The sequence below is a fragment of the Brevibacterium sanguinis genome (genome assembly GCF_039528855.1).
Classification (GTDB): Bacteria; Actinomycetota; Actinomycetes; order Actinomycetales; family Brevibacteriaceae; genus Brevibacterium; species Brevibacterium sanguinis.
Genome location: NZ_BAAAMB010000003.1, coordinates 133,307 through 190,977, shown reverse-complemented (window position 1 = coordinate 190,977; position 57,671 = coordinate 133,307). Strand labels below are relative to the sequence as shown.

Sequence of the window (57,671 nt, the reverse complement as noted above, 5' to 3'; positions counted from 1 at the left end):
GGATCCGGTGCCAGCGGCCTTGCCGGACTCCTCCGCCCGCTCCCGGAGGTACGTGACGAAGCTCTGCGCGAGCACGCGACCGACGCGCACGAGCTCGGCATCGGCGGCATCGAGCTCGGCGACGATCGAGTCCGTCGTCTTCCCCTCGGGCAGCGCGACCGCGTCCGAGCGCAGCCACCGCCGGATCTGCGCGGAGTCCGTCTCCGGGTGGAACTGGGTGCCCCACGCGAACTCGCCGACGCGGAAGCCCTGCACCGGGGCGTCCGACCCGGTGACGAGCAGCTCCCCGCCGTCGGGCAGCGCCATCTCCTCCTGGTGGAAGAGCACCGACGGCAAGGTCATCCCCGACAGGGCGGCGAACACGGGGTCCGCCTCCCCCGCCGAGGTGGTGTGCAGATCGTAGATGCCGATCTGCGGGCGCGCTCGCCGGGTGATCGGCGCATCCGCGGCCGCGGCGAGCAGCTCCCCGCCGAGGCAGATGTTGAAGCTCGGGAACTCACCATCGGCCGACCGGCGCAGCAGACTCCTCACCTGTGGAAACCAGGGATTGTCCGCATCCTCGAGGGGACCGGACGCGCCGCCGAGAACGATGAGGGCACCGAACTCGCCGAGGCCGCCGCGGCCCCCGAGACCGCCGCCGCCCCCGCGACCGTCGACGTCCACCGGGATCGCGTCGCCGAGGTAGGGCCGGACGACGACCACCTCGGCGCCGGCCTCCTCCAGCCACTGACCGAACCGCTCCGGTCCCGTGCCCGTCTCGTGCTCGATGACGAGGATCGTCACCCTGTCCGACCGCACTGACTACTCCGCGGTGACGTACGCCGAGGTGATGCCGCCGTCGACGGTGAACGTCGAGGCGTTGACGAACGTCGAATCGTCGCTGGCGAGGAACGCGACGGCCGCCGCGATCTCCTCGGGTTCGCCGAAGCGTCCGCTCGGGACGTGGACGAGGCGCCGCTGCGCCTGCACCGGGTCGGCGGCGAAGAGCTCCGACAGCAGCGGCGTGTTGACCGGTCCCGGGCACAGGGCGTTGACGCGGATGCCCTGCTTGGCGAATTCGACGCCGAGTTCGCGGCTCATCGACAGCACCCCGCCCTTCGACGCGGAGTACGAGATCTGCGAGGTCGCCGCCCCCATGAGCGCGACGAACGAGGCCGTGTTGATGATCGATCCCGACCCCTGCTTGACCATCTGCTCGAGTGCGTACTTGCAGCAGAGGAAGACGGAGGTGAGGTTGACCGTCTGCACCTTCTGCCACGCGGCGAGGTCGGTCGTGAGGATCGAACTGTCGTCGGTGGGGTTGATGCCGGCGTTGTTGAACGCGACGTCGACGCGTCCGTAGTGCTCGACGGTGCGGGCGAAGAGGTTCCTCACATCCTCCTCCTCGGCGACGTTGACGCGGACGAACAGGCCGCCGAGCTCCTCGGCGACCTCCGGCCCGCGCGTCTCGTCGAGATCGGCGATGACGACCTTCGCCCCCTCTTCGGCCAGGCGCCGCGCGCTGGCCAGCCCGATGCCCGAGGCACCGCCGGTGATGACGCAGACTTTGTCCTTGAGTCGGGTTGCCGCAGTGGTCATTGCTCTCCTTGATGCTCTGATGTGGCTTTGGTGCTCTGATGTGGCTGTGGTGGTGTGGGTGGTCTCGGCCGGTCGCTCAGTCCGCCGGCTGGGTCGCGAAGAAGACGTTCTTGACCTCGGTGAACGAGGCGACCGCGTCGGGTCCGAGCTCGCGGCCGAGACCGGACTGCTTGAACCCGCCGAACGGCGTCGAATAGCGCACCGAGGCGTGCGAGTTCACCGACAGGTTCCCGGCCTCGACGCCGCGGGACACGCGCATCGCACGGTCGAGGCTCGACGTCCAGATCGACCCGGAGAGCCCGTACTCGGTGTCGTTGGCGATCCGCAGGGCCTCGGCCTCGGTGTCGAAGGGCACGACCGAGAGGACGGGGCCGAAGATCTCCTCGGTGAAGTCGACCGACGAGGTCGTGGGCGGGGTGAGCACGGTCGGCGGGAACCAGAAGCCGGGCCCGGTCGGCGCGGTCCCGGTGAACGCGACATCGCCCGCAGCGACATATCCGGCGACGCTGTCCCGGTGGGCGGCGGTGACGAGCGGGCCCATCGCGGTCTCAGGCAGGGTCGGGTCGGCGGCGGCGAAGTCCCCGACGGCCTCCTCGAGCGCGGCCATGAACTCGTCGTAGATGCCGCGCTGGACGAGCAGGCGCGATCGGGAGCAGCAGTCCTGCCCGGAGTTGTCGAACACTCCGCCGGGGGCCGCGGCGGCAGCGGCGGCGACATCGGCGTCATCGAAGACGATGTTCGCGTTCTTGCCGCCGAGTTCGAGGGTGAGGTTCTTCACCTGGTCGGCGCACCCGGCCATGATCCGCTTGCCGACCTCGGTCGACCCGGTGAAGACGACTTTCCGCACGGCCGGGTGGGTGACGAAGCGCTCCCCGACGACCGATCCCTTGCCGGGGATGATCGTCAGCACGCCCTCGGGGATGCCGGCCTCCCGCGCGAGCTCCCCGATCCGGATCGCGGTGAGCGGCGTGATCTCCGCGGGTTTGAGGACGACGGTGTTGCCGGCGGCGAGCGCCGGGGCGAATCCCCACGCGGCGATCGGCATCGGGAAGTTCCACGGCACGATGACCCCGACGACGCCGAGCGGTTCGTGGAACGTGATGTCGACCCCGCCGGCGACGGGGATCTGCCGCCCGAAGAGGCGTTCGGGCACCGCCGCGTAGTACTCGATGACGTCGCGGACGTTGCCGGCCTCCCACGTCGCGTTCGAGATCGTGTGCCCGGCGTTGGCGACCTCGAGCGCGGCGAGCTCATCGATCGCGGAGTCGACGGCGGCCGCGAAGCGCCGCAGCAGCCGGGCCCGATCGGCGGGGGCGACGTGGCGCCACGTCTCGTACGCCTCGGCGGCCCGCGCGATCGCCCGGTCGGTGGCCGCGAGGTCCGCGAGCTCCACCTCGGCGATCGACTCCTCCGTGGCCGGGTTGACGACGGTGTACGTGCTCAATTCGGTGTCTCCTTCACGCTGGTGCGGTTTCACGCTGGTGCGGTCATGCTCATGGGGGCGCCGAGGCGGTCCTTCGCGGCGTCGACGAGGGCGGTGACGACGCGGGCGTCGTCCGGATTGTGCTCGGGGTGCCACTGCACCGCGAAGAGCCACCCGCTACCGTCGTCGGACCGGTGGGCGGGGTCGATCTCGATCGCTTCGATGAGGCCCTCGGCGCTGCGGGCGGTGACGGTGAGTCCCGCGCCGAGGCGGTCGACGGCCTGGTGGTGGTAGCACGGTGCCGTCGCCGTCTCCCCGAGGACCGCGCGGGCGATGGTGCCCGGCTCCGTCGTCACCGCGACCTCTCCGTAGACGCCGGGCCGCGGCTGGTAGTCGGTGTGGCCGGTCACCTCGGGCAGGTGCTGGATGAGCGTGCTGCCGTGGGCGACGGCGATGACCTGGAGGCCGCGACAGATGCCGAGGACGGGCAGACCTCTCTGCCGCGCGGCGGCGAGCAGGAGGAATTCGCTGTCGTCGCGGAACGGCTGCGAGCCGGTGCGCTCGTGCGCCGCCGCCCCGTAGGCCGCGGGGTCGACGTCGGCGCCGCCGGCGATGAGGAGCCCGTCGAGGCGGTCGAGCACTGCAGGTGTCTGACCGTGCGGGGGCAGGAGGACCGGGATGCCCCCGGCCGCCGCGACCATGCGGACATAGTCGGCGGGGACGAGGGCCGCCTCGGTGTCCCAGACTCCCCACTGGGCCTGCTGCAGGTAGCAGCTGATCCCGATGACGGGCGGATTCGCAGGCGCTGCCGCGGATCCCTCGGCGATGTCAGAGTCGTTCGAAGCCACGGATCCTCTCCCAGTCGGTCACGGTCGCATTGTAGGCCTCGATTTCGATGTCGGCGGCATGGACGTAGTGGCGCACGACGTCCTCGCCGAACGCCTCCTTTGCGATGTCGGAGTTCTCGAGGAGATCCCGCGCTCCGGTCAGCGTCGTCGGCAGGCGCTTCGCATCGGACATGTACGCGTTGCCCTCGGTGATCGGCGGCAGCGGGAGTTCGTGTTCGATCCCGTAGAGCCCGGCGGCGATGAGGGAGGCCGCGGCGAGGTACGGGTTGAGGTCGGCCCCGCCGACGCGGCATTCGACGCGCAGCGAGGGACCCGAGCCGACGACCCGGAACGCGCACGTGCGGTTGTCGAAGCCCCACGCGACCGCGGTGGGGGCGAACGAGCCTTCGACGAAGCGCTTGTACGAGTTGATGTTCGGGGCGAAGAAGTACGTGAAGTCCTCGATGCACGCCAGCTGCCCGGCGATGAAGTGGTTCATCAGGGTGGAGAAGCCGTGCTCGCCGTCGCCGGCCATGACCATGTCACCGTCGGCGGAGCGGAAGCTGAGATGGATGTGGCACGACGACCCCTCCTTCTGGTCGTACTTCGCCATGAACGTGATCGACTTCCCGTGCTGGGCGGCGATCTCCTTCGCCCCGTTCTTGTAGACCGCGTGGTCGTCGCAGGCCTTGAGCGCCTGCTGGTAGCGGAAGGTGATCTCGTGCTGGCCGAAGTTGCACTCGCCCTTCGCGCCCTCGACATAGAGGCCGGCACCGGCCATCGAGTTGCGGATGTCGCGCAGCAGCGGCTCGACCCGAGCGGTCCCGAGCAGGGAGTAGTCGACGTTGTACTGGTTCGCCGGGGTCATGCCGGTGTAGCGGGAGTTGAAGGCGTCCTCGTAGCTGGTGTCGAACGTGATGAACTCGAGTTCGGTGCCGACATGGGCGCTCAGTCCCGCCTCGGCGAGCCGGTCGAGCTGGCGCTTAAGGATCTGCCGCGGGGAGGCGGCCACGGGTTCGCCGGTCGTCCAGAACAGGTCGCAGTTGACCATCGCCGTGCCCGGCTGCCACGGCAGCAGCCGCAGGGTATCGAGGTCCGGCTGCATGACGAGGTCGCCGTAGCCGGTCTCCCACGAGGACATCTCGTAGCCGTCGACGGTGTTCATGTCGACGTCGACGGCGAGCAGGTAGTTGCAGGCCTCCGAGCCGTGCCCGGCGACGTCGTCGAGGAAGAACTGCGCTCCCAGGCGCTTGCCCTGGAGCCTGCCCTGGGCGTCGGTGACGGCGACGACGACGGTGTCGATCGAGCCGTCCTCGGTGCGGCGGCGCAGCTCGTCGAGCGTGAGGGGCTCGGCCTGCACCGATCCGCGCGACGTCCGTTGGGGCGAGTGCGCGGTCGTGGGCGCCGAGATGATCGTCGGTTTCGGTGAGGTCGTGAGGTCGTTCATCAGGGTTTCCTCTTGTTCTCAGTTGTCGTGCGTCGGTGTCGTCAGTCTGTGTCGTGAGTCAGTATCGTGCATCGGTGGGTGGGGATGGGGATGCGCCGAGGTGGGGAGGCGACGAGGGGGTTCGGTTATTTCAGTTCGCTCTCGGCGGCCTCGATCTGTGCGAACTCCTCTTCCGGGGCGCTCGCGACCAGGTGGTGTCGGGAGTAGAACCAGAAGTAGGCGAGCGCGACGAGGAAGACGGCTGCGGCGATGCCGGCGGCGAGGATGTCGACGAAGAACGTCGCGATGACCGCCACCGAGGCGAGGACGAGCGCGATGCCCGTCGTCACGACCCCGCCGGGGGTGCGGTAGCCGCGCTTGAGGTCGGGCTCCTTGAAGCGCAGCCGGATGTGCGAGAGGTTGAGCAGCACGTAGGAGACCGTGGCCCCGAAGACCGCGACGTTGAGGAGGACACCGCCGTTGCCGCCGGAGAGGACGGCGATGAGGAAGCCGATCGTGCCGGGGACGATGAGGGCGAGCACAGGGGTCTTGCGCTTGCCGGTGTGGGAGAGCCACTTGGGCAGGTAGCCGGCCCGGGAGAGGGCGAAGAGCTGCCGCGAGTAGGCGAAGATGATGGAGAAGAAGCTCGCGACGAGTCCGGCGAGACCGGCCCAGTTGACGAAGGTCGCCAGCCACGAGTTGTCGCCGTAGGCCGCACGCAGCGCCTCGGGCAGCGGGTTGTCCGACTCGCCCATGGCGGCCGCACCGGCGATGCCCGGGACGAGGAGAAGCATGAGGGCGCCGAAGACGACGAGGATGGCCATCGCGGTGATGATGCCCCGCGGCATGTCGCGCTTGGGGTCGGCCGACTCCTCGGCGGCGAGCGGCACGCCCTCGATGGCGAGGAAGAACCAGATGCCGAAGACGAGCGAGCCGAGCAGGCCGCTGATGCCCATCGGGAGGAACGTGCTCGAGCCGAGCGCCGCCGTCGGTTCGATGTCGAAGAGGTTGCTCGCATCGAAGTGCGGGATCGCGGCGATGACGAAGACGATGAGGGCGATGACGGCGACCGCGGTGATGACGAACATCAGGCGCAGCGCCTCGCCGACGCCCCACAGGTGGATGCCGATGAAGATCGCGTAGGCGGCGAGGTAGATCGTCCACGCGGGCACGGACTCCGGCAGGATGCCGAGCGCCTGGACGTAGCCGGCGATGAAGGTCGAGATCGCCGCCGGGGCCATCGTGTATTCGATGAGGACGGCCATGCCGGTGGCGAAGCCGCCGAGGGGGCCGAGCGCGCGTCTGGCGAACCCGTATCCCGCACCCGCCGTCGGCAGGGTCGAGGAGAGCTCCGCGAGACCGAAGACCATGCACACGTACATGAGTCCCATGAGGAGGAAGGCGATGAGGAGACCACCCCACCCGCCTTCCGCGAGGCCGAGGTTCCAGCCGGAGAAGTCACCCGAGATGACGTAGGCGACGCCGAGGCCGGCGAGGAGGATCCACCCGGCCGCGCCCTTCCTCAGCTGTCGCTTCTCGAGGTAGTGCTCATCGACGTTGCCGTACTCGATGTTCTTGGACATATCCGCTCCCAGCGATTCAATGGATCATGTTCAGACCATTGGCTGGAGTCGAATGTAGTATGACCCAGATCACGGTGTCAAGAGTCGACCGAGGCTAATCTTGAGGAGTGGACGTGGATCGGAACGCAGACGGTTCAGGCGGCGGCGTGGGCGGCAAGCCCGGCGGCCGTCCGAATGTCGCTGAGGGCCCAGGTGCCGGTGAGGAGGCTGCGATCGCCGAGGAGGCCGCGGAGTCCCAGCGTCCGGCCCGACTGCGCGGCGGCAACGTCTTCGAGCACACGATCGCCGAGCTCCTCCGCGCGATCCGCCTCGGCAAGTACCTCGTCGGCGACAAGCTGCCGCCCGAGCGTGAGCTGGCCGCGCGGATCAACGTCTCCCGGGCGACGCTGCGCCAGGCGCTCAGCGAGCTTCAGACCGCCGGGGTCGTCAGCGTCCGCCGGGGACGCTACGGCGGCACCTTCGTCACGCGGCTGCCGGTCGCAGATCGGGATGCCGGGATCGACCTCGGCGAGCTCGACGATGCGGTGCGGTTCCGGCTCATCCTCGACACTGCGGCCGCCCGGGTCGTCGCCGACCGCGACCTCAGCGCCGAGGAGCGGGAGACGCTCATCGCCGCGGAGCAGGGCTGCTGGATGCCGCTGGGCAGCTCGGCCGAGGACATCGAGCAGTTCCGCGCCCTCGACGCGCGGTTCCACCTGACGATCGCCGAGCTCACGGGAATCCCCTCGCTCGCCGAGGCGGCCGCGACGACCCGGGACCGGCTCAATGCGCTGCTCGATCAGATCCCGTTCATCCACACGAACGTCGAGCACTCGTGTATGCAGCATGCGCGGATCGTCGAAGCGATCTTCGACCACGACGCCGAGGCGGCGGCGACGCTCGCCGCGCAGCACGCCGAGGGCACCGAGCAGCTGCTTCGCGGATTCCTCGACGGGAAGTGACCGAGGGCGACCGACCGAGCGCGATCGACCGGAGGCAGGCCCGCCTCGGCGAGGACATCACCCGGCGACGAGCCGGCGAGCCTCCTCCTGGTGGGCGGCGATGAGGGCCTCGGTGTCGAGCGTCTGGCCGTCAACACCGATCGCGCGCCCGTCGCGGACGCGCCAGGCTCCGGCGACCATGACCCTGTCGGCCTTCTCCGCCCCGCAGAGGACGAGGGCGGGAATCGGATCGTGCGCGCCGGAGAACGCGAGCCCGTCGAGGCGGAACAGTGCGAGGTCGGCCTGCTTGCCGACGGCGATCTCGCCGATGTCGTCGCGTCCCAGGGCCGCCGCGGACCCCCGGGTCGCCCAGTCGAGGACGCGGTCGCAGGTGACCGCCTCGGCGCCGTAGCGCAGACGCTGGATGTAGAGGGCCTGGCGGACTTCGCGGATGAGGTTCGAGGCGTCGTTCGAGGCGGAGCCGTCGACGCCGAGTCCGACGCTGACGCCGGCGTCCTCGAGTTCGACGGCACGGGCGATGCCCGAGGCCAGGCGCATGTTCGACGTCGGGCAGTGGGCGACGGAGACCCCGGCCGCGCCGAGGCGGACGATCTCCTCGTCGTCGAAGTGGACGCCGTGGGCGAGCCACGTGCGGTCGCCCAGCCAGCCCACGGATTCGAGGTAGTCGACGGTGCGCAGGCCGAAGCGCTCACGGCAGAAGTCCTCCTCGTCGAGCGTCTCGGCGAGGTGGGTGTGGAGGCGGACGTCGAGGTCGGCGGCGAGTGCGGCGCTGTCGCGCATGAGTTCGGTCGTCACGGAGAACGGGGAGCAGGGGGCGAGGCCGATCTGGACCTGCGCGCCGGCGCCGCGCTCGTGGTAGGTCTCGACGAGGCGACGCGAGTCGGCGAGGATCACTTCGGCGTCCTGGACGGTCTGCTGCGGCGGCAGGCCTCCGTCGTCCTCACCGAGCGACATCGAGCCGCGGGTGAGCATCGCGCGCATGCCGAGGTTCCGGACGACACCGACCTGGATGTCGATGGCATCGTCCATGCCGGTCGGGAACAGGTAGTGGTGGTCGGCGGCGGTCGTGCATCCGGACTCGAGGAGTTCGGCCATCGCGACGGTCGTCGCGAGCTCGAGGGCGCGCGGGGTCAGGCGCGCCCAGACGGGGTAGAGGTTGGTCAGCCAGCCGAAGAGCGGGAGGTCGGCGACGGGCGCCCAGGCGCGGGTGAGCGTCTGGTAGAAGTGGTGGTGGGTGTTGATGAGCCCGGGCGTGATGACGTGTTCGCTCGCGTCGACGACCTCGTCGGCAGGGGTGGCGGGGGTGCCTCCGGCGGGCACGAGTTCGACGATCGTGCCGGATTCGGTGTCGACGACGATGCCGCCGCGTGCGGCAGTCGCGTCGTGGGTGTCGTGAGCTGTGGGGCTCTCCGCCGAGGTCGCACTTTCGGTTCGGGTGGAGCGCCCGAGGTGGACGGCCAGGGGGTTGCGCAGCCAGATTCTCGTCATCGTCATCGCCTCTCGATGGGTGGGCTGTCGCGGTCGGGCGCGTGCCCGACCGCCGGTGAGGCGAGGACGCTGGGGCCATCGCCACCAGCTCAGGTTTCACGGCGTCTGCTGCTCCGCCGGTCGGTGAGGGGGTCACCCGCTCTGTGCGGATCCGCCGCTGATTTGTGCGCGGAACCGACACCGACAAGACTGAACTCTAACATGTGCTCCGCATCACGATTTCGAGTTGCCAACCCGACAGCATTCGCTTAGCATTCTGCGATAAGGAAAAATACTTTCGCATCTTGGAAGTGATAATCGCCAGAGGAACATTCCGGACGACCTCAACGGAAGCAGTACAGCGATCCGATCCCCTCAAGGCGCAGGCCGGGTTCACGATGTGAGCCTTCGTTCCAGGGCGGTGCACTGACGCACTCCCGGACGGCACCGCCTTCAGCGACCGGCCAGCAGGTTCGCGCCCGACCATTTCGGGGAGCGAACAGGAATTCGATGGAGAAGACAATGTCGGTGTCCAAACAGTCCAAGCACAAGACGCAGCGGCCAGAGGACGAGCGGCTGCCGGTCGGCACGTCGTTCGCGTACGGCCTGCAGCACGTCCTCACGATGTACGGCGGCATCATCGCCGTCCCCCTCATCATCGGCAAGGCCGCCGGTCTCGACGATGCCGGCATCAGTGTGCTCATCGCATCGTGCCTGTTCATGGGTGGTCTGGCGACGATCCTGCAGTCGTGGGGCGTGCCGTTCTTCGGCTCCCAGCTCCCCCTCGTCCAGGGCGTGTCGTTCGCCGGCGTCGCGACGATGACGGCGATCCTCGCGGGCGGCGACGGTCTGCCCGAGGTCTTCGGAGCAGTGCTCGTCGCCTCGGCGATCGGGCTCATCGTCGCGCCGGGATTCGCCCTCATCGTCAAGTTCTTCCCACCGGTGGTCACGGGCACCGTCATCACGACGATCGGCCTCTCGCTCATGCCGGTGGCGGCCGGGTGGGCGATGGGCGGAAACGCCGAGGCGCCTGACTACGGCAGCGCCCGCAACATCCTCATCGCCGTCGGCACTCTCGCCGTCGTTCTGCTGCTCAGCCGCATTCCCGTCGCGATGATCTCGCGTCTGTCGATCCTCTTGGCGATCGTCGTCGGAACCGTCGTCTGCCTGATCTTCGGCTGGGCGGACTTCTCGAACGTCCTCGATCGCGGCATCTTCGCGTTCCCCGAGCCGTTCGCATTCGGCATGCCGACGTTCTCCGCTGCGGCGATCATCTCGATGTTCATCGTCATCATCGTCACCTTCGCCGAGACGACGGCCGACATCATCGCCGTCGGCGAGATCGTCAAGACGAAGGTCGACTCGAAGCGCATCGCGAACGGCCTGCGCGCCGACATGCTCTCCTCGGCCGTCTCGCCCGTGTTCAACTCGTTCACGCAGTCGGCGTTCGCGCAGAACGTCGGCCTCGTGGCGATCACCGGCGTGAAGTCGCGATTCGTCGTCACCGCCGGCGGTGTCATCCTCGTCGTGCTCGGTCTGCTGCCGGTCATGGGCGGAGTCGTCGCAGCGATCCCGTCGCCGGTGCTCGGCGGTGCCGGCATCGTCCTCTTCGGCACGGTCGCGGCCTCGGGCATCCGGACGCTGTCGAAGGTCGAGTACGAGGGCAACCTCAACATGATCATCGTCGCGGTCTCCCTGGCCTTCGGCATCATCCCCGTCGTCGAGCCGGACTTCTACAACTCGTTCCCGTCGTGGGTCGGCATCATCCTCCACTCGGGCATCTCGTCGGCGACGATCATGGCTGTGCTGCTCAACCTCATCTTCAACCACATCGGCGCGAAGACGAAGGACCGCTCGGACCGGTCGGTGTTCGTCGCGGGCACCGGGCGCGTGGTTCGGCAGCAGGACCTCCAGCGTCTTCTCGACCACGAGGCGATCCTCGCCGAGGGCGACACGATCAAGGACGGCAAGATCGTCGACTGCAACGGCGAGGAGGTCCCCGTCGTCACCGATGACCAGCACGAGAAGATCGTCGAAGCCACGAAGAACGGTGAGGTGAAGACGAAGGACGACGTCCGCCGAGTCATCGAGGAATCGGAGAAGTAACCCGCCGAGGTTGTCGTCCGTGATCGTCGGCGTCACGTAGCGCGGGTGATCGTGAGTGTCGCACAGAGTCGGTGATCGTGAGCGTCGCGCGGTGGGGGTTGTCAGAACGGCGGGGGTTCTCCGTTGTCCCACACCCATTCCCTGCCTTTCGGGGCCTTCCACTCGATCGACCCGAACTTCGGCATCCACCCGGGGTGTCCGCTGCCTCCTTCGGGCCCGGGACATTCGGCGGACCGCCGCACCTCACCCGGGCGGCGGACTTCGCCGCCCTGCTCGCACGGTGCGTCATTCGGACCGGGCAACCTCGGTGGTTCAGGCGTGACGCTTGGAACGCGCGACGTCGATGGATCGGCCGGAACGGACTGATCCGGTGGATTGAGCTGATCCGGCGGGTCCGGTGAGTCTGGCGAGTTCGGGAGATCCGGTGAGTCCGGCGGGCTCCATGGCCCCGGCGTATCGGGCGAATCCGATAACCCTGATGAGTCGGGCGGAGCAGATGGGCCGGGCGGGTCGGCGTCACCGATGTCGCGCATGAGTCTCGCGTTCTCCGCGTTCACCGGGTGATCAGGTGGCGATACGGTCGCGGTGCTGCCATGGGCGAAGCGGTACTCGACCACCCCGGGTTCCACCATCCGCACCGAGTACTTTCCATCGGTTTTCGCCTGGTGGTGCTGTTTGCAGAGCGGATGGAGATTGCCGAAGACGGTCTTGCCGCCGGATGCCGGATCGTCGTGATCGAACGGGATGATGTGGTCGATCTCCGAGGTCTCGGCCCGTCGTCGACAGCCCGGAGCGGTGCATCCGCGCCACTGGGCGATGAGCGTCTGCCGGATCGCGGCGGGAATCTGATAGCTGAGGGCCTTCGCGTCGATCGGAGTGCCGGTCGCCGGGTCGGTGAGGATCCGGGTCCATGTTCTCGAGTGTGCGGCAATGTATCGCGCCGTCTCGGCGGGAACCGGGGATCCGTCGGAGAAGGTACCCGGCAGATCCGCCCGCTGTGCCAGGGACATGCAGGGCACGGTGGTGATCATCTTCGCTTGGGCACGCATCCAGAACTCGTCGGTCGGCATCGAGACCGTCAGAGCGAAAGCCACCCGACCGAACTCATCCCGCTCAACGCCGGGAAGTCGGTGCAATCTGTGCGGGACGGCAGGGCCTGTGGGCGAAGAGAGGTCGTGGGAACCGTCCTCGGAATCGGCGATGAACTCTGAGGCGTCGCCGCCGGAGCCTCCAGCATTGGCCGCAGCGGCGACTGCGGCATCGATGTCCTCGGCAGTCCTGACGTCGTCGAGGTCGAGGGGAATCTCCGTTGTCGTCGTCTCCCCCGTGTCGGTGTCGTGGGCGCGCACCTGAATGCAGACCTGAGGAACCGTGCGCGTGAAGATGTCGAACATGAGTGCGGCGATGCCGCGGTCGTCGTCGATGACGGCACCCGGAGGAAGCTGGTCGGCGATGGCTGCGGTGCTGCCGTTGCGGATGAGCTTCGCGAACGCCTCGATCCGCACATAGAGGGCCTGCAGGTCTGCAGACGATCCGGTCAGGGTCAGGCACGCTGTGCCGTCGGGATACGTGGTGAGATCGACGCGACGGTGTTCGCGGGCGCTCTCGGTCCGTTCCTCGTTCGGCTGCAGGACGGCGATCTTCATCGCGAGCGACTTCTTAAAGGTTTCGATGGTGATGTCCGCACGGCGCTCGTCGAGGTAGCGGTCGACGGCGTGCAGATTCGTGAACCTGAGATGGCGGCACGCCTGCGCGGCGGCGAGGATGTGCTCGATGGTGAACTCTCCGGCCGCACATCGCGCGTGGAACTTGGGCAGTCCGTGGACGAGCGTCATTGCGGCGACGATGTGTGCGTAGGTGCCGGACACCGTCGAGCCGCGGATCGCTGAGAGCTCAGCGAGGTCTTCGGTGTGGGAGAACCGGTGAACCCATCCGTCCATCGTCTGAGTCTCGCTGAACTTGGGGAATCCCGGCAGAAACACCGAATCGGCACCCTGTGTTGAATCGGCACCCCGTGTTTCTGGACCGCCCTCAGCGGGCGCCGCGACGGGTGGCTCGGTATCGTCTGCATCGGAGTTGCCGGGCTCCGCATCGATCGAGCCGGGGACCGATATGTCATCGAGGTCATCGACCTCGGTATCCGAAGAGCTCCCGGCAACTGGGGAGACCCCAACATCTGAAGAGCCCCCGGCAACTGAAGAGACAGCGCCGTCGCCGCCGGTCTCACTCTGGTCGTCGGGCTCATCACCGCTGCCGTTGCGCGCGCGAGCGAACCTCCACGCAGTCTCGCTGAAGGTCGCATGGCGGTAGGGGCTGCCGGGATCAGGATTGAAGAGGTCGAGATGACCGATGACATCGGCGAGGAAGGCGCGGGCCGTCGCTTCGAGAGCGGCGATCTGCGCCCGGTCCGAGGATGTGTAGACCGCGTAGACGTCGGCGTAGGGAGAGGTCGGGTCGACCTCGACACCGCGGGGATTCGAGCCAGGCTGATCTGCGGATGGAACCGATTCGATTGTGTCAGTCACGGGAGTCACCTGTCTTCCCACATCAGCGTGGCTAATGACATTAGTGTAGTTCACGTCACATTCGATGTCAATGCCTATTTCGAAACTCGTTCGAACGTGAAATTCATTCGCTTCGCAGTGCTCAGCGATTTTCGGGAGCGGTCGCCGGGCGGAAACGCGATATCCGAGTGCACCTCGGATAGTCAGACCGGGCATACGGCGCCCCCGCTTCTTCCGTCCAGCCTCGACGGGCACCGGGGTCCTGCGACGTGCATTGCGAGTGGAACCGGACTGGTTCCCGCTATTCGGAGCGCTGGGAGCATCAGGTAGAACGAACCCGCCGAGCGAATCCAGTCCGTCGCGAATACGGGGCGCTGGTCGAGTCCGCGTCACCACGAGAACCCAGCCCGGTCCGCCCTCGGCACGTGACTGCGAGTCGCCGCCGCGATCTGCTTTTCAAGGGAATCGGTGAGTACCCGGACGGCACTCCGCGCACCCGCTCGGCACTCCGAACGTCGAACTCACGGGCACCTCAAACCGCCGTCGACGCACGTGACCGCACGTCGAGACGCATGCTCAGCGTCTCAAAAGCCCGGACCGCTACTCAGCGTCTCAGACATCCCGTCTCGGACTCAGCGCCCGAGACTCCTCTGCTTGGTTCCGGCCGCCTCACACCTCGCGGGTCAGCAGCCCGGGCAGCTCGGTCATCGAGTCGAACGTGGCGTCGGCGCCGACGGCGAGCAGGGCTTCGGGCCGCTGATGGACGGGTGAGGGAGGGCAGAAGCCGAAGACGAACGATCCGGCAGCCCGCCCCGCGATGACGCCGGTGGGCGAGTCCTCGATGACGGCCGCCTCGGCGGGATCGACGCCCAGCGCATCCGCAGCGGCGAGATAGACGTCGGGGGCCGGTTTCGACTTGGGGAGCTCCATGCCGGAGAAGATCCGGCCCTCGAAGACGTCGTAGAGGCCGATCTTCTTCAGCTGCAGCTCGATCTTCGGGCGATCGGCGCTCGACGCGCACGCGAGCCTGCCCGGATACGCCGGCACGATCGTCCGCACAGCCTCGACGACTCCGGGAATGGCCTGCAGGGAGGCCTCGAGCTCGACATTGCGCCGCCGCCGGAAATCGGTGAGCCACGCGTCGTCGATGCGGAATCCCGTGTGCGCCTCAATGACGTCGGCCTCGTCGCGCAGCATCTTGCCGACGAACCGCGCGACCGCCTCCTCCTTCGACAGGTTCCAGCCCAGTTCGGCGAGCATGCCGCGCAGCACCCCGTTCGTGATGCTCTCGGAATCGACGAGGACGCCGTCACAGTCGAACAGCACGGCAGCGAATTTCGGGCTCAGATCCATAGGGTCGATTCTGTCATCCGCCGAGGCCGATTCCGTCATTTGTCGCGCGCTCACCCGGCCTCCCGCGCTCACCTGGCTTCGAAGTCGCGTCGATGTCCTCGCCGAGGCGGCCGACCCGAATCCCACAGCACCCACCGTCGCGGTGGTCCCGGACGCCCCGAACCGTCGCGGTGATCCCGAGCATCCGCAGCGTCACGTCGGTGGCGCGACCCCGTTCACGTCAGCCCTGCGACCCCGCCGGACTCTGCGAACGCCGAGTAGAGCAGCAGCCCGGACCCGAGCGCGCACCCGACGATGACGAGACCGAAGAGCGTCAGCCATCCCCCTGCGGGCACGGACGAGCCGCGGCTGAGGATGTAGGCGTCGGACTGCTGGACGTTGCGGCGGCGCGTGTGGACGCGGATGACCTTGACGAGGTCCTTGAGCGAGCCGAGGGCGAGCGCGACGCCGAGGCCCGCGACGAAGACCGCGATCCACTCGAGCGGGAGGAAGACGACGAGCAGCTGCGCGGCGATCGCCGTGCACACGGCGATGACGACACCCGCGACGTTGCGGATGAAGATGAGGGAGATGAGGAGGACGAGGGCTCCCAGCGACAGTGCCAGCGGTGCCCAGCCGTAGATCGCCGAGGTGATGAGGACGAGTCCGAGGACCGCGGGCGCCGGGTATCCCCAGAAGCCGGACCAGGTGGCCGAGAATCCGACCCGACCGAAGGAGTTCATCTGCCCCGAATGGTCGAAGTTGAGCGAGATCCCGCGCACCACTCGGCCGGTCATGAGCGCGGCGAACGCGTGCCCGAGCTCGTGGACGAACGTGACGAAGAGTCCGAAGAACCGCCAGATCGCCGGCGTCATCGTGATGACGAGCGGGATGCCGAGGATGATGAGCAGCTGCGTCGGACCGAGGTCGAGACCGTCACCGCGCCCGAATCCCGAGGTGATCGCCTCCCACCACGTCGACACGCCCTGCTGCAGGTCCATCGTCACCTCACTCGCCCGTTGCGCAGTCCGCGCGCCGTCGTGGCGCGCGCCTGCCCCGCACCCGCGCCGTTCCCGGCCGGGCCTGAGCGCTCAAGTCTAGGAAGTGACCCTGAGTGGCACGCTCAGACGATCGCCAGCTGGGACTCGGGATCGAAGAGGCGGGCCCGCGCGGGATCCGCTGCCACCCACATCCGCTCGCCGATCCGCGGCACCGCTCCCTTGGGAAGTCGAACGACGAAGGGCCTGTCGCCGAGGTTGCCCACCGTCCCCGACGACGTGGCCTCTTCGGCCGGTGACGATCCCGTTCCCGCGGTGCCGGTCAGTGCCCCGTAGACGTAGGTGTCCGAACCGAGCTCCTCGACGAGATCGACCTCGAGTTCGAACGCCCCCTCCCCCGCCGCGGCGGGACGGAGGTCCTCCGAGCGGATGCCGAGGACCACCTCGGCGCCCGTCGCGGGAAGGCCCCTGTCGATGGGCACAGCCGCGCCGCCGACGCTGACCGCGGACTCACCGCGGCGAGCGGGGAGGAGATTCATCGTCGGTGAGCCGATGAAGCTCGCGACGAAGAGCGAGGCGGGGTGGTCGTAGAGTTCGCGCGGGGTGCCCACCTGCTCGATGCGTCCGGCGTTCATGACGACGACGCGGTCGCCCATCGTCATCGCCTCGGTCTGATCGTGGGTGACATAGACGGTGGTCACGGCGAGTTTGCGCTGCAGGGCTGCGATCTGTGCGCGGGTCTGCACCCGCAGCTTCGCGTCGAGGTTCGACAACGGCTCGTCCATGAGGAACACCTGGGGCTGTCGCACCAGGGCTCGGCCCATCGCGACCCGCTGCCGCTGCCCGCCGGAGAGTTCGCGCGGCTTCCGGTCGAGCAGCCCGTCGAGTTCGAGCATCGCGGCCGCCGTCTCGATCTGCCGGCGTCGCTGCGCCTTCGGCATCCCCGAGTTCTTCAGCGAGAACTCGAGGTTGCCCGCCACGCTCATATGCGGATAGAGCGCATACGACTGGAACACCATGGCAACGTCGCGGTCCTTCGCCCCGATGTGGGTGACGTCGGCGCCGCCGAAGGAGATCCGGCCCTCGGTGGGGTGCTCGAGTCCCGCGAGCATCCGCAGCGTCGTCGACTTCCCGCAGCCGGACGGTCCGACGAGGACGAGGAACTCCCCGTCGGCGATGTCCAGGTCGAACCCGGAGACCGCCGGCGCGTCGGCTCCGGGATAGCGGAGACTGACAGCGGTGAGCGCGACATTGACCATGGTGTTCTCATTCCTGAAAAGAGGTGTGCCTGACGAGGGGTGCGGTCACTTCAGCTTCTCCGGGACGTCATTGTCGTAGAGGCTCTGCATCTCGTCCTGCGCGGACTGCAGCTGCTCGGTGACGTCGACGTTCGAGGTGAGGATCGTCTGCAGCGACTTCGCGATGGTCAGGTCCCCACCGGGCAGGAGCACGCGACCGGGATCCTGGGTGCGGGTCTTCGCGAGCTGTTCGACGGCGACCTGGAACTGCGGAGTCGTCTCGTACACCGCGCCCATGTCCGCGTCGGTGCGCACCGGCAGGTACCCGGTGCCCTCGGAGAACAGCGCCGTGTTCGCGCTGTTCGTCAGGTAGTCGAGGAACATCGCCGAGGCGAGCTGCTCCTCCGGCGACGACTTCGCCGAGATCGCGACTCCGGCTCCGCCGGTGGGCACCACGGCCTCCGTCTCCGCAGGTCCGCCCGGAAGGAAGCCGACGCCGACTTCGAAGTCCGCGGTGTCGAGGATGCCCTTGAGCGACCCGGTCGATGCGAGGATCTGGCTCGTGGCACCGGCGGCGAAGTCGTCCTCCGGCGTTCCGCTCGAGACGGTCGCCCAGCCGTCCTGCGTCGAATCCTGAGCGAACTGCACGGCTTCGACCGTCTCGGGACTCGTCATCGCCGACATGTCCCACTCACTGCTCCAGCCTCCGCCGTAGCCCCACACCAGGTTGCCGAGGATCCAGGCCGGGTAGGAGTCCTCCTTGGGGTAGGCGAGCGCGGAGTTCGCGACTTCGGCCTCCTGCAGCTGCTCGGAGTTCGCCTTGACCTCGTCCCACGTCGCCGGTGCCCTGTCCTCGAGGCCGGCCTCCGCGTACTGATCCTTGTTGTAGTAGAAGATCGGAGTCGACCGGGCGTAGGGCACCGCGTAGTGGGCGTCGTCGTAGAGGTAGTCGTCGTAGAGGGTCTCCTGGTACGTCGAGGTGTCGGCACCCGCTGCCTCGAGAGCCTGATCGACCGGCAGCAGCGAGTCGTTCGCGAAGTTCGTGAACCATGTCGCGTCGGAGACGACGACCATGTCGCCGACGTCATCGGAGGTCTGCGCGGTCTGGAACCTCTGCGACACCTCTTCGTAGTTCGCGCCGGCGGTGACGAGTTGGACCTCGATGCCCGACTCCTCGGTGAAGCCGGCGATGATCTCCTCCTCGATCTCCATCGACCCGCCGGGATGGTTGGACCAGAACGTGATCGATTCCGCCGGTTCGACACCGGTGAAGTCGACGTCGGCACCGGCGGCGGAGTCGGATCCGACGCTCGGTCCGCAGGCGCTCATCCCGAGCGCGGCAAGTCCGAGGACGGCTGTGGACAGGGTGAGGCGGGGGCTGAAGCGGGGGCTGAAGCGGGGCATTGGCTCTCCTTGGTCTCTTCTCTGGGTGGGTGACGGGTGGGAGGTCGGATTCGGGGTTCGGACGGTCTACTTCACGGCACCCTGAGTGAGGCCGGAGACGATGTGGCGCTGCAGCGCGGCGAAGACGATGAGGACGGGAACGATGACGAGGACCGCGCCGGCCATGAGGTACCCGTAGCTGCCTGTCTGCCCCTCGACCGACTGGAGGAGGTTGAGACCGACGGGCAGCGTCATGTTCTCCGGGGTGTCAGTGATGACGAGCGGCCACATGAAGGAGTTCCATTCGGTCACGATCGTCACCAGCGCCACCGTCGCGATGGCCGGCGCGGAGACCGGAACGACGATGCGCCACAGTCGCTTCCAGTGCCCGGCACCGTCGAGCTCGGCGGCCTCGAGCATGTCGACGGGCAGGGTCTTGAACTGCTGACGCAGCAGGAACGTGCCGAAGGCCGTGCCGAGTCCCGGCAGCAGGATCCCCCACAGCGTGTCCCGTCCCCCGAGGGCGGAGATCGTCAGGTAGTTCGGCAGAAGTGCGACCTCGGGCGGGACCATGAGGGCGACGAGGATGCCGAGGAAGATGACGTTCTTGAACCGCACCCGGATGAAGACGAGAGCGTAGGCCGAGGTGATCGCCAGGACCACCTTGATCACCGACCCGACCGTGGTGACGATGACGCTGTTGAGGAGGATCCGCCCGAGCGGCACCCGGTCGGCGACGGCCTCGTAGTTGCCGAGCGTCGGTTCCTGCGGCAGCAGCGTGGGCGTCAGCGTGATGATCTCACCCGGGGGCTTGAACGAGGCGATGACCATCCATGCCAGGGGCAGCACGATGAGCGCGATGGCGATGAGCAGCGGCAGATAGCCGGTGAGGATCGTGTCGGCCAGATTCCGGGGGGCGAAGGCCTGACCCCATGTCGCGCGGTCCCGCGTCCGCGGGGGCAGATCCTGTCGGCTCGCCGAGGTGGTCGCCCCGGTTCCGGAGGAACCGCTGCCCGACGCCGCTCCACCGTCGCGGACAGGCGTCTCCGGTCCCGCCTCGGCGACGGTCTTCTGCGTCCTCATGAGTAGTGCACCTTCCGTTCGACGTAGCGCATCTGCACCGCCGTGATGACGAAGAGGGCGGCGAAGAGGACGACGGAGATCGCGGCGGAGTACCCGGCGCGCTGGTAGACGCCGAATCCCTGCAGGAAGAGCTCGAAGACGATCGTGTTCGTGCCGTTGCCGTTGGGTGTCATGATGCGCAGGATGTCGAAGGCCTGCATCGACGACAGGATCGTGGTGATGACGAGGAAGAACGTCGTCGGCCCCAGCAGGGGGAGGCTGATCGAGACGAACCTGCGGAGAGGACCGGCATGGTCGATCGCCGCCGCCTCGAGAAGGTCCTTGGGCAGCGACTGCAGCCCGGCCAGATACACGACGGCGCAGTAGCCGAGGTTCTTCCACACGTAGACGACGATGACCATGAGCAGGGCGAGGTCCGGGTCGAGGTACCACTCCGGGGAGTTCCGGCCGAAGAAGGCGAAGACGTGGGAGAGGAGACCGAGCTGCGGGTCGAAGATGAAGTTCCAGACCATGCCGACGCCGACCCCGGAGAGCACGTACGGGGAGAACACAGCCGTCCGGGCGACCGTCCGGCCGGGGATCTGCTTGTTGAGCACGAGGGCGAGCGCAAGACCGAGGGCCATCGAGATCACCACCGTCGAGACCGTGAAGATCAGGGTGACCCGCCACATGTCGAGGCCGGTCGGCGAGGTGAAGAGGGTGACGTAGTTGCCGAATCCGATGAAATCGGCGCTGTTCGATCCGAGTCGCCAGTCGAGCAGGGAGTAGTAGACGTTCGAGGCGAGCGGATAGTAGATGAACGCGAGGATGAGGAGGATGTTCGGACCGATGAATGCCGCGAAGATCGCCCATTCGCGGAGTCCGCGTGTGCGCTGTTCACGCTGCGCCGAGCTCGTCCGCGTCAGGCTCATCGGCATCCTCCGTCATGGTCGGGGGTCATCGGGCAACCGGACCAGTGTCGCGAGGTTGAATGAACCCCGGGCATGATCTGCTTGAACGCTGAGATGCTGGTCGGTGAATGGGCCGGGAGCGTCCGCAGACGGCTCGTGACCAGACCTCGCGCGGCCCGGCTGACCTGCGGTGACGCCGCCACATGGACGGAGGTCGACGCCGCGGTGAACGTGTTGCCCGTGAGTTCATCTCTGCCTTCCAGGCATCGCTGCCCGGCGCCCCAGCCCGGCAGTCCGTCCGCGACAATCCTCCCTGTCGCTTAAGATCGAAGGGAGGGGAAGTTCGCCGAGGCGGCCCCCACTGTCCGGGAACCCTGAGCTTCCGTGACTACGATGGTCACAGGCCCAGCACACGGTAAGGAGTCTCCATGCCCCGCGAGCGCGCGTTCGCCCAGGTCGATGTCTTCTCGAGCGTTCCCTATCGCGGCAATCCCGTCGCCGTCGTCCTCGACGCCGAAGGCCTGAGCGACGACGAGATGGCGCAGATCGCGAACTGGACGAACCTCTCGGAGACGACATTCGTCCTCCCGCCCACCGACGACCGCGCCGACTACCGCCTGCGCATCTTCACGAGGACCCGCGAGCTGCCCTTCGCGGGACATCCGACGCTCGGTTCCGCGGCGGCGTGGTTGCACGCGGGCGGCCGGCCCCGGCGCGCGGACCGTCTCGTCCAGGAGTGCGGGGTCGGTCTCGTCGAGCTGCGCCGCGGCACCGCCGCAGATCAGCTCGCCTTCGCCGCCCCGGATCTCCTTCGGTCCGGTCCCCTCGACGAATCGTTCGTGTCCGACATCGCCGCCGCCCTCGGCATCGATCGCAGCGAGATCCTCGACCACGCGTGGGTCGACAACGGTCCGGGCTGGGCCGCGGTCCGCCTCGCCTCCGCAGACCAGGTGCTCGCGCTCACCCCCGACTTCTCGGCGATCCCCGACACGAAGCTCGGCGTCGTCGGCGCTCACCCCCACGGGTCCGATCACGAGTACGAGGTCCGCGCATTCGTCCCCGGGGTCGGGATGGCCGAGGATCCCGTGACCGGCAGCCTCAATGCCTCCGTCGCCCAATGGCTGATGGACTCCGGCCTCGTCCCGGATGCCTACACCGCGACACAGGGCACGGCGATCGGCCGTGCCGGCGTCATCTCGATCACCCGGGACGGCGATGCCGTCTGGGTGGGCGGCCCGACGACCGTGTGCTTCACCGGCACCGCGAACGCGTGAGGGCAGGACGATGACGAACGCACTCCGCCCGACCGATCTGCCGGTCACCGCGGTCCACGGTCGCGTCTACTTCGGACTCCAGGCCCTCCTCGGCGCCGCATGGTGGGCAGGCGTCTTCACGGTGCCCGGCGTGCGCACCGCGACCCTCGGACCGCTCGACCCCATCGTCGTCGCCGTCTTCGACATCCCCCTCTTCGTCCTCGCCTCGGCGGCCGTCGCCTTCGGAGTCCGCCTGGCGGTGTGGGTCGTCGTGCCGTGGACGATCCTCGTCGCCCTCGGCATGGCCGTCTACGCGACCGTGACCACGCAGGCCGGACTCGGCGCAGTCGCCATGATCGCGGCCGCCGTCGCCGGCGTCGTCGCCGGGTCTCTCGTCGTTTACGGACGCGTGCCGAGCGAGCGCCTCCTCGTCGGGCCGTTCGCCTTCCGCAGCTCCCGGACCGACGGTGAGAACGCACTTCTCATGCGCACGTTCGCCCAGCTCGTGTGCTTCTGGGGCGTCTTCCTCGTCATCCTCCCGTGGATCATCAAGTCCCTCGAGGAGCGGTGGCAGCTCGACGTGAAGTTCCCCTTCCTCGTCGTCCTCGCCGGTTTCGCGCTCCTCGTCCTCGCGAGTGCGCTCGGCATCTGGTCGGCGGTGACGATGGCGCGCTACGGCGGGGGCACCCCGCTGCCCTCGGCGATGCCCAACCGCCTCGTCGACGACGGCCCGTACCGCTTCGTCCGCAATCCCATGGCCGTCGCCGGGGTCGTCCAGGGCGTGGCGATCGGCATGTTCATCGAATCGTGGCTCGTCATCGTCTACGCGATCGCCGGGTCCCTGCTGTGGAATTGGATGATCCGCCCCCATGAGGAGGCGGATCTGCGGCAGCGCTTCGGTGCCGACTTCGACGACTACAGCGCCGAGGTGGCCTGCTGGGTCCCCGGACGCCGTTCCCGCTGACCTCGCCCGTCCCGCTGACCTTGCTCAGGCGGCCAGATCGCCGAGGCGGCCAGGTCACACCCCCGCTTCGTGCACGGTGACCGCGTAGCCGTCCGGATCGCTGAAGGTGAACGTCAGACCGAACGGGCTCTGGGACGGCGGTCGCAGGATCTCCACCCCCGCCTCGGCGAGTGCGTCATGGAGCTCCGCGGTGCCCACACAGCTCAGCCACAGCGCCACCCCGGTCCCCGGCCGCTCGACGGCGTCGAGATCGACACCGGGCAGCGGTTCGCGGACGGCGAGGGGGATCGGCTCAGTCGCGAAGACGACGGCGCCGGGAGGACTGGCCGGCGCTCGGGTCAACCCGAGCCGCGTCTCGTAGAAGTCGGCGGCGTCCTCGACATCGCGCACCTGCAGGGCGACGAAATCCACTCCGTTGACGATCATGACTGCTTCCTTCCCTCATGCTCCGACGCTGCCCTCGTCACCGCGAACTCATCGGAACTTTCATATGTCAGGTTTCTGACATTCCCACCGTATGTCAGAATATTGACATGAGTCAAGAGAGTCCTCGCCTCGAATCGCTGATCGGGTATCAGCTCAAGCACGTGCAGTCTCTGCTGAAGTCGCGGATGGACGAAGTCCTCCGACCGCTCGGCCTCTCGACGCCGCAGTACGCGTGCCTCGAGCTGCTCGAGCGCAGCCCTGGCGCATCGAATTCGGAGCTCGCCCGCGGCGCGTTCGTCACCCGGCAGGCGATGAACACGCTGCTGCGCGGCCTGCAGGATCGCGACCTCGTCACCCGACCCGACACCGTCGAGTCGGGGCGAGCCCGGCCGACGACGCTGACTGCCGACGGGCAGACCCTGCTCGCTCAGGCGTCGAGACTGGTCGAGGGGATCGAGGAGCGCATGGTCGCCGGCCTCGACCAGGCGGGGCGGAAGCGCCTCGGCGCGGCACTCGACACCTGCATCGATGCCCTCGAGGGACCGGCAGACCCCTCACAGAAGCCGCCTCACCGCACGACGTAGTCGACGGGCTCCTTCTCGGTGCGCGGGGGCCAGATGAGCATGACCAGCAGCGCGAGAGCGGCTCCGAGGCCGGCGCCGAGCGTGTTCGTCACAAGGTCGCTGACGGTGCCGAACCGCGTGGGCGAGAGCAGGGTGAGCTGGGTGCCTTCGATGAGGCACGTGAAGACGAGACCCGCGACCCAGCCGATCCACCAGCGCCGCGGGCCGAGCTGCAGGGCGAGGAGGAAGCCGAACGGGACGAAGAGTCCGACGTTGGCGAGCTTCTCGAGCGTCACGTAGTCGATCCAAGCCGTCGACTCGTGGGAGGCGAGGAAGGCGAGGAGACGCGCGATGAACGAGTCGGGGCCCGTGTCGAGCTGCTGCGGGGTGAGCGTGACGAGCGCGATGAACGCGGTGTAGAGGATGAGCAGACCGAGCGGCACCGTGCGCAGGCGCTGCCGGTATCCGCTCATCGTCTGCCGCCCGTCAACTGTCATCATTGTCATCTGTCATCACTGTCATCCGTCATCACCGTCAACGATAGCGATCTCGCCGAGGCGGGACTCCCAGCCGTCTCGCCGACGCCCAGCCTCACGGGAACCGTGCGGTCAGCTCCCCGATGCGCCGAGTGCGGTCCTCGATCTTCATCCGCCCGGCCGCCTCGAGCAGGCTCATGCCGTGGAGCGCACTCCAGAACACCTCGGCGGCAGTGTCGTCGCCGATCACCTCGGCGAGCACGGTGAAGGCGCCGCGCAGCTCCGGTTCGTTGCCCTCCTCGGCGAAGCGCGCACCGATCGGCTGCGCGAACATGGCCTCGTAGACGGCAGGGTGGTCCCCAGCGAAGTCGAGGTAGGCCCCGGCAAGCGCGTCGACGGCCGAGGCGTCCGCTGCCTGCTCGACCGCGGCAGCGCACCGCAGTCGCAGCTCGACGAATCCCTCGAGAGCGACCGCGCGCATGATCTCCGTCTTGCCGCCGCGGAAATGGCCGTAGAGCACCGGCTGCGAATAGCCGATCGCCTCGGCGAGACGACGCGTCGTCACCGCCGCCCACCCCTCGGCCTCCGCGCGGTCACGGGCGGCGACGAGAATCGCCGCGCGGCGCGCGGACGTCCGCGTCTCCGCCTGTTCCGCCTTCGACGACTTCGCCACCACGACTCCCTTCTTGCGCTCTCGCCCGACCCGCCCTATTCTAGCAGTGCTAGATATTCTAGCGCCGCTAGATGAAGGACTCATCATGGAACCGTTCACTGCCGTCGTCGCAATCGTCGTCATCGGCCTGCTCGTCGGGATCGAGGCGGCCGTCGCCTTCGCGCTCCATCCGGTGCTCCTCCGCCTGCCGGCCGGACCTGCGATCGCCGGCCGCGCCGATGGGGCGCGCCTGCTCGGACGGACGATGCCGATTCTCTACATCGGCTCGCTCGTCGTCACGGTCGTGCTCTCCGTGCTCCTGTGGGGACGGCCCGAAGCCGCCCTGCTCGGCGTCGCGGCAGCGCTGCTCGTCGTCAGCGTCGTCGTGTCCACCGCCCTCCTCGTGCCGATCAACAACCGAACGAAGGCGTGGACGGCCGAGGACCACCCGGACGACTGGCGCGTGCAGATGCGGCGGTGGGACCGCCTTCACGTCGTCCGCGTCGCCGTCATCGTCGCCGCATTCGCCCTCGTGGCGACCGCGGCGACGATGCTCTGACGCGGCCGACCTCAGGAAGGCACAGCCTCAGTTCGAAGACGCAGCCTCGGCGGCGCTGAGCGAGGCGATGTCGATGACGGCGCGGAAGTAGACCTCACCGGCGACGACGCGGTCGTAGGTCGAGTCCGCCTCGGCGATGTCGATCGTCTTGATCTGCGCGGCGATGCCGTGCTCGGCGCAGAAGTCGAGCATCTCCTGGGTCTCGGCGATGCCGCCGATGTTCGACCCGGCGAGCACCTTGCCGCCGCCGATGAGCGATCCGAAGGAGAGCTCCTGCTTGGTCGGCGGCAGTCCGACGACGGCCATGACACCGCGTGGTGCGAGCAGACGCAGGTACCGATCGACGGGGATGTCGGCGCTGATCGTGTTGAGGATGAGGTCGAACTCGCCGCGGTGCTCGGAGAAGAAGTCCTCGTCGGTCGTCGCGAGCATCCGCTGCGCCCCGAGGTCGATGGCGAGCTGCTCCTTCTTGCGGCTGCGGGAGAGCACGGTGACCTCGGCGCCCATAGCCGCCGCGATCTGGACGCCCATGTGCCCGAGACCGCCGAGCCCGAGGACGGCGACCTTCTTCGGCGCCCCGGCCTTCTTCTCTCCCGCGCCCCAGCGGTTGAGCGGCGCGTAGGTCGTGATGCCGGCGCAGAGCAGCGGGGCGGCCACGTCGAAGTCGAGGCCGTCGGGGATGCGGAGGACGAAGCGCTCGTTGACGACGACCTTCTCCGCATACCCGCCCTGGGTGATGGTGCCGTCGACGTCGGTCGAGTTGTACGTGCCGACGTTGCCGCGCAGGCAGTTCTGCTCCTGGTCGGCGAGGCATTCGACGCATTCGCCGCACGAGTCGACGAGGCAGCCGACCCCCACGCGGTCGCCGACCTTCCAGTCGGTGACGTCGGCGCCGACGGCGGAGACGACTCCGGCGATCTCGTGGCCGACGACGAGTGGGAAGTCGACCTCGCCCCATTCGTTGCGGACGGTGTGGATGTCGCTGTGGCAGATGCCGGCGGCTCGGATGTCGATGACGACGTCGTCGGGACGCGGGTCGCGGCGCTCGATCTCCGCGACGCGGAAGGGCTCCGCGGGCCCGGTCTTCTGCAGTGCCTTGACGGTGATTGCCATGGGTGACCTCCGGTGTGTGCAACGGCGTGGTGCTGATCTGGGGACACCCTACATCGTGCCCCTGACGTGACGATGACCGGCGCCCGGACACCAGGCGCCTTGTCACTTCGCGGCGGCGCGCTCTCCGATCGTCAGGTCGAGCGGGAAGTCGACGGGAGCGTCGCCGAAGAGCAGTCGTCCCGCCGAGGCGGCCGCCTCCCTGATCGCCTCGGCCGCAGCGTCGGCCTGCGCTGCCGGGGCGTGGACGATGACCTCGTCGTGGAGGAAGAAGACGAGGTGGGCGCGCCCGGCGAACACCGGTCCGGAGGCGTCGGCCCGTCCCTCGTCGAGCTCCGGGAGGCGCGCGAGGCGCAGACGCAGATCGGCGAGCCACGCGAGCGCCCATTCCGCGGCGGTGCCCTGCACGACGAAGTTGCGGGTGAAGCGCCCCAGTCCCCTGCGGCTCGCCTCGCCCGGTTCTCATCGGCCGGGGTCGCATCGAACGCATTCGCCTGCGCCTGCACCTGCCGCCAGCCGTCACTCGGCGCCGGGGACGACCGTCCCAGCCAGGTGGTGACGATCCCGCCGCTCAGTCCCGCCTCGGCGGCGGTGTCGACGAGGCGCATCGCCGCAGGGAAGGAGGTGCGCAGGCGGGGGACGAGCCGGCCGGCCTCCCCCGTCGTCGATCCGTACATCGCCCCGAGGACGGCGATCTTCGCCTCCTGCCGGGTCGCGACGATCCCCTCGTCGACGAGTCCGGAGTAGAGGTCGCGGCCGCGCCCGGCCTCGGCCATCGCCCGGTCGCCGGACATCGCGGCGAGCGCCCGGGGCTCGAGCTGGGAGACGTCGGCGGAGATGAGGGTCCACCCGTCGTCGGCGCGCAGGGCCGGGCGCAGCTGCCGGGGGATCTGCAGCGCCCCACCGCCGCTGGCCGCCCAGCGACCGGTGACGACGCCGCCGGGCACGTAGACGGGTCGGTACCGGCCCTCGCTCACCCATTCGGCGAGCCAGTGCCAGCCGTTGGCCGAGAGCAGCCGGCCCATCCTCTTGTAGCGCAGCAGCGGTTCGATCGCCGGGTGGTCGGATTCGGCGAGCTCCCACTTCGACGTCGAGGACACGTTGATCCCGGCGTTGCGCAGGGAGGCGAGCAGGCGGGTCGGGGAATCGAGGTTCGCGCGGGGATCGTCGAGGGCGGCCCGGACCTCCTCGGCGACGGCGAGCATCTTCGCCGGCTTCGCGCCCGCAGCCGGCTTCTCGCCGAGGAGGTCCGTGAGGATCCGCTCATGCTCGGTGACGTCCCACGGCACTCCGGCCGCGTGCATCTCCGCGGCGACGAGGCCACCGGCCGATTCCGCGGCGAGCAGGAGGCGCAGGCGTCCCGGGTCGGTCGCCGTCGTCAGCGCCGCCTGCTGCCGGGCGAATTCGGCGAGGGCGGCGTCGATGTCATGGGGCACCTCCTTCGGGCGGCCACGGCCGCCGGCGACGTCGAAGAGGGTCTCCGCCTGCCCGACGGCGGGGGCGGTGACGGGTCCCGCATCCCACTCCTCGGCGGCCCGCAGCGCCGTGGGCTCGGTGACGAGTTCTGAGCGGACGAGGATCGCATGAGCGAGCCTGAGGTCGTGGGCGCGGTCGATGCGCACCCCGGCCGCGAGCAGCGCCGGGGACCACTTGGGGGTGTCGCTGAGCACCCACCTCGGTGCGGGGGCGGGGCGCGCGCCAGAGGCACCGGGCGATCGGGCACTGCGCTCACGGGCACGGACGAGGTCGGGAACGGCCGCCTCGGCGAGGTCGGTTCGGGCGATCTCCGCCCCGGACGCGTCGAGATCGACGACGGTGACCGTGCCGTCGTCGCCCGGACCCGCCTGTTCGTTCCGGCGCGCGGCACCGATGACGGACCACGCGATCGACGGCGCGGTCTCACTCGGCATGGGTCAACCCTACTGCGCGCCGCTGACACGGGGATCGCGCACCGCCTCGGCGAGAGCTGACTAGACCTCGCCGGGGAGGAGCACCGAGGTCCCCGATTCTCCCCGGATGACGATGAGCCCCGATTCGATCCGCAGCTCCGAGAACCCCAGCGGCCAGGACGCGACCTGTTCGCCGGCGTCGTCGATGAGGACGAGTCCGTCGGGAGTGCCGGGGAAGAGGAGCAGCGAGCCGTCGGCGCTCACACCCTGGAGAATGATGAGGCTGTCGGGCAGCTCGGCGATCTCACCGGAGCGCGTGAAGATGCGACGTTGGGCGTCCTCGGTGAGCGCGGGGGTCCCCGTCGCATCGACGCCGACGACGGTTCCGGCCTGCCGGTGGTCGGACAGGGGGAACGTCACGCCCTCACGGGGCTGCGGGACGAAGGTGTACTGCGAGACGCCCGTCGTGCGGTCGACCTCGCGACCGTCGAGGTCGACGAAGGCGTACTCGGGGTCGGTCTCCTGGATCTTCTCCACATATCCGTCGCTGGCCCACGTGATCCAGTCGGGCCGGGTGACGGCGGTCGACAGCCTCACCTCGCCGGATTCGAGGTCGAGAACGGTGATCCGCTTGCCCCGCTGGTTCGTCACCCCGAGGAGATCGTCGGCGAGGACGGTCACCTCGGAGCCGGCGGCGACGGGACTGCGCCACACCTCGCTCCCCTTCTTCTCGCCTGTGCCCATGTCGAGTCCGACGAGGTCCTCGACGCCCGTCCGGACGACGACACGGGTGCCGGCCCAGGCCACCGGCTGAGCGCTCGCGACCTCGGGTCCCAACCCCATGGCCTGCCGCTCGGTTCCCGTGGCCGGATCGACGAGGCTCCAGGCGCGCATCCCCGATTGCCACCGGCTCCCGACGACGACCGTCGCCGCGGACGCGGCAGGGACCGACGAGTCCGGGTCCCCGGGCAGCAGTGCGCCCTGCCCGCAGGTCGCATCGTCGATCTCCCAGAGGAGCTGACCGCCGCGTAGCTGTCTGCCCATCACTGTCGAGTCCCCGCCGACCCCGCGCTCGACCTCGATCGCCATGTCGTCGGTCACCGCGCACACCTCGTTCGCCGTCGCGTACTGCGCGTCAAACCCGGCCGCGTACGCATCAGTGAGCCACGCGCCCTCACCCCCCTGCGGACTCAGCTGCACCTGCGCCTCAGGCGGCAGGTCCGAATCGTCCGACGACGAGGCTGTGCAGGCGGTCAGTGTCAGACCGAGCACGGCGGCGAGCGCGATTGCGGCGGAACGGATCGAGGTCATGAAAGCGAATCTATGCCCGGTCGCGGCCCGAGGGGTGTTCATCCTGTTCCGGTTCGGCAACAGCCGGGTCGGGAGCTGGGGCCCTGCATCCGGGGCTGGGGCGCGTCATCCGAGGGCGAGCGCGGCTGCGAGCGCGAAAACCGACAGCGTCGACGTCAGCGTGCGCGCGAGGTTCGCGCGGTTCCACCGGGTCTCGAACGTCACGCGGGCCGCCTGCTGCTGTCCGAATGTGTCGATTGGCGCACGGTCGAGACCCTGGTTGAGTGGAACACTGACGGCGGCGGTGATGAGGAAGGAGACCACCGAGGCGGCCGCCCCGATCCACAGCAGCGCCGTTCCCACCGGGTCGGAGGCGATTCCGAGCCCTCCCGGTTCGACCTTGATCCTCAGCGTGCCCGTCACGGCAGCGGCCACCGCGGTGAGCGGGGCGCCGACGAAGACGACGAGGAATGTCGGGCGGAGGATCACTGAGTTGATCGCACGGAATCCGCGGACGAACTCTCCGTCGTCGAGTCTCCGATAGGCGGGTGAGACCGCGCAGACGAACGCGAAGAACAGCCCGGCGAGCAGTCCGTTCGTCAGCGTCGCCGCCACGAGGAGTCCGGTGATCATGAGGACACCGGTGATCATGACGGCGCGCCCGCGTCGGAAGCGTGCCCGACGAGTCCCGCGATCGTCTCCTCGACCGTCGTCGTCACCGTGATGCTCCGGTCGCCCCGCGGGGCGAGGAGACCCGCGGCATCGGCACGGTAGAGCTCGGCAAGACTGTCGGCGACGTGGGGAGCGAACCCGACCGCGGTGAGCGCGGGCGCCCACGCTGCCTCGGGGACGATCTCGACGGTGAGCGCGCGACCGAGGGCACGACCGAGCACCTCGGCGACGTCCCGTTCGGACCGGGAAGGCCCGATGATGTCGACGGCCTCGCTCGACGGCGGCGGGGCGAGCAGCGCGCGGGCGGCGACCGCGCCGAGGTCACGGGTCGCGACCATCGGCACGGGCGCCTCGGCGGTGGGCGCGAACACCGGGTAGGTGCCGGTCTCCCGGGCGAGGTCGATGACGTCGGAGACCTTCTCCTGGAAGTGGCCGGACCGGAGGGCCGTCAGCGTCGTCCCCGTCTCGCCCAGTGCCCGTTCGAGACGGTGGAGTCCGGTGATCGGGCCGGTGCCCGCGGCGAGGTCGGCGCCACCGGAGGAGAGCATGACGACGTGGGGAACGCCCGCCTCGGCGACGGCTCCGGCGATCGCGTCGCTGAGCAGCTCGGCATGGGCGTTGAGGTCGGCGGCGCCGAGGTCGAACGGCAGCAGAGCGAAGAACCCTGCGGCCCCGGTCAGGGCGGCGGTCAGCCCTGCGCGGTCGGTGAGGTCGACCGTCGCGGTCTCGGCTCCGGCCTGACGCCACGGTGCGGTGTCGGCCTCCCGGCGGACGAGGACGCGGACCTCGGCGCCGACGTCGGCGTCGGCGTCGAGGAGAGTGTGGGCGGTGGCGGATCCGACGTGTCCGGTGGCTCCTGCGATGACGAACATGGTGGACTCCTTCTCTACTGCTTCTCTACTACGGTGGCTGATCTGTTGGAGTGGCTGAACTGTCTGCCTCTCCGACGCTACGGACGTCGTCTCGGACACTCCATGCCCGAACGGCCGCACTTCTTGCTCGATCGTCCGAACGAGTCGGTTGATCGAATCGAGCCCTGGTCGCCGCGGGCGGGCTGTGACACGATGCCGTCATGATGAGCGCACCGGAGGGCGCCGCTCCCGCGATGCGGGCAGCGAGGGCGTCGGCTCCCGAAACACCGGCACCGCGGAGGCGACCGGCGGCCGGTCGGGCCGTTGAGGCGCCCGGCGGGGAGGATCGGCTCGCCCGGGTGCTCGGCACCCTGCGGATGCGCTCGACGTTCTGCTCCCACTCCGAGTTCGGTGACCCGTGGTCGCTCGAGATGCCCGCGATCGCCGACTCCGTGAGCTTCCACGTCCTCGTCGCCGGGTCGTGCTGGCTGCGCCTGCCCGGGGAGGACGCCGTCGAGCTCGCCGCCGGTGACCTCGCGCTCGTCCCGCACGGGCGCGGTCACGATCTCCTCAGCGATCCCGCGGCCCCGCGCGGACCGCGCGTCGATCTCCTGCCGCAGGAGTACCTCGGCGAGAGCTACTCCGTCCTCCGGTACGGGGGCGCGGGCCCGACGACGCGGCTGATCTGCGGGATCGTCGGTTTCGATGATCCGGCCGCCCGGCAGCTCGTCCGCAGCCTGCCGGCAATCCTGCGGGTCAGCGGGGATGAGGCGGGCGTCGCCTCCTCGGTGCGCGACACCCTCCGGCTCATCGCCGCCGAGCTCGCGCATCCGCAGCCGGGAGCGGAGACCGTGGCGACGCGGTTGGCCGATGTCCTCGTCGTCCAGGCGATCCGGTCGTGGATGAACTCCGACGCCGAGGCGGGCGCCGGGTGGCTGCGCTCCCTGCGGGATGAGCGCATCGGCCGGGTCATCGAGGCGATCCATGACGGTCCCGGTGAGGAGTGGACGCTCGAGCGCCTCGCACGGGTCGCGGGGATGTCGCGGTCCTCGTTCAGCGCCCGGTTCACCGACCTCGTCGGCGAGGCCCCGATCGCCTACCTCACGCGGTGGCGGATGGCCATCGCCCAGTCGCGGCTGCGGGACACCGAGGTCACGGCGGCGACGCTCGCGGGCGAGCTCGGCTACCGCTCGGAGGCCGCGTTCAACCGCGCGTTCACCCGAATCGTCGGGTCGACCCCCGGCGCGGTGCGACGACAGGGGTCGCAGGGAGCGGCGGAGCGCGACGTCGAACCGCTGTCATGAGTGCACGCCAGGTTTGCGCCGGTTGAGTGGTGGCCAATTGAAGCTGAGATGGCCAGTACCGGACCTGGCCATCTCAGCTTCGACTGGCGCACGCGCTCGCGGGACGGGTGATGCGGGGCGGACAGGAAGCCGGCAGGCATGCGAAGAGCCCCTCACCTGACCCTGATCGGGCCGGTGAGGGGCTCATGTTCGCTGGTGCGCGAGGGGGGACTTGAACCCCCACGACCTTGCGATCACTGGCACCTGAAGCCAGCGCGTCTACCAATTCCGCCACTCGCGCGAACAAGAGAAGACTTTATCATCGCCGCGCGGATTTCAAGAAACTCAGAAGGCCCGTGAACCCGCGAAGTCCGGCAAAAACGACCGAAATCCCCGCAGAAACCTCCGAAAAGTGGCGACCTTCACACTTTCGCCACCGCGATGCCCCCGCACCCCGCCGCCGCGATGCCCCCGCACCCCGCCACCGTCATGCCCCCGCACCCCGCCACCCCACCCCGCCGCCGCGCTCCACTCCCCCGCCAGCGACGGACCGCTCAACGCGTCCTGCCAGGCTGAACGCGCACAGTGAATCCCCGCCGAGGTGCGCCCCGAGATCGCGCAGGACGTGAGATGAGAGCGCCTCCGCGTTAGGATTGGGTGTTGGTGTACCCGAAACGGCGCCTCGCGCCGGATACGGTCACGCCCACGCGAAAGAGCAGTGCAGACCATGTGCCCACGTTCTGGCCGACCGCCCGAACACGAGACAGACGATGCCGAACCGGAGGAGGTGCCATGGGAATTCTCGATCGCTTCGAGAAGGGACTGGAGAACGTCGTCAACGGCGCCTTCGCGAAGGCCTTCCGCTCCCAGGTCGAACCCGTCGAACTCGGCGGGGCCCTGCGCCGCGAAGCCGACAACAAGGCAGCCGTCGTCTCCCGCGGACGCACCCTGACGGCGAATCACTACACGATCGAGCTCTCACCCGCCGACTTCGAGCGCCTCTCCGGCATCGAGACCGAACTGCGGGCCGATCTCCGTCAGGTCATCGGCGACCACGCGATCGAGCAGGCGTACAGCTTCGTCGGGCCGGTGTCCGTCGACTTCGTCGAGGCCGACGACCTCGACACGGGCATGTACCGCGTCGTCTCGAGCACCCAGCGCCCCGACGGGTCGCCGGCGGCTCAGCCGGCCAACCGCGGCGGCTACGATCCGGTCTCCCGCTCCCACAACATCGTCGAACCGGCCCCGGCGTCGTCTTCCCGTCCCGTGCCGCAGCGCCAGGCCGCGCCGCGGCGCTCGAGCGAGCCCGCCAGGTCGGCGACCCCGATCCGCCAGGCCGCCCCGGCCCGGCAGCGCACGATCAAGGCGAGCGTCGACATCAACGGACAGACCTACCCCCTGCGTCAGGGCAGCAACGTCTTCGGACGCTCGTCGAACAGCTCGGACTTCGTCATCGACGACCCCGGTGTCTCGCGCCGCCACTTCGAGATCGTCGTCGAGGGCGACCATGCCGTCGCCAACGACCTCGGCTCGACGAACGGCACGCTGCTCCACGGACGCAAACTGACCTCCGCCAACCTCAGCAACGGTGATGTGCTCACGGCAGGCGATGCCGATGTGCGCTACACCGAACAGGACACTCTGTGAGCGAATTCACCGTCACCGTCTTCCGGTTCGCGTTCTTCGTCATCCTCTGGCTCTTCGTCTTCGGGGTGGCAGGCGTGCTCAGGCGGGACATCTTCGGCGCGCGGCGCGGACCCCGCAAGTCGAAGAAGAACAAGGCCGCGCGGGGCTCCTCGCGCCAGTCCGCCCCCGCCCAAAACCAGCAGGCGCAGAACCAGACCCAGAACCGCCCGGCCCAGCAGCCGCCGGCGCCCTCGCGTCCGGTGCCGCGGGCGAATCCCGGCTCGATCCGGGTGACGGCCGGTCCGATGGCCGGCACCTCGCTCATCCTCTCCGGGGCACCCGTGACCTTCGGGCGCGCGCCGGACAACACGATCGTCATCGACGACGACTTCGCCTCGAGCCACCACGCCCGCATCATCGCGCGGAACGGCGCCTGGGTGCTCGAGGACCTCAGCTCGACGAACGGCACGTTCGTCGACGGCTCGCGCATCACCGCCCCGTTCGACCTGGGCATCGGCACTCAGATCACCATCGGACATACGACGTTGGAGACCCAATCGTGACGACCGACGGAACGATCACCCTTCGCTCCGCAGCCCGGTCCCACACCGGGCTCGTGCGCAAGAACAACCAGGACTCCGGGTATGCGGGTCCCAACTTCCTCCTCATCGCCGACGGCATGGGCGGGCACGCCGGCGGTGACGTCGCCTCGGCGATCACCGTCGCCCGCCTCGCCGAACTCGACCGCGAGACCGGGGGCGAGGACGCCCTCGAGATCCTCCGCACCTCGATCCTCGACGCCAACGACCGCATCTGCCGCGGCGTCGCCGAACAGCCCGAACTCGCCGGCATGGGCACGACCGTCACCGCCCTCCTGCGCGCGCCGGGCAACCGCTTCGCACTCGCCCACATCGGCGACTCCCGCGGATACGTCTACCGCGACGGCGAACTCCACGCCGTCACCCACGACCACACCTTCGTCCAGATGCTCGTCGACGAGGGCCGCATCACCGCCGAGGAAGCCGACACCCACCCGCAGCGCTCCGTCGTCATGAAGGTCCTCGGCGACGTCGGCACGTCCCCTGACCTCGACCTCTCCCTGCGCGAGGCCCACGTCGGCGACCGCTGGCTGCTCTGCTCCGACGGCCTCACCGGGTTCGCCGACATCGGTGACATCACCCGGGTCCTCGCCGAGGTGGCCGACCCCGACGAGGCCTGCCGCCAGCTCATCGACCTCGCTCTGGCCGGGGGCGGCGCCGACAACGTCACCGTCGTCATCGGCGACGTCATCGAGGGCACCGTCGAGACCGCCCAGGGCAAGTCCGTGGGCTCCGTCCACCTCAACCCGCAGTACGCGACGATCGGCACCCGCCCGGAAGGCGACGGCGCGACCGCGCAGCACGACTTCGCGAACACCGATATCCCCACCGATACCGTGCCCCTGCAGACCGTGACCGATGCCGGGTCCGGTGATTCCGGGCAGGAACCCACCGCCGAGGTGCCCGCCGGGTCCGTGCGGACGCTGACCGAGGACGAGACCGAGGATGCGGCCGAGTCCGACGAGGACGACGAGCCTGAGGACGTCGAGAATCGCTCCTACCTCGGGTGGATCATCGCCGCCATCGTCATCATCGCCCTCGCCGTGGCCGGCTTCTTCGCCTACAACTACATCAACAACCACTACTACCTGACGAACGAGAACGGCCAGGTCACGCTCTACCGCGGGCTCGACACGACGCTCGGCCCCATCGAGCTCAGCCGTCTCGAGGACACCACCGACATCCAGGTCGACTCGCTCAACAGCTTCTCCCAGGACCGGCTGCGCAGCTCGATCCAGGCCGACTCCCGCGAAGAGGCGGACCGGATCATCGACAATCTCCGTCGGGAGGCCGAGAGCGCCGGCACCGTCTCCGGGAACGCCGAGGATGCGACCGCGCCGAGCGATCCCGCCCCCTCCCCGCCGAACGGGCAGAGCGCCGAACCCAGTGACGCGATCACTGAGGAGTCGCAGTGATGTCAGACTCCGTCTCCCAGGCAGCCCGGCCCAGGCCCTACCGCCTGGCCGAGCTCGGGCTCATCATCCTGGCGATCGTCGCCTCGACGAGTGCCTACGCGCTCGTCGGGCTCGGCGTCGATGATGCCATGCCGACCGACATCTACGGCTATATGGCGTGGCTGACGGCTCTCGCCCTCCTCATCCACATCGTCGTGTGGTGGAAGGCGAAGTACGCCGACCCCGTCCTCGTGCCCATCGCCGTCCTCCTCAACGGACTCGGCCTGGCGATGATCCACCGCGTCGACCTCGGTCGCGTGGAGTTCCTCGACAGCGCCACCCAGCAGCTCATCTGGATGACGCTCGGAGTGGGTCTCGCGATCGCCGTGCTCATCGTCCTCCGCGACCACCGCTGGCTGCGCCGCTACACCTACGTCTCGGGCTTCCTCGCCCTATTCTTCCTCCTGCTGCCCCTCATTCCGGGCCTCGGCAGGACGATCAACGGCGCCCGCATCTGGATCGGCATCGGACCGCTGTCGTTCCAGCCCGGTGAGGTCGCGAAGATCCTGCTCGCGATCTTCTTCGCCGGCTACCTCGTCGCCTACCGCGATCAGCTCGTGCTCGCGGGCCCGAAGATCCTCGGCATCCGCTTCCCGCGGCTGCGCGACTTCGGCCCCATCGTCATCGCGTGGATCGCCAGCGTCGGCGTCCTCGTCTTCGAACGCGACCTCGGCACCTCGCTCCTCTTCTTCGGCCTCTTCGTCGCCATGCTCTACGTCGCGACCTCGAAGGTCTCGTGGATCATCATCGGCATGTCCTTCTTCGCCGCCGGCGCCGTCCTCGCGACCCTGCTCTTCTCCCACGTCCAGCAGCGCATCGACGGTTGGCTCAATGCGCTCACTGCCGAGGAGTACAACAAGACGCCGGGCGGGTCCTACCAGCTCGTCCAGGGTCTGTTCGGGATGGCCAACGGCGGTCTCGTCGGCACCGGACTCGGCGAGGGCCGACCGAACATGGTCCCCTACGCGGAATCCGACTTCATCTACGCGAGCTTCGGCGAGGAGCTCGGTATGGCCGGTCTCTTCGTCATCCTGCTCTGCTACCTCCTCATCTTCGAACGCGGCATCAGGACCGCGCAGAAGCTGCGCGACGGCTTCGGCACGCTGCTCGCCGCAGGACTGTCGTTCACGATCGCCCTCCAGGTCTTCGTCGTCGTCGGCGGGGTCACCCGCCTCATCCCGCTCACCGGTCTGACTACGCCGTTCCTCGCCCAGGGCGGCTCGTCCCTGGTCGCGAACTGGGTGATCATCGCCCTCCTGCTGCGGATGTCGGACAATGCCCGCCGCCCGGTCGATGAATTCCACACCGGCGTCCTCAAGATCACCGAGGACCCCGACTCCACGACCGCCTCGGCGCGCCGCCGGAAGAAGTCCGACGACGACGGCGACCAGGTCGACGCTGATCACCGGAACAACCCCGGCGACCGGATCAACCCCGCCGCCGATGAGTCGCCGACGACGGTCCACGCGACGACTCCCGCCGACGAGGCGGTCACGACGAACCTCAGCACCCGCCGCCCCAGCGGCCCCGACCAGCGCCCGACCGACGAGCCCTCCCAGGGAGGAGACCGATGAAGAAGTCGCTCACGCACATCGGAGTCGTCGGCTTCGTCATGTTCGCCCTGCTCTTCGGCTCGACGAGCTGGGTGCAGTTCGTCACCGCCGACTCCCTCAACGCCAACCCGCTCAACAACCGGCAGATCCTCGATCAGCTCTCGCGCGACCGCGGACCGATCCTCGTCGACGGCACGCCGATCGCCTATTCCGAGCCCGTCGACGACCGCTACCGGTTCCAGCGTCAGTACGGTTCGGACGGCCTCGACCCCCGTGCGTACGCGTCGATGACCGGGTACTACTCGATCGTCTCCGGTGCCTCGGGCATGGAGCGCGCCGCCGGTGACTACCTCTCCGGTGACTCCGACGCCCTCTTCTACGACAAGGTCGGCAGCTTCTTCACCGGTGAGCAGCCGCGCGGTGCCGCGGTCGAGCTCACCGTCGACCCCGACGTCCAGCAGGCGGCCTGGGACGGCCTCGGCAACCAGACCGGTGCGGCGGTCGCGCTCGACCCGAAGACCGGGAAGATCCTCGCGATGGCCTCGACGCCGGGCTGGGACCCCAACCCGATCGCCAGCCACAACCCGGACGAGGCGCGGTCGGCGTTCGAGCAGCTCAACAACGACCCGGAGAACCCGGCCTACAACCGCGCGATCGGCGGCAACCTCTACCCGCCCGGCTCGACCTTCAAGGTCCTCGTCGCGGCCGCCGCCCTCGAATCGGGCGACTACACGCCGGACTCGCGGCTCAACGGCCCGGCCACCCTCGATCTGCCGCAGACGACGGCGACGATCAGCAACTCGCACGCCGGGGCCTGCCGCGGCGGCGGTCGCCCCACCCTTGCGGAGTCGCTCGCCGAATCGTGCAACACGTCGTTCGCCTCGCTCGGCATGGATCTCGGTGAGGACGCGATCGCCGAGCAGGCCGCGAAGTTCGGCTTCGGCCAGGACCTCTCGATCCCGCTCACCGTGACCCCGTCGACGTTCCCCTCGGACCTCAACCCGCCGCAGCTCGCGCAGTCCTCGCTCGGCCAGTTCGAGGTGCGCTCGACGCCGATGCAGATGGCGATGATGACCGCCGGCATCGCCAACGACGGCAGAATGATGAAGCCGGAGCTCGTCAACCGCGTGCTCAACGCGAACACTCTCGAGCCGATCACGGAGACGAGGCCGACGGAGCTCTCGCGTCCCGTCTCCGGTCAGACGGCCGAAGAGCTCAATACGATTATGCAGGGCGTCGTCACCGACGGTACCGCCTCGGTGGCGCAGATCCCCGGCGTCCAGGTCGCGGCGAAGACGGGCACCGCCCAGCACGCGCAGGGTGCGGCCCCGCATGCGTGGTTCATCTCCTTCGCCCCTGCCGACGACCCGCAGATCGCGGTCGCGGTCGTCGTCGAGAACGGCGGCAACGCCGGCAATGAAGCTTACGGTGCGACGGTCGCAGGACCGATCGCCAAGGACATGATGGAAGCGGTGGTCGACAAATGAGGCCGAGTGAAGGCACTCAGCTGGGGAACCGGTACACTCTGACCTCGCGGATCGCCGTGGGCGGCATGGGCGAGGTGTGGAAGGGCGTCGACTCCGTGCTCGGACGCGAGGTCGCCGCAAAGATCCTCAAGGACGAATACCTCTCGGACTCGACGTTCCTCGCCCGCTTCCGCGCCGAGGCACAGAACATGGGCCGCGTCTCCGATCCCGGCATCGCCGGCGTCTACGACTACGGCGACGAGGACGGCTCGCCCTACCTCGTCATGGAGTACGTGCCCGGCGAACCCCTGTCGACGATCATCGAACGCAGCGCCCCGCTGTCCGAAGAGGACACGCTGAGCATCGTCTCGCAGGCCGCACAGGCGCTCGGCGCCGCGCACAAGGTCGGTGTCGTCCACCGCGACATCAAGCCCGGCAACATCCTCATGACCCCGGACTTCCGGGTGAAGATCACCGACTTCGGCATCGCCCGGGTCACCGACCAGGCGCCGCTGACGAAGACCGGTCAGGTCATGGGCACCGCCCAGTACCTCGCCCCCGAACAGGCCACCGGCAAGGGCTCGGGTCCCGGATCCGACCTCTACGCGCTCGGCATCATCGCCTACGAGGCGCTTGCCGGCCAGCGCCCCTTCACCGGGGACTCGCAGGTCGCGATCGCGATCGCCCAGGTCAACCAGCAGCACCCGCCGCTGCCGGACACGGTCTCCGAGCCGATGCGCCGATTCGTCGACTCCCTGCTCGAGAAGAAGCCCGAACGCCGGCCCGACGATGCGATGGCCGTGGCCAAGGCCGCCGAGGCGCTGGCCGTGGGCAACGTCGCCGCCGCCGAGGCCGCGCTGCCGCAGATGCGCCACGGCAATGCCGCATCGGAGGCGCTCACGCAGGTCTTCAACGACCCCGACCCGGTGCCTTCGACGCAGGTCCTGCCGACCACCTCGAGCAACGATGCGACCCGCGTCTACAGCGCCGACCAGCAGCCCGGCTACGGTCCGCCCACGGGAACCGGTTACAACCAGGCCGTCGCCGCGGGTGACCCGAACGATCCCAACGGCACCGATGATGAGCTGGAGAAGAAGCAGTCGAAGAAGGGCAGGGTCCTCATCTGGGTCCTCGCGATCCTCGCACTCATCGCCGTCGGGTCCCTCCTCTGGTACTTCCTCGGGCAGAACGGCGAGGAGCCGGCTCCCGCTCCGTCGACGAGTGCGACGACCTCGCAGGCGCCGCAGGAGATCGAGATCGACAGAAACGACTACATCGGGCAGTCCGAGTCCTCGGCGACGCAGAACCTCGAACGGCAGGGCCTGCGCGTCGACACGGAGACGATCGATTCCAACCGCGCCCAGGGCACCGTCGCCGATGTCGGCGAGGCCGACGGCGGCGGCTACACCTTCCAGGAGGGCGACACCGTCACCCTCTACATCTCCTCAGGACCTGCCGAGGAGCCGGCACCCGAGCCGACGCGGACGTCGCGGCCGAGCGAACCGAGCAGCGACTCCGGCTCGAATTCGGGGTCGGGCAGCGGTTCGAACTCGGGCTCCTCGTCCGACTCCGGGTCGTCGTCGAACTCGAACAGCGGATCCTCGTCGAACTCCGACTCCGGCGCGTCCTCGAATTCGGACAGCGGCTCCTCCTCGGACTCGAACTCAGGGTCGTCCTCGGAGTCGGGCTCGGAGAGCGGATCGTCAGCGAATTCCGGCAACGGCGCGAACTCGAATCCCGGGTCGAACCCGAACGGCGGATCCAACGCCAACGGCAACAACGGAAACGGCACGAACGCAGGCGCGGACTCCAGCGGAGACGAGGGTTAGCCGCCGAGGCGACTGGGACATGGGACGAGCGAAGAATAGTAATCTTGAGGAACTGCCCGGACTGCTCAACGCGTCCGGGTGACATACGCGGAGGAAGTACATGACTGAGCCCAAGGTGCTGTCGGAGAGGTACGAAGTCCGTGCCCTCCTCGGCCGTGGGGGCATGGCAGAGGTGCACGAGGGCGTCGACACCCGTCTGGGTCGACGCATCGCGATCAAGCTTCTGCGGTCCGATCTTGCGCGCGACCCCTCCTTCCACACGCGACTCAAGCGCGAAGCGCAGTCCGCTGCCGGTCTCAACCATCCCGGCATCGTCGCCGTCTACGACTCGGGTGAGGAGGAGTTCGTCGAATCCGGCGGCTCGAGCGTCTCCGTGCCCTTCATCGTCATGGAGTACGTCGAGGGTCAGACCCTGCGCGAGGTCCTCAACGAACACGGCACGCTCACCGTCGATGAGGCGCTCAACGTCATCGCCGGGGTCCTCGCCCCGCTCGAGTACTCCCACCGCAACGGCATCGTCCACCGCGACATCAAGCCGGCGAACGTCATGCTCACCCCCGAGGGCGACATCAAGGTGATGGACTTCGGCATCGCCCGGGCGCTCAAGGACAACAGCGGCCTGACCCAGACGCAGTCGGTCGTCGGCACCGCCCAGTACCTCTCCCCCGAGCAGGCGCGCGGCGAGGTCGTCGACGCACGGTCCGACCTCTACTCGACCGCGTGCCTCCTCTACGAACTGCTCGCCGGTCGGCCCCCGTTCGTCGGCGACTCCCAGCTCGCCGTGGCGTATCAGCATGTCGGTGAGACGCCGCAGCCGCCGAGCTTCTACAACCCCGATGTGCCCCCGGAGGTCGATCGACTCGTCCTCCACGCCCTGAAGAAGGATCGCGACGAGCGCTACCAGGACGCCTACACGTTCCGGGAGGACGTCCTCGCCGCGCGCGACGGTCGACCGCTGAGCATCGACGGCGACCTCGATCGCACGCAGGCGTTCGCGGCGGCCGGCGGGGCCGGGATGATGGGTCCGCCGCCTGCGACGCAGGCGTACCCGCTCGACGCCGAGGCGGCTCCCGAGACCGGTCCGGTCTCCCAGATCATGACCCGGCAGGAGCAGCAGCCGGTGAAGAAGCGCTCGCGGGCGTGGATCTGGATCGGCAGCATCTTCGTCCTCCTCGCCCTCGCGGCCGTCGCCTTGTGGGTGTACGAGATCAACAAGCCCGAACCGATCGTCCAGGTCCAGGTCGCCGACGTCGCGGGCATGGATGCCGATGCCGCCGAGGCGCAGCTGCGCAATCAGGGATTCGACGTCACGACGGAGGAGACGTACAACGCCGACGTCGATGAGGGCAGTGCGATCTCGACGGATCCGGCCGCCGGCCAGAGCATCCCGGAGAACAGCACCGTCAAACTCGTCGTCTCCTTAGGCCCCGAGAACGTCACCGTCCCCGAGGTCGCGGGCAAGACCGAGGAGGAGGCGCGCCAGATCCTCAACGACGCGAAACTCCAGGCGGGCACCCACATCTCCCAGAACTCACCGGATGTGAAGAAGGGCGTCGTCATCGAGACGAAGCCCGGTGAGGGCGAGAAGGTCGATGTCGACTCGAACGTCGATCTCGTCGTGTCCTCGGGACTCGTCAAGGTCCCCGACGTCCTCGGGCAGACGCAGGAGGACGCCTGCAGCACCCTCTCCGGCGACGACTACAAGCTCCAGTGCAAGGTCGAAGAGGTCGAGACCGCCGACCAGGAGGAGGGCACGGTCTTCGAGCAGTCGACCCCGGGCGGCACCGATGTCGCGCAGGGTTCGGAGATCACCATCCGCGTGGCCAAGAAGCCGCCGGAGCCGTCCCCGACGATCCCGTCGATCCCCGGCGGCATCCCGACCGCACCGTCGCCGACCGACAGCCCCGATGGCAACGGCGGGGACAACGGCAACGGCGGAGGCACGTCGAACGACGGTGCGGTCGGCGGCGGCAGCTCGTGGTTCGACGACTGGGCCGACGCCCGAGGCAACGGCGACTGAGTTCTCAGCGCAGAGGGGCTCTCAGCCGAGCGTGACGGCTCAGCCGCAGGCGAGCCCTCAGCCGAGCGTGACGAAGAGATCCGTGCGCAGGTCCGCCGGATCCATGTCCGGGCTCGGCTCGGTGACGTAGACCTCGAAGAACGGCATGTCCGGGTGATGGCCGGCGGCGACGAGACCCTGCATGTGCGCATTCCACGCTTCGGCGAGACCGTCGAATCCGCCGAGGTGGGAGATCGCTCCGACCGATCCTCCGGGCAGTTCGGCGGGGATCGCGGTGAGGTCGTCACCGAGGTCGAGCGCCTGACTCAGGACCCCGGCCACCGGGATGCCCACCTGGATGTCGACGGTGTCCGTGGGCGGGCGCGTGTAGAGGGAGAACGCCGGTCCCGCGGGCTCGACCCCCGCCTCGGCGAGCGCGGGGAAGAGCCGGGAGTACACGGAGTCGAAGAGGGTCGGCAGCTCGCTCATCGGATGGTTCTGGGCCTCGACGACGACCGTGGGCACGGGCTGGGCCTCGAAGACGGTGAGTTCGCGATACGGCTCGGTCGGGAAGTAACTCGGCTCTTCCATGGGATGTCCTCTCACTGGATCGACTGAGTCGATCCTAAGCGCTGAAGTCCGGGAGGCGGAAGTGTCAGGGAGCGGAGATCGCCGAGGCGAGCGGCGACATCGCCGCGGCCCGTGCGGCCGCGCCGGACAGTCCGCAGACCTCGAGCCAGTTGCCGAGCATGAGGTAGCCCGATTCCGTGAGGACGGACTCCGGGTGGAACTGGACGCCGTAGAGGGGTGCGCTGCGGTGCTCGATGGCCATGACGACACCATCAGGAGTGCGCGCGGTGACGGCGAAGGTCTCGAGGTCGATCGTCTCGTCGACGATCGCGAGCGAGTGGTACCGGGTCACCGTCAGCGGCGAGGGGCAGCCGGCGAAGATGCCCGCCCCGTCGTGGGTGATGACCGAGGTCTTGCCGTGCATGAGGACCGGCGAATGCGTCACCGTCGCCCCGAAGACCTCTCCGAGGGCCTGGTGCCCCAGGCACACCCCGAACAGCGGGCGGCCCGCCTCGGCGGCCCAGCGGATGAGGTCGGGGCACACCCCGGACTCCGCGGGCACACCCGGTCCCGGGGAGAGCAGGATGCCGTCGTATCCGTCCGCCAGCTCCACGGCCGCCTCGGCGGACAAGTCGTCATTGCGGATGACGTCGGCCGTCGCACCGAGCTCACGGACATACGCGACGAGGGTGTAGACGAAGCTGTCGTAGTTGTCGACGACGAGGATGCGGGTCACTGCCCGCCCTCGTCGGTGACGGTCGCGTTGTTGAACGGCATGTAGGGGGCGACGGCGGGGAAGACGTACTGCATGAGCAGGTAGACGACGGCCGCGATGAGGATGAGGGCGAAGACGAGCTTGACGAACCACGGCCCGGGCAGAATCCGCCAGATCAGTCCGTACATGTCACGCTCCTCCGCTCTTGCTGACTTTGTCGTACGCCTTCGAGTCCTTGATCGCGTCCGGTGGGCCCTCGCCGGCCGGGCGCCATTCGGTGAGCTCGGCGTAGGCGATGTAGCGCTCGCGTGCGGAGAACATCGGGTTGCACGCGGTCAGGGTGAGGATCCGGTCCTTGCCCTTGTAATCGGGCTGGTCGGGCACCGGGGCGAGCACCTCGACGGCATCGGGGAGGATGATGTCGAAGTTGCGGAACGTGTACGTGTAGAACCCGTCCTTCGTCTGCACGACGATCTCGTCGCCGGGCTGGAGCTTCGCGATCTGGTTGAACGGCTTGCCGTAGGTGACGCGGTGGCCGGCGACGGAGAAGTTGCCGACCTCGCCGGGCATCGCTGAGTTCGGGTAGCGGCCGACGCCCATGCGGTTGAGCACGGGTTCGAGGTCGACGCCCTCGGCGAGCGTGCGGTAGTAGTCGTCGCCGAAGCGCGGGATGTAGAAGATGCCGAACGCGGTGTTCTTCTCGACGGGGTCGGCCACGACGGGTTCGTCCGGGTCATCGGGCAGCTGATTGGGATCCTGGTTCGCCCAGTCCTTCGTCAGCTGGTCGGCGAGCACCTCGTTGTCGCGGTTGGCCTCGAGATCCGTCCACCACAGCTGCCAGACGACGAAGAGGATGAGGACGAGCCCTGCGGTGATGCAGAGTTCGCCGAAGGTGCGGATCGTCCCGCGGATCGGGCCGATCGGCTGGCGCTGGACCGGCTGCTTCTTCCGTCGGCCCCCGCCCGAGCTGCCGTCGCCGGGACCACCCGGGCCGGTGGGGCCGCCGGGTCCTCCCGGGCCGCCAGGGCCTGCTGCTGCGGGGACGGCAGCTGCCGCGTAGCCCGCGGCTCCGTAACCCGCTCCGGGGGAGGCGGGATTGCCGGTGGTGTCGGTGTAGGCGGACTGGACCATCGTCGGCTGCGCACCCGTGGGCGGGTACGGCTGGGGCTGCTGCTGCGCGTGCTGCTGGGACCAGGCGGGCATCGCCTGCGTCGGCATCGCCTCGGTGGCCTCGGAGCGCAGCGGCGGGGCCTCGGCGCTTCCCGCACCGGCAGCAGTGCCGGCGGCGGTCCCGGCACCGGCTCCACCGGCGGCGGCAGCGGCTTCACGGCGGCGCAGTTCGCGGCGGCTCGGCAGGGGCGCGTCGTAGTTCGTGCCGGCGGTGGAATCGGCAGCGGAGTCGGCGTCGCCGGTGTTCGCCGAGGCGGCGTCGATCCGGAAGGGCTCGGTCGCCGGACCCGCATCGCCCTGGCTGTAGGGGCCCTGGCCGTAGTCCCCCTGATTGTGGGAGCCCTGGCCCGTGACCGGCTCTGTGGGGTGGGTCGGCGGTGTCTGGGGAGTGGGCATCCGCCGCTGTGCGGATCGAATGGTGGGTCGCGAAGACGCTTCGTTACCCGAGGAGGAGCTATTCACCACTTCTGCACCGTGCCTATGACCTTGAATCCGGGGCTCGCCCTGTGGACAAGCGGGGACACCCTAATGCACTTTATCGCATGAACACGGTGCTGTGGCGGGTTCACAGCTCACTCGAAGTCTGGGGTCAGGTTTTTCATTCAGCCCCGCCTCCCGAGTAGACTGAGGGGCGATTGTCCCCGACCAGTGAATCGGTGGCCCGCCCCTGGGGTCGCTGTCGAAGGAGTACTCGTGGCCAAGTCCAATGGACGGACCTCGCGCCCTCAGCGCACCACGCGCAATGCGGCGAAAGCCAAGAAGACGGCTGATGACGCCACCGTGGTCGACGAGACCGACATCGAAGTCACCGAGGTGGTCGATGCCGACGGCACCGAGACCGACGTCGTCATCGTCGACGAGGTCGAGGTCGTCGAGGACACTGCCGACAAGGACACTGCCGGCGACGAGGACCATTCCGACGAGGAGCCGACGGCAGCCGCGAAGTCGGGGACCACCTCGGCGAAGGCGGACGCAAAGGAAGACGCCGAGGCGGACTCCGACGAGGACACGGCCGAGGACGACGACTCCGCGACCAAGGGCACGGCGACGAAGGACTCAGCGGCCAAGGGCGCAGCGAAGTCCGGTACCGCGAAGTCCTCAGCCTCCAAGGAGAAGGCCGCGGCCTCCAAGGACAAGTCGTCCGCCACGGACAAGTCAGCGAAGAAGGATCCGAAGAAGGCGGGCGCGAAGCGCACGACGCGTTCGGGCAATCCGGCCAAGCGCTCGCAGGGCCGCAAGACCGCGAGCTACACCTCCGAGGCCGGCCAGCAGACGATCAAGCCGAACCCGCGCTGGTTCCTTCCGGTGCTCATCGGCCTCCTGCTCATCGGCCTCATCTGGCTCGTCACGTTCTACATCACGCAGGGTGCGTTCCCCGTCGAGGCATGGGGCAACTGGAACATCCTCATCGGCTTCGCGTTCTTCGTCGCGGGCCTCATCATGTCGACGCGCTGGCGCTAGATCAGTCCCCCCTTCCGTGCCTATCACCGCCCCTTCCTGGGCCCATCACACGGGCCGAGGGAGGGGCTGAGTTATACCCAAGCGCGCACGCTGTCCTGTGCATAACTTTTTCCACGCCTGTGACCTGCAGAAATACATCGATGTGAGTTATCCACCGTGTGGATAACCACTGTGGACAAATGACGAATGCAGTTCAGGGCGCAGCGCCTGCGGTGGCTGTCTTCGCGATGACCACGACCGTCATGACGAGGACGAGGGCTGCCGCGACGAGCCAGAACACGAGTCCCGAGCGCTTCCGCCCCACGAGCAGGGCACCGGCGCCGAGGACGAATCCGGTGACGAGACCGCCGAAGTGCGCCTGCCACGAGACTCCCGGCACGAGGAATCCGTAGCCGAAGTTGAGGACGACGAAGAGCACGACGCCGGTGATGTTGCGGTCGAGTCGCTTCGTCGGCACGAGGAGGACGCCGATGATCGCGAACACCGCGCCGGACGCGCCGATGTTGTTCGTCACCCAGTCCCGACTCCACGGTTCGGCGAGGAGGAGGACCATGACGGAGCCGCCGATCGCGCCGAGGACGTAGACGGCGAGGAACCTCCAGTGCCCGAGGGCGCGCTCGACGAACGAGCCGAAGAAGAAGAGGCCGAGCATGTTGGCGAGCAGATGGACCGGCGAGGGCTGTTCGTGGACGAGGGCCACGGTGAACAGACGCCAAGGCTGCTCGACGGTGAGCGCCGGCACGTAGCTCAACCGGTGGAGGAGATCGAGTCCGGGCAGCAGCTGGAGGAGGAACGAGAGGCCGGTGACGATCATGATCCCGGCCGTCACCGGGGGAAAGTGCACAGAGAGGGCCCGGCCGGTTTCCCGGGCCGGGCCCTGCTCTGGTGTGCTCATGCACCCATCGTAGGTCAGATCGTGTGAGGCGGTGCTCAGGCGTCCTTGATCTCGACGGATTCGATGACGACCGGCTCGACCGGCTTGTCCATCGCCCCGGTGCGCACGCCCTCGATCTCGTCGACGACCTTCTGGGAGGCATCGTCGGCGACCTCGCCGAAGATCGTGTGCTTGCCGTTGAGCCACGGGGTCTCAGCGGTCGTGATGAAGAACTGCGAGCCGTTGGTGCCGCGGCCCATCTGCTTGCCGGCGTTGGCCATCGCGAGCAGGTACTTGCGGTCGAACTGAAGCTCCGGGTGGATCTCGTCGTCGAAGACGTAGCCGGGACCGCCGGTGCCGGTGCCGAGCGGGTCGCCGCCCTGGATCATGAAGTCCGAGATGATCCGGTGGAAGCCGGTGCCGTCGTAGAAGGGGCCCTTCGTGGGCTGGCCGGTCTGGGGGTCGGTGTATTCGCGCTCACCGGTGGCGAGTTCGACGAAGTTCGCGACCGTCTTCGGGGCGTGGTTGCCGAAGAGGTTGATGGTGATGTCGCCGTGGTTGGTGTGCAGGACCGCTGTGTTCGTTGCAGATGTGGACATGCCCCTCATTCTTCCACGCCGGCCGCGAATCTGCTGATCCGTCAAGGAGGGTTTGCACAAACCTCCAGCAGATCCGCAGGCAAATTCCTCCCCCTCCGGTGGCCCCTCCCCCCGGGCCAGGCCGTAGACTGGGGAGTGATCAGTTGCCCCCGGACTTAAGAGGATTGGGAATGTTCATGTCGAAGAAGCCAGCTCGGGAACCGCTCGCGTCGAAGCTCGATTCCGCGAAGAAGACGTCGCTCCGCTTCCTGGCCGACGCCTCGGATGCCGCCGCTCCCAAACTGCGTGAGGCAGCCGACAAGGCCAACGGTCGCGTCGAGGCATTCACCGAGAAGGCCCGCCCCCAGGTCGAGGCGCTCGCCGAGAAGGCGAACCAGCAGGTCCACGACTGGGCAGACCGGATCGAGGCCTACCGGCCCGAGGCCACCGAGCGCGCCGGCAAGTTCGCCGGGACCGCCGCGACGTCGCTCGCGGCGATGGAGACCCCGCAGCTCATCGACAACCTCGCCGTGCGCCTCACCGGTGACAAGAAGGCGATGAAGAAGGCCCGCAAGGCCCTCGCCCAGGCCGGCAAGCGGATCCAGAAGGAGACCGCGCAGAAGTCCGGCGGCGGCAAGAAGGCCCTCGTGTGGACGCTCGTCATCGGCTCCGCCGCCGGCATCGGCTACTACGTGTGGAAGAAGGCCCAGCCGGTCGAGGACCCCTGGTCGACGCCGCTGCCGAACAACCGCCCGGCCGATGCCCGCCCCGTCGGATCGACCCCGGCCTCGCGCCAGGGCACGACCCCGAACGTCTCGCAGGCTCCGGTGCCCGACTCGAAGGCTCCCGCCACCCCGGCGACCCCGACCCCGAAGCCGGCCGTCGACCCGACCACGGACTCCAACGCGAAGCACTGAGCTGCCTTGGCAGCCCTGAGCTGCTCAGCACTGAGGCGGATCACCTTTCCGGTGGTCCGCCTCAGTCGTCTCTGCAGCTCAGTCGTTGGGGGTCGTGACCCGCCGTTCGGCCGCTTCCGCCCGACTGAATCCGTCGGCGTAGATCGCCCCGGGGTTGAGGATGTTGTCGGGATCGAGCGCGCGCTTGATCGTGTGGTTGAGCTCCATGACGTCGGCACCGAGGTACTCCGGCAGCCACGGCTTCTTCAGCCGGCCCACACCGTGCTCGCCGGTGATCGTGCCGCCGAGCGACGTCGCGAGATCCATGACCTCGCCGTAGGCGATGTCCGCCCGCTCCCGCTGGGCGGCATCGTTCGGGTCGACGACGAGCAGCGGGTGCGTGTTCCCGTCACCGGCATGGGCGATGACGGAGATGAGGACGTCGCGCTCGGCCGCGATCCGCTCGATCCCGGTGACAAGGTCGCCGAGGCGGGGCAGCGGCACCCCGACATCCTCGAGCAGGAGGGTGCCCTTCTTCTCCACCGCGGGAATCGCCATCCGCCGCGCGGTGACGAAGACCTCCCCTTCCTCGGCGTCATCGGTGGCATAGCATTCGGTCGCCCCGTTCTTCTCGCACAGCTCCTCGACGATGGCGATCTGACCGGCGGCGTACTCGCCGGGCTCGTCGGACTGGATGACGAGCATGCCTTCGGCCTCCCGGTCGAGACCCATCTTCAGCTCGTCCTCGACGGCGTTGATCGATGCGCGGTCCATGAACTCGAGCATCGACAGGCGCATCTGCGCGCAGATGTCGAGGACGGTCTGGGTCGCACCCTCGAGCGTCGGGAAGGTCGCCACCAGCGTCGTCGGGGGCAGCTGGGCGGGCACGAGCCGCAGGGTCACCTCGGTGATGATGCCGAGCGTTCCCTCGCTGCCGACGAAGAGCTTGAGCAGGGAGAGCCCCGCGACGTCCTTGATCCGCGGACCGCCGAGTTCGATCGCCCGGCCGTCGGCGAGGACGACGGTCATGCCGAGGACGTAGTCCGTCGTCACTCCGTACTTCACGCAGCATAGGCCGCCGGCGTTCGTCGCGACATTGCCGCCGATCGAGCAGAACTCGTACGACGAGGGATCCGGCGGGTACCACAGGCCGTGTTCGGCCGCGGCGGCCTTGACCTCGGCGTTGAAGGCCCCGGGCTGGACGACGGCCATGCGGGTCGCGGGGTCGACCGCGATGTCGCGCATCCGGTCGAGGCAGACGATGAGCCCGCCCTCGACGGCGGAGCTGCCGCCCGAGAGCCCCGAACCGGCGCCGCGGGGCACGACGGGGATCCGCGCGGCGGCCGCGACGCGCACCGCCGCCTGGACGTCGGCGGTCGAGGACGCGCGGACGATCGCCAGCGGCATCCCGGCACCGGGGTCGTTCGCCCGATCCCAGCGATAGGCGTCCATCGAGTCCGGATCGGTGATGAGGGCGTCGGCGGGCAGCGCGTCCCGCAGGGCAGTGAGGACTTCGGCCGTCATGGTTCTCCTCGGGTCCAAGCGATGCGGCGCCGCGATGCGCCGCTCGGATGTGTCGTGGGTCTCACTCTACTTGGTCGGCAAGCCGTCCTGTGCACCGGGTGGGCAGACCGCCGTGGGCAGACCCCCGTGAACGATGCTCCTCAGAGCACTTCGCGCCGGCCCGCGGGTCCCCCGGGTGTGAAGCGTCCGGCGAGGCGGGCGGCGAGGAGGCCAGCGACCGTGAACGCGAGCGTCGCGGCGAGCACGAGCAGCTGGGGTCCGACCCATCCGCCGGTCGTCGTCGCCAGCCAGCCGGCGAACGGCGGGGCGAGCGTCGCCGCGAGATAGCCCCCGCCCTGCACGCGCGCCGAGGCGGACGCGGTCTGGGCGTCGCTGCCCGCGGTGCGCGCGATGATCGAGAAGATCGCGGTGAATCCGCCGCCCTGCGCGATGCCGCCGGTGATCGCCCAGAGCACGTACTGATCCGGGGCGAGGAGGAGGCCGACGGGCAGGGACAGCCAGAGGACGGCGACGATCGCCACGGGCACCCACGGCCGGGCCCGCCCGGCGAGCAGCGGCACGCCGAAGGCGCCGAGGATCGCGGCGACCTGGAAGAGCGATGCCGTGCTGCCGGCCGCACCGGCGGCAAGTCCCTCGGTGTCGGCGAGCATCGACGGCAGCCACGTCGTCGTCGTGTAGTAGGAGATCGACTGGCCGCTGAAGGTGATGACGAGGAGGGCGACGATCGCCCGGAACTGCGGCGGCGCCTCCCGCCACGGACGCTTTCCCGGCTCGGGCGGGCGCTTGTCGGGCTCGGACGCAGCCGCGGTCGTATCGACCTCCGCGTCGAACTCAGCGTCGACCTCGGCCTCGGCACGTCTGCGCCGGCGGAGGACGAGCAGCCAGAACCCGAGGCCCGCGAGGGCGAGAATCCCCCACAGCCCGATCGCCCAGCGCCACCCGACGAGGGCGGCCAGCGGTCCGGTGCCGATGAGGGTGACCATCGAGCCGATGTTCATCGTCGCCGAATAGAGGCCGGTGACCATGGAGACCTGGTTCCACGGGACCTCGCGGCGGATGATGACGGGCACGACGATGTTGCCGAGGGTGATCGCGAGCCCGATGATCGCCGTGCCCGTGAGCACGAGCCACGTCGGCCCGACCGAGCGCAGCACGGTGCCGACGAGCACCCCGGTGAGACACGCGAGCACGGTGGCTTCGGCGCCGAGGCGGCGGATCGTCTTCGTCGCGAGCGGCGTGGCGAGGGCGAAGAGGAGGACGGGCAGACCCGTGAGGAGGCCGGCACCGGCCGCGCTCAGACCGGTGTCGGCGCGGATGTCGCCGAGCACCGCGGTCGGCGCGATGATCGGGGTGCGCAGGTTGAGGGCGAGGAGGACGATGCCCGCGACGATCCACGGCACCATCCCCGACACCGCAAGCCGGCCCGGCGTGTTCACATCCTCTCGGGCACGCGGATGCCGAGCACGCCGAGCCCGGCCTCGAGGACCTCGAGCACCGTCGCGCTCAGGCGCAGACGCGAGTTCCGCAGCTCAGGCGTGTCGGCGACGAGGACGGGGCACTGCTCGTAGAACGCGGTGAACGACTGGGCGAGGTCGAAGAGGTACGCGGCCATCCGGTGGGGCACGGACCCGGCGGCCACCTCGGCGACGACATCGGGGAACCCGAGGATCGCGAGCGCGAGATCGCGTTCGGCCGGCTCACCGAGGACGATCGGCGCGGTCGCGAACGCGCGGGTCCCGTCCTCGGCGTCAGCCCTGCGGAGGATCGAGCGGATCCGCGCCCCGGCGTACTGGAGGTAGGGGGCGGTGTTGCCGATCGGGGCGAGCATGCGGTCGAGGTCGAAGGTGTACGAGGTGTCGTGGGCGACGGAGAGGTCGGCGTACTTGACCGCGCCGATGCCGACGATGGCGGCGACCTCGTCCTCCTCACCGGGAGCGAAGTCGGCACTCGAGTCCTCGAGCGTGACCTTGGCTCGGGCCACGGCCTCCTCGAGGAGGGCGGCCAGGCGCAGCGGGGCGCCGGAGCGGGTGCGCAGGATCTTCCCGTCGGACCCGAGGACGTTGCCGATCTTCACGTGGTCCAGGGATGTGCCCTCGGGAATCCAGCCGGCGGCGCGGGCGGTCGCGAAGACCATCTCGAAGTGGAGGGCCTGCGGGGCGCCGACGACGTAGAGGACCCGGTCGGCGTGGAGGTCACGGGCGCGGCGGCGGACCGCGGCGAGGTCGGTCGTGGCATAGCCGTAGCCGCCGTCGGACTTGCGGATGATGAGCGGCAGGGGTTCGCCGTCGCGGCCCTTGTAGCCGTCCGGGAAGACGCAGAGGGCACCGTCGCTGATCCACGCGAGCCCCTTCGCCTCGAGTTCGTCGCAGACATCGGCGAGGTCGTCGTTGTACGTGCTCTCCCCCGCGAGGTCAGCATCGCGCAGCGTGACGTCGAGGAGGGAGTAGATGCTGTTGAAGTAGGTCTTCGAGTACCCGACGAGGGTGTCCCACAAGGCCAGCGTGTCGGCGTCCCCGCCCTGGAGGGCGACGACGCGGGCCCGAGCGCGGGTCGCAAAGTCCTCGTCGCCGTCGAACTTCACCCGCGCGGCCTGGTAGAAGGAGTTCGGGTCGGAGGCGATCTCGGCTTCCGTCGTCTCGCCGATGCCGACGTCGAGGAGGTGCTCGATGAGCATGCCGAACGGGGTGCCCCAGTCGCCGATGTGGTTCTGGCGGATGACGGTGTCCCCGAGGTATTCGTGCGTGCGGGCGAGCGCATCGCCGACGACGGTCGTGCGCAGGTGGCCGACGTGCATCTCCTTCGCGACGTTCGGCGCCGAGTAGTCGATGACGACCGTCTGCGGTGTCGTCGGGGCGTCGACGGCGGTGGCGTCCCCGGTCTCGAGCGCGGTGGCGAGGAACTCGGGCAGGAACGTGAGGTTGATGAATCCGGGCCCGGAGATCTCCGGGGGTGCGCAGACGCCGTCGAGGTCGAGGTTCTCGACGATCGCCTCGGCGATGTCGCGGGGCTTCGACGTCAGCTCCTTCGCCAGCGGCAGCGCGACGTTGGCCTGGAAGTCGGCGAACTGCGAGCTCCTGATGACGGGGTCGCGATCGGAGAAGTCCTCCCCGAAGGCGGCGGTGAGGGCCGCGGCGAACCGGTCGTTGAGAAGTGAAGTGAGCGTCGGCATGCCCCCCATTCTATTCGCGCCATGCCGATGCGGTTTCCTCAGGTCAGGGACTGGATTCACGGCTGTAATGTGGATCACGTGACTTATCTTCGCTACCCCCATGTCAGCGGCGATCTCATCGCCTTCACCGCCGACGACGACGTCTGGCTCGTCCCCGTCGAGGGAGGCCGCGCATGGCGCCTGACCTCGGATCATGCTCCCGTGCGCAGTCCCCGGATCTCCCCGGACGGGACCCATGTCGCGTTCGTGTCGTTCCGCGACGGCCATCCTGAGCTCATGCTCGCCGAGGCGGCCACCGGTGCCCTGCGCCGGCTCACCTGGTTGGGCGGCTCGGTGACGACGATGCTCGGCTGGGCCGACGACGAGCACATCCTCATCGGGTCGAACGCCGGTGAGGCCGAGGTCCGCGATCACGTCATCAAGTCCGTCAGCCTGACCGGGGAGGTCGAGCGCCTGACGTGGGGCCGGGCCTCGGGCTTCGCCCGCCACCACACCGGGGTGAGCGCGCTGTCGACCCCGTTCAGCCGGCCCCCCGCGCATTGGAAGCGCTATCGCGGCGGCACCGCGCCGCGGCTGTGGCTCGATCGGACCGCCGACGACACGGGCGCCGGGGCGCAGTGGGAGCGGCTGCTCCGTGACGAGGAAGCCTCGCTCACCGATCCCCTGTGGATCGGCGATTCCCTCGTCGTCACCTCGGATCGGGCGGCGACGTTCCCCGACAACGCGGGCGAGCAGGCGAACCTGTGGATCTGGGACGGACTGGCGACGCGGACTCCCGGCAGCCTCGGCGAGCCGCGCCAGCTCACCCACCAGACCGAGGCCGAGGGCTACGTCCGGGACGCCACGAGCGACGGGACGCGGATCGTGTGGCACTCCCGCGGCGAGATCAAGGTCCTCGACAGCCTCGACTCGGACGTCCGCACCCTCGACGTCGTGCTGCCGGGAACGCAGGTGCAGCCGCTCACGCTTGATCCCAGCACCGGAATCGGCGCCATCGCCCCTGATCACGGGGGCAACGCCGCGGTGGTCGAATGGCGGGGCAAGGCCTTCCACCTCGCCCATCGCGAAGGTCCGGCGCGGGCGCTCGCGGCGGACTCCTCGGTGCGGGTGCGCCTGCCCGTCGTCCTCGGCACCACCGGGCAGGCCGCGTACGTCACCGACGCCGAGGGCGAGGACGCGATCGAGATCCGCGATCTCGCGGGCGAGAAGGAACCGCGGCGGATCGGTGCGGGAGCGCTCGGCCGGGTGCTGTCGCTGGCGGCCGATCCCGCGGGCAAGGTGCTCGCGACGATCTCCCACGACGGGACCGTGCGCCTCATCGAGGTCTCCGGGGGTCGGACGCACGTCGTCGGTCACTCCGGGTCCGGGGAGGCGACGTCCCCGCGCTTCTCCCCCGACGGGAAGTACCTCGTGTGGGCGCAGCCGACGCAGGGCGAGGAGCAGCTCAACCGCCTGATGATCGCCGAGGTGAAGGCCGGTCGGGAGGGCGCGCCCCTGACGACGGGGAAGTACAACGACCACTCCCCTGCGTTCACGCGGGACGGGAAGTACGTCGTCTTCCTCTCGGACCGGACCTTCGATCCCGCGTACAACCAGCATTCCTTCGATCTCTCCTTCAACGGGGTGACCCGGCCGTGGCTGCTCCCGCTGTCAGCGACCGATCCGGCGCCCTTCGGTCCGAGCACGAGCGGCTGGGCGATCAGCGAACTCACCGACGATGACCGGAAGGCGAAGACCGAGCGGGACCAGGCGGTGACGACCGTCGACGTCGACCTCGAGGGCGCCGAGGAGCGGATCGTGCCGTTCCCCGTCTCCTCGGGCGTCTTCCGCGACCTCGAAGCCGCCGACGGCGGCGTGCTGTGGATGCGCGTCGGCGATGCCGAGGACGGGGAGATCGGGGACAAGCACTCCGGGGACACCGGGGAGAAGGCCGCCGAGGTCATCCAGTACTTCGACTTCGCCAAGCGGAAGCTCACGACCGTCGTCGACAAGGCCGATGACTACAGCGTGTCCGGCAACGGCAAGCTCATCGTCGTCCGCTCCGGCGACGACGTCACGGTGCGCCCGGCGAACCGGAAGGTCGAGGCCGATGACGACGAGAACGTCGCCGTCGACCTCGGCCGGCTGCGCTTCGAACTCGACCGGCGGGCCGAATGGCTGCAGATGTTCGAGGAGAACGCCCGGATCATGCGCGACCACTACTGGCGCTCGGACATGAACGGCGTCGACTGGGAGGGCGTGACCCTGCGGTGGCGCGGGGTCGCGGCGAAGGCGCTCACACACGACGACCTCGTCGACATCCTCTGGGAGACCGTCGGGGAGCTCAACACGTCCCACGCCTACGTCACCCCGCCGGCGCCGCTCGGCGATGAGGCGAAGAGGCTCGGCTTCCTCGGCGCGGATCTCACGCGGACGGACAAGGGCTGGGAGATCGCACGCATCCTCCCCGGTGAGACGAGCGAACCGGCGGCGAGGTCGCCGCTGCGCCAGGCCGGGGTCGGGGCAGCACCCGGGGATGTCATCGTCGCGGTGGGCGGTCAGAGCGTCGACCCGGACCTCGGGCCCGCGCCGCTGCTCGTCGGGGCGGCGGACACGATCGTCGAGCTCACCCTGCGGCGCGGGCGCAAGGAGCGCACCGTCGCCGTCGTGCCGATCGGCAGCGAGGAGAAGCTGCGCTACCAGGACTGGGTGCGCTCACGGCGGGAGTACGTGGCGGAGAAGTCAGGGGGCCGCGTCGGCTACGTCCACATCCCCGACATGATGGCCGGCGGCTGGGCGCAGCTCCACCGCGACATCCGCCAGGCGATGGCCGCCGAGGGCGTCGTCGCCGATGTCCGGTTCAACCGGGGCGGGCACACGAGCGCGCTCGTCGCCGAGCGCTTCGCCGACCGCGTCATCGCGTGGGGTGCGGTGCGCAGCTACGACGAGATGACCCCGGATCCGGAGAACACCCGGCGCGGTCCCGTCGTCTTCCTCGCCAACGAGTTCTCCGGCTCCGACGGCGACATCATCAACGCCCGCGTCCAGGCCAAGGGCATCGGCCCGGTCATCGGCGTGCGCACGTGGGGCGGGGTCGTCGGCATCGACGGCCGCTACGACCTCGTCGACGGCACCGGGATCACGCAGCCGCGGTACGCGTTCTGGCTCGAGGGCAAGGGCTGGGACGTCGAGAACTACGGCGTCGACCCGGACATCGAGGTCGAGCACGATCCCGGGCAGCTGTTCGCCGCCGAGGATCCGCAGCTCGATCGGGGCATCGCCGAGGTGCTCGCCGCCCTCGACGAGACACCGGCCGTCACCGCCCCCGACCTCCCCGCTCCGCGCGTGCGCAGCCCCCGCACGCCCGGCGGGGCCGCACCCGGGAACGCGCCGGGCGGGGACGCGTAGGTCCCTCACCGACGTCCGGACGCTGAGTGTCGAT

The 57,671-nt window shown here is 68.9% G+C and carries 47 protein-coding genes, 1 tRNA gene and 1 pseudogene (1 of these 49 cut by a window edge); 17 read left to right on the top strand and 32 right to left on the bottom strand.

Annotation, left to right across the window (positions count from 1 at the left end; genetic code table 11):
- From ABD154_RS03370 to eat, 6 genes are all read right to left on the bottom strand, one after another.
- Positions 1-798, bottom strand: the 5' portion of a protein-coding gene (locus tag ABD154_RS03370; RefSeq protein ID WP_344250039.1) for a type 1 glutamine amidotransferase. Its footprint begins 27 nt before the window's first position; the window shows 798 of its 825 coding nt (coding positions 1-798); the start codon lies at positions 796-798; the stop codon falls past the left edge of the window.
- Between the two features lie 3 nt (positions 799-801).
- Entirely contained in the window at positions 802-1,578 is a 777-nt protein-coding gene (locus ABD154_RS03365; RefSeq protein ID WP_198500150.1) for a 3-oxoacyl-ACP reductase, read from the bottom strand.
- A gap of 76 nt (positions 1,579-1,654) precedes the next feature.
- On the bottom strand, positions 1,655-3,022 hold the full coding sequence (locus ABD154_RS03360) for an aldehyde dehydrogenase family protein (protein ID WP_198500149.1): 1,368 nt from the start codon (positions 3,020-3,022) through the stop codon (positions 1,655-1,657).
- Positions 3,023-3,051: 29 nt separating this feature from the next.
- Entirely contained in the window at positions 3,052-3,849 is a 798-nt protein-coding gene (locus ABD154_RS03355; RefSeq protein WP_344250035.1) for a gamma-glutamyl-gamma-aminobutyrate hydrolase family protein, read from the bottom strand.
- Positions 3,830-5,275 carry a glutamine synthetase family protein gene (locus ABD154_RS03350; RefSeq protein WP_344250033.1) on the bottom strand — a complete coding sequence of 482 codons (1,446 nt, stop codon included), beginning with the start codon at positions 5,273-5,275 and terminating at the stop codon, positions 3,830-3,832. Before ABD154_RS03350 ends, ABD154_RS03355 begins: the two co-directional genes overlap by 20 nt.
- A 125-nt stretch (positions 5,276-5,400) precedes the next feature.
- Positions 5,401-6,837, bottom strand: coding sequence for an ethanolamine permease (gene eat / locus ABD154_RS03345; protein WP_198500147.1), 1,437 nt, complete (start codon positions 6,835-6,837; stop codon positions 5,401-5,403).
- 113 nt (positions 6,838-6,950) lie between these two features.
- Between eat and ABD154_RS03340 the strand changes: the two genes are divergently transcribed.
- Complete coding sequence (locus ABD154_RS03340; protein ID WP_232623792.1) at positions 6,951-7,778, top strand: FadR/GntR family transcriptional regulator; 828 nt, start codon at positions 6,951-6,953, stop codon at positions 7,776-7,778.
- A gap of 57 nt (positions 7,779-7,835) precedes the next feature.
- Here ABD154_RS03340 and ABD154_RS03335 read toward each other — a convergent pair whose 3' ends face one another.
- A complete protein-coding gene (locus ABD154_RS03335; RefSeq protein WP_198500848.1) occupies positions 7,836-9,266 on the bottom strand; it encodes an 8-oxoguanine deaminase in 1,431 nt (476 codons plus the stop codon).
- 489 nt (positions 9,267-9,755) lie between these two features.
- On the opposite strand from ABD154_RS03335, the gene ABD154_RS03330 reads away from it, so the two are divergent.
- Positions 9,756-11,351, top strand: coding sequence for a nucleobase:cation symporter-2 family protein (locus ABD154_RS03330; RefSeq protein ID WP_198500146.1), 1,596 nt, complete (start codon positions 9,756-9,758; stop codon positions 11,349-11,351).
- A 101-nt stretch (positions 11,352-11,452) separates the two neighbouring features.
- On the opposite strand, the gene ABD154_RS03325 is transcribed toward ABD154_RS03330, so the two are convergent.
- The 7 genes from ABD154_RS03325 to ABD154_RS03295 form a co-directional block, all read right to left on the bottom strand.
- Positions 11,453-14,110 carry an HNH endonuclease signature motif containing protein gene (locus ABD154_RS03325; RefSeq protein WP_344250030.1) on the bottom strand — a complete coding sequence of 886 codons (2,658 nt, stop codon included), beginning with the start codon at positions 14,108-14,110 and terminating at the stop codon, positions 11,453-11,455.
- Positions 14,111-14,524: 414 nt separating this feature from the next.
- A complete protein-coding gene (locus ABD154_RS03320; protein ID WP_198500145.1) occupies positions 14,525-15,208 on the bottom strand; it encodes an HAD family hydrolase in 684 nt (227 codons plus the stop codon).
- A 215-nt stretch (positions 15,209-15,423) separates the two neighbouring features.
- Positions 15,424-16,188: a M50 family metallopeptidase gene (locus ABD154_RS03315; protein ID WP_198500144.1), complete on the bottom strand. Its 765-nt coding sequence runs from the start codon at positions 16,186-16,188 to the stop codon at positions 15,424-15,426.
- A 122-nt stretch (positions 16,189-16,310) separates the two neighbouring features.
- A complete protein-coding gene (locus ABD154_RS03310) occupies positions 16,311-17,444 on the bottom strand; it encodes an ABC transporter ATP-binding protein (protein ID WP_198500143.1) in 1,134 nt (377 codons plus the stop codon).
- Between the two features lie 45 nt (positions 17,445-17,489).
- Complete coding sequence (locus ABD154_RS03305; RefSeq protein ID WP_198500142.1) at positions 17,490-18,827, bottom strand: ABC transporter substrate-binding protein; 1,338 nt, start codon at positions 18,825-18,827, stop codon at positions 17,490-17,492.
- A 66-nt stretch (positions 18,828-18,893) separates the two neighbouring features.
- Positions 18,894-19,889, bottom strand: a complete 996-nt coding sequence (locus ABD154_RS03300; RefSeq protein ID WP_198500141.1) for a carbohydrate ABC transporter permease — start codon at positions 19,887-19,889, stop codon at positions 18,894-18,896.
- Positions 19,886-20,800: a carbohydrate ABC transporter permease gene (locus ABD154_RS03295; RefSeq protein ID WP_198500140.1), complete on the bottom strand. Its 915-nt coding sequence runs from the start codon at positions 20,798-20,800 to the stop codon at positions 19,886-19,888. The genes ABD154_RS03300 and ABD154_RS03295 overlap by 4 nt, the downstream gene beginning before the upstream one ends.
- A gap of 407 nt (positions 20,801-21,207) precedes the next feature.
- Between ABD154_RS03295 and ABD154_RS03290 the strand changes: the two genes are divergently transcribed.
- Together ABD154_RS03290 and ABD154_RS03285 are read left to right on the top strand one after the other, a co-directional pair.
- Positions 21,208-22,053: a PhzF family phenazine biosynthesis protein gene (locus ABD154_RS03290; protein ID WP_198500139.1), complete on the top strand. Its 846-nt coding sequence runs from the start codon at positions 21,208-21,210 to the stop codon at positions 22,051-22,053.
- A gap of 10 nt (positions 22,054-22,063) precedes the next feature.
- Complete coding sequence (locus ABD154_RS03285) at positions 22,064-22,996, top strand: methyltransferase (RefSeq protein WP_198500138.1); 933 nt, start codon at positions 22,064-22,066, stop codon at positions 22,994-22,996.
- 54 nt (positions 22,997-23,050) lie between these two features.
- Here ABD154_RS03285 and ABD154_RS03280 read toward each other — a convergent pair whose 3' ends face one another.
- On the bottom strand, positions 23,051-23,422 hold the full coding sequence (locus tag ABD154_RS03280) for a VOC family protein (RefSeq protein ID WP_198500137.1): 372 nt from the start codon (positions 23,420-23,422) through the stop codon (positions 23,051-23,053).
- A 107-nt stretch (positions 23,423-23,529) separates the two neighbouring features.
- Between ABD154_RS03280 and ABD154_RS03275 the strand changes: the two genes are divergently transcribed.
- Positions 23,530-24,006: a MarR family winged helix-turn-helix transcriptional regulator gene (locus ABD154_RS03275; RefSeq protein ID WP_198500136.1), complete on the top strand. Its 477-nt coding sequence runs from the start codon at positions 23,530-23,532 to the stop codon at positions 24,004-24,006.
- Here ABD154_RS03275 and ABD154_RS03270 read toward each other — a convergent pair.
- Both ABD154_RS03270 and ABD154_RS03265 read right to left on the bottom strand, forming a co-directional pair.
- Positions 23,991-24,485, bottom strand: a complete 495-nt coding sequence (locus tag ABD154_RS03270) for a VanZ family protein (RefSeq protein WP_232623790.1) — start codon at positions 24,483-24,485, stop codon at positions 23,991-23,993. The two genes, ABD154_RS03275 and ABD154_RS03270, sit on opposite strands and share 16 nt — an antisense overlap.
- A gap of 91 nt (positions 24,486-24,576) precedes the next feature.
- Positions 24,577-25,134 carry a TetR/AcrR family transcriptional regulator gene (locus ABD154_RS03265; RefSeq protein ID WP_232623789.1) on the bottom strand — a complete coding sequence of 186 codons (558 nt, stop codon included), beginning with the start codon at positions 25,132-25,134 and terminating at the stop codon, positions 24,577-24,579.
- An 85-nt stretch (positions 25,135-25,219) separates the two neighbouring features.
- On the opposite strand from ABD154_RS03265, the gene ABD154_RS03260 reads away from it, so the two are divergent.
- Positions 25,220-25,672, top strand: a complete 453-nt coding sequence (locus ABD154_RS03260) for an anthrone oxygenase family protein (protein ID WP_344250018.1) — start codon at positions 25,220-25,222, stop codon at positions 25,670-25,672.
- Between the two features lie 27 nt (positions 25,673-25,699).
- Here the strand turns inward: ABD154_RS03260 and ABD154_RS03255 are convergent, their stop codons facing one another.
- From ABD154_RS03255 to ABD154_RS03235, 5 genes and pseudogenes are all read right to left on the bottom strand, one after another.
- On the bottom strand, positions 25,700-26,785 hold the full coding sequence (locus ABD154_RS03255; protein WP_344250016.1) for an NAD(P)-dependent alcohol dehydrogenase: 1,086 nt from the start codon (positions 26,783-26,785) through the stop codon (positions 25,700-25,702).
- A 102-nt stretch (positions 26,786-26,887) separates the two neighbouring features.
- A pseudogene (locus ABD154_RS03250) lies at positions 26,888-28,692 on the bottom strand (bifunctional 3'-5' exonuclease/DNA polymerase).
- A 60-nt stretch (positions 28,693-28,752) separates the two neighbouring features.
- Positions 28,753-29,982 (bottom strand): PQQ-binding-like beta-propeller repeat protein, encoded by a 1,230-nt coding sequence (locus ABD154_RS03245; RefSeq protein ID WP_198500133.1) that lies wholly within the window; start codon positions 29,980-29,982, stop codon positions 28,753-28,755.
- A gap of 105 nt (positions 29,983-30,087) precedes the next feature.
- Positions 30,088-30,612, bottom strand: a complete 525-nt coding sequence (locus ABD154_RS03240; protein WP_198500132.1) for an anthrone oxygenase family protein — start codon at positions 30,610-30,612, stop codon at positions 30,088-30,090.
- Positions 30,609-31,505, bottom strand: a complete 897-nt coding sequence (locus ABD154_RS03235) for an NmrA family NAD(P)-binding protein (protein WP_198500131.1) — start codon at positions 31,503-31,505, stop codon at positions 30,609-30,611. The genes ABD154_RS03240 and ABD154_RS03235 overlap by 4 nt, the downstream gene beginning before the upstream one ends.
- Before the next feature lie 200 nt (positions 31,506-31,705).
- On the opposite strand from ABD154_RS03235, the gene ABD154_RS03230 reads away from it, so the two are divergent.
- Positions 31,706-32,788 carry an AraC family transcriptional regulator gene (locus ABD154_RS03230; RefSeq protein ID WP_232623788.1) on the top strand — a complete coding sequence of 361 codons (1,083 nt, stop codon included), beginning with the start codon at positions 31,706-31,708 and terminating at the stop codon, positions 32,786-32,788.
- A 193-nt stretch (positions 32,789-32,981) separates the two neighbouring features.
- Here ABD154_RS03230 and ABD154_RS03225 read toward each other — a convergent pair.
- Positions 32,982-33,068, bottom strand: a tRNA-Leu gene (locus ABD154_RS03225).
- A gap of 491 nt (positions 33,069-33,559) precedes the next feature.
- Between ABD154_RS03225 and ABD154_RS03220 the strand changes: the two genes are divergently transcribed.
- The 7 genes from ABD154_RS03220 (at position 33,560) to pknB (ending at position 43,314) form a co-directional block, all read left to right on the top strand.
- Complete coding sequence (locus ABD154_RS03220) at positions 33,560-34,414, top strand: DUF3662 and FHA domain-containing protein (RefSeq protein ID WP_344250010.1); 855 nt, start codon at positions 33,560-33,562, stop codon at positions 34,412-34,414.
- Positions 34,411-34,956 (top strand): FHA domain-containing protein FhaB/FipA, encoded by a 546-nt coding sequence (locus ABD154_RS03215; RefSeq protein ID WP_344250008.1) that lies wholly within the window; start codon positions 34,411-34,413, stop codon positions 34,954-34,956. Before ABD154_RS03220 ends, ABD154_RS03215 begins: the two co-directional genes overlap by 4 nt.
- On the top strand, positions 34,953-36,407 hold the full coding sequence (locus ABD154_RS03210; RefSeq protein ID WP_344250006.1) for a PP2C family protein-serine/threonine phosphatase: 1,455 nt from the start codon (positions 34,953-34,955) through the stop codon (positions 36,405-36,407). The genes ABD154_RS03215 and ABD154_RS03210 overlap by 4 nt, the downstream gene beginning before the upstream one ends.
- Positions 36,407-38,020: an FtsW/RodA/SpoVE family cell cycle protein gene (locus ABD154_RS03205; RefSeq protein WP_344250004.1), complete on the top strand. Its 1,614-nt coding sequence runs from the start codon at positions 36,407-36,409 to the stop codon at positions 38,018-38,020. Before ABD154_RS03210 ends, ABD154_RS03205 begins: the two co-directional genes overlap by 1 nt.
- The gene (locus tag ABD154_RS03200) at positions 38,017-39,486 is read left to right on the top strand and encodes a peptidoglycan D,D-transpeptidase FtsI family protein (RefSeq protein ID WP_344250002.1); all 1,470 of its coding nucleotides are present in this window, start codon (positions 38,017-38,019) and stop codon (positions 39,484-39,486) included. Before ABD154_RS03205 ends, ABD154_RS03200 begins: the two co-directional genes overlap by 4 nt.
- Positions 39,483-41,294, top strand: a complete 1,812-nt coding sequence (locus ABD154_RS03195; protein ID WP_344250000.1) for a protein kinase domain-containing protein — start codon at positions 39,483-39,485, stop codon at positions 41,292-41,294. The genes ABD154_RS03200 and ABD154_RS03195 overlap by 4 nt, the downstream gene beginning before the upstream one ends.
- 100 nt (positions 41,295-41,394) lie before the next feature.
- Entirely contained in the window at positions 41,395-43,314 is a 1,920-nt protein-coding gene (pknB, locus tag ABD154_RS03190) for a Stk1 family PASTA domain-containing Ser/Thr kinase (RefSeq protein ID WP_344249998.1), read from the top strand.
- A 57-nt stretch (positions 43,315-43,371) separates the two neighbouring features.
- On the opposite strand, the gene ABD154_RS03185 is transcribed toward pknB, so the two are convergent.
- From ABD154_RS03185 to ABD154_RS03170, 4 genes are all read right to left on the bottom strand, one after another.
- On the bottom strand, positions 43,372-43,884 hold the full coding sequence (locus tag ABD154_RS03185) for a GyrI-like domain-containing protein (protein ID WP_344249996.1): 513 nt from the start codon (positions 43,882-43,884) through the stop codon (positions 43,372-43,374).
- 64 nt (positions 43,885-43,948) lie between these two features.
- Positions 43,949-44,599: an anthranilate synthase component II gene (locus tag ABD154_RS03180; protein ID WP_344249994.1), complete on the bottom strand. Its 651-nt coding sequence runs from the start codon at positions 44,597-44,599 to the stop codon at positions 43,949-43,951.
- Entirely contained in the window at positions 44,596-44,766 is a 171-nt protein-coding gene (locus tag ABD154_RS03175) for a hypothetical protein (RefSeq protein ID WP_198500121.1), read from the bottom strand. The genes ABD154_RS03180 and ABD154_RS03175 overlap by 4 nt, the downstream gene beginning before the upstream one ends.
- A 1-nt stretch (position 44,767) precedes the next feature.
- The gene (locus tag ABD154_RS03170; protein ID WP_344249992.1) at positions 44,768-46,144 is read right to left on the bottom strand and encodes a class E sortase; all 1,377 of its coding nucleotides are present in this window, start codon (positions 46,142-46,144) and stop codon (positions 44,768-44,770) included.
- 297 nt (positions 46,145-46,441) lie between these two features.
- On the opposite strand from ABD154_RS03170, the gene ABD154_RS03165 reads away from it, so the two are divergent.
- Entirely contained in the window at positions 46,442-47,209 is a 768-nt protein-coding gene (locus ABD154_RS03165) for a cell division protein CrgA (protein ID WP_344249990.1), read from the top strand.
- Between the two features lie 193 nt (positions 47,210-47,402).
- Here the strand turns inward: ABD154_RS03165 and ABD154_RS03160 are convergent, their stop codons facing one another.
- Together ABD154_RS03160 and ABD154_RS03155 are read right to left on the bottom strand one after the other, a co-directional pair.
- Complete coding sequence (locus ABD154_RS03160) at positions 47,403-48,104, bottom strand: rhomboid family intramembrane serine protease (RefSeq protein ID WP_344249988.1); 702 nt, start codon at positions 48,102-48,104, stop codon at positions 47,403-47,405.
- A gap of 35 nt (positions 48,105-48,139) precedes the next feature.
- A complete protein-coding gene (locus ABD154_RS03155; protein WP_269780030.1) occupies positions 48,140-48,682 on the bottom strand; it encodes a peptidylprolyl isomerase in 543 nt (180 codons plus the stop codon).
- Between the two features lie 176 nt (positions 48,683-48,858).
- Here ABD154_RS03155 and ABD154_RS03150 point away from each other — a divergent pair, with 176 nt between their 5' ends.
- Positions 48,859-49,578: a hypothetical protein gene (locus ABD154_RS03150; protein WP_232623786.1), complete on the top strand. Its 720-nt coding sequence runs from the start codon at positions 48,859-48,861 to the stop codon at positions 49,576-49,578.
- A gap of 78 nt (positions 49,579-49,656) precedes the next feature.
- Here ABD154_RS03150 and ABD154_RS03145 read toward each other — a convergent pair whose 3' ends face one another.
- The 3 genes from ABD154_RS03145 to argS form a co-directional block, all read right to left on the bottom strand.
- The gene (locus ABD154_RS03145) at positions 49,657-51,081 is read right to left on the bottom strand and encodes an FAD-binding oxidoreductase (RefSeq protein WP_344249985.1); all 1,425 of its coding nucleotides are present in this window, start codon (positions 51,079-51,081) and stop codon (positions 49,657-49,659) included.
- 140 nt (positions 51,082-51,221) lie between these two features.
- Positions 51,222-52,484, bottom strand: a complete 1,263-nt coding sequence (locus ABD154_RS03140) for an MFS transporter (RefSeq protein WP_376870110.1) — start codon at positions 52,482-52,484, stop codon at positions 51,222-51,224.
- A 29-nt stretch (positions 52,485-52,513) separates the two neighbouring features.
- Positions 52,514-54,250 carry an arginine--tRNA ligase gene (gene argS / locus ABD154_RS03135; RefSeq protein WP_344249981.1) on the bottom strand — a complete coding sequence of 579 codons (1,737 nt, stop codon included), beginning with the start codon at positions 54,248-54,250 and terminating at the stop codon, positions 52,514-52,516.
- A gap of 78 nt (positions 54,251-54,328) precedes the next feature.
- Between argS and ABD154_RS03130 the strand changes: the two genes are divergently transcribed.
- Positions 54,329-57,637, top strand: coding sequence for a S41 family peptidase (locus ABD154_RS03130; RefSeq protein WP_344249979.1), 3,309 nt, complete (start codon positions 54,329-54,331; stop codon positions 57,635-57,637).
- Positions 57,638-57,671 lie beyond the last annotated feature (34 nt).

Bases quoted from the DNA above. Each gene is read 5' to 3' on its own strand.
- ABD154_RS03365 (WP_198500150.1), bottom strand. From the start codon at position 1,578: ATGACCACTGCGGCAACCCGACTCAAGGACAAAGTCTGCGTCATCACC.
- ABD154_RS03350 (WP_344250033.1), bottom strand. From the start codon at position 5,275: ATGAACGACCTCACGACCTCACCGAAACCGACGATCATCTCGGCGCCC.
- eat (WP_198500147.1), bottom strand. From the start codon at position 6,837: ATGTCCAAGAACATCGAGTACGGCAACGTCGATGAGCACTACCTCGAG.
- ABD154_RS03335 (WP_198500848.1), bottom strand. From the start codon at position 9,266: ATGACGAGAATCTGGCTGCGCAACCCCCTGGCCGTCCACCTCGGGCGC.
- ABD154_RS03330 (WP_198500146.1), top strand. From the start codon at position 9,756: ATGGAGAAGACAATGTCGGTGTCCAAACAGTCCAAGCACAAGACGCAG.
- ABD154_RS03320 (WP_198500145.1), bottom strand. From the start codon at position 15,208: ATGGATCTGAGCCCGAAATTCGCTGCCGTGCTGTTCGACTGTGACGGC.
- ABD154_RS03315 (WP_198500144.1), bottom strand. From the start codon at position 16,188: ATGGACCTGCAGCAGGGCGTGTCGACGTGGTGGGAGGCGATCACCTCG.
- ABD154_RS03310 (WP_198500143.1), bottom strand. From the start codon at position 17,444: ATGGTCAATGTCGCGCTCACCGCTGTCAGTCTCCGCTATCCCGGAGCC.
- ABD154_RS03305 (WP_198500142.1), bottom strand. From the start codon at position 18,827: ATGCCCCGCTTCAGCCCCCGCTTCAGCCCCCGCCTCACCCTGTCCACA.
- ABD154_RS03300 (WP_198500141.1), bottom strand. From the start codon at position 19,889: ATGAGGACGCAGAAGACCGTCGCCGAGGCGGGACCGGAGACGCCTGTC.
- ABD154_RS03295 (WP_198500140.1), bottom strand. From the start codon at position 20,800: ATGAGCCTGACGCGGACGAGCTCGGCGCAGCGTGAACAGCGCACACGC.
- ABD154_RS03290 (WP_198500139.1), top strand. From the start codon at position 21,208: ATGCCCCGCGAGCGCGCGTTCGCCCAGGTCGATGTCTTCTCGAGCGTT.
- ABD154_RS03285 (WP_198500138.1), top strand. From the start codon at position 22,064: ATGACGAACGCACTCCGCCCGACCGATCTGCCGGTCACCGCGGTCCAC.
- ABD154_RS03280 (WP_198500137.1), bottom strand. From the start codon at position 23,422: ATGATCGTCAACGGAGTGGATTTCGTCGCCCTGCAGGTGCGCGATGTC.
- ABD154_RS03275 (WP_198500136.1), top strand. From the start codon at position 23,530: ATGAGTCAAGAGAGTCCTCGCCTCGAATCGCTGATCGGGTATCAGCTC.
- ABD154_RS03270 (WP_232623790.1), bottom strand. From the start codon at position 24,485: ATGATGACAGTTGACGGGCGGCAGACGATGAGCGGATACCGGCAGCGC.
- ABD154_RS03260 (WP_344250018.1), top strand. From the start codon at position 25,220: ATGGAACCGTTCACTGCCGTCGTCGCAATCGTCGTCATCGGCCTGCTC.
- ABD154_RS03255 (WP_344250016.1), bottom strand. From the start codon at position 26,785: ATGGCAATCACCGTCAAGGCACTGCAGAAGACCGGGCCCGCGGAGCCC.
- ABD154_RS03245 (WP_198500133.1), bottom strand. From the start codon at position 29,982: ATGACCTCGATCCGTTCCGCCGCAATCGCGCTCGCCGCCGTGCTCGGT.
- ABD154_RS03240 (WP_198500132.1), bottom strand. From the start codon at position 30,612: ATGATCACCGGTGTCCTCATGATCACCGGACTCCTCGTGGCGGCGACG.
- ABD154_RS03235 (WP_198500131.1), bottom strand. From the start codon at position 31,505: ATGTTCGTCATCGCAGGAGCCACCGGACACGTCGGATCCGCCACCGCC.
- ABD154_RS03230 (WP_232623788.1), top strand. From the start codon at position 31,706: ATGATGAGCGCACCGGAGGGCGCCGCTCCCGCGATGCGGGCAGCGAGG.
- ABD154_RS03220 (WP_344250010.1), top strand. From the start codon at position 33,560: ATGGGAATTCTCGATCGCTTCGAGAAGGGACTGGAGAACGTCGTCAAC.
- ABD154_RS03205 (WP_344250004.1), top strand. From the start codon at position 36,407: ATGTCAGACTCCGTCTCCCAGGCAGCCCGGCCCAGGCCCTACCGCCTG.
- ABD154_RS03200 (WP_344250002.1), top strand. From the start codon at position 38,017: ATGAAGAAGTCGCTCACGCACATCGGAGTCGTCGGCTTCGTCATGTTC.
- ABD154_RS03195 (WP_344250000.1), top strand. From the start codon at position 39,483: ATGAGGCCGAGTGAAGGCACTCAGCTGGGGAACCGGTACACTCTGACC.
- pknB (WP_344249998.1), top strand. From the start codon at position 41,395: ATGACTGAGCCCAAGGTGCTGTCGGAGAGGTACGAAGTCCGTGCCCTC.
- ABD154_RS03185 (WP_344249996.1), bottom strand. From the start codon at position 43,884: ATGGAAGAGCCGAGTTACTTCCCGACCGAGCCGTATCGCGAACTCACC.
- ABD154_RS03175 (WP_198500121.1), bottom strand. From the start codon at position 44,766: ATGTACGGACTGATCTGGCGGATTCTGCCCGGGCCGTGGTTCGTCAAG.
- ABD154_RS03170 (WP_344249992.1), bottom strand. From the start codon at position 46,144: ATGCCCACTCCCCAGACACCGCCGACCCACCCCACAGAGCCGGTCACG.
- ABD154_RS03160 (WP_344249988.1), bottom strand. From the start codon at position 48,104: ATGAGCACACCAGAGCAGGGCCCGGCCCGGGAAACCGGCCGGGCCCTC.
- ABD154_RS03155 (WP_269780030.1), bottom strand. From the start codon at position 48,682: ATGTCCACATCTGCAACGAACACAGCGGTCCTGCACACCAACCACGGC.
- ABD154_RS03150 (WP_232623786.1), top strand. From the start codon at position 48,859: ATGTCGAAGAAGCCAGCTCGGGAACCGCTCGCGTCGAAGCTCGATTCC.
- ABD154_RS03145 (WP_344249985.1), bottom strand. From the start codon at position 51,081: ATGACGGCCGAAGTCCTCACTGCCCTGCGGGACGCGCTGCCCGCCGAC.
- ABD154_RS03140 (WP_376870110.1), bottom strand. From the start codon at position 52,484: ATGGTGCCGTGGATCGTCGCGGGCATCGTCCTCCTCGCCCTCAACCTG.
- argS (WP_344249981.1), bottom strand. From the start codon at position 54,250: ATGCCGACGCTCACTTCACTTCTCAACGACCGGTTCGCCGCGGCCCTC.